This is a genomic window from Enterobacter cloacae complex sp. IR5384 (genome assembly GCF_049237265.1).
In the GTDB taxonomy this organism is placed as follows: domain Bacteria; phylum Pseudomonadota; class Gammaproteobacteria; order Enterobacterales; family Enterobacteriaceae; genus Enterobacter; species Enterobacter cloacae.
Genome location: NZ_JBMKHJ010000023.1, coordinates 1 through 57671 on the forward strand (window position 1 = coordinate 1; position 57671 = coordinate 57671).

The following is a 57671-nucleotide window of genomic DNA, read 5'->3' on the forward strand; positions in this document are numbered from 1 at the left end:
TCAGAGTCAAGCGTTTAATTTGCTTTTCTCTGCTGACCCGGCGGCGTGTGTGCCGTTGTTCCGTGTCAGTGGAGGCGCATTATAGGGAGTTATTCTGAAGTGACAAGCACAAAATACAAAAAACTTTTCGTTCGCTCACTTTTCAAACTCCGCGCTTAAATACGCCGCGATTCGGGTGATAAATGCGCGATTTCCCGGGCAAAACTGCTCACCTGCGTCCAGTCGGTATAAACCACTTCTTTACGCGTATCGGTTTCACCGCCGGTCATTTTCATAATCAGCCGAATCATAAAGCGGTCATACCAGCGATAGCGGGGATAACGCAGCGCCCCTGCAAAGACGGCACACACGTCTGGCTGCCACGGCGAATTCAGCAAAAACTTGCGCGTGTAGCTGTTGGTCTGCGGTGTACGCTTTTCAGGTTTGCGGGCCACCAGATTGACCGAGTAGAACGCCCCGGGCAGCTTATTGAGCGCTGCCGTATGCTTTTTCACAAAGCGATCCAGCGCAGGATGGAAATGCCCGTAACGGATAGACGCCCCAATCACCACGCGGTCGTAATCCTGCCAGGCGATTTGCTCCGTACGGTTCAGGTTCACCACATCAGAGTAAATGCCCAGCTCTTGTAGTTCAGAAGCCAGATAAGAGGCAATCTCACGCGTTTGCCCGTCTCGCGTAGAGAATAGAATAAGTGTTTTCACCGACGACTCCTTACTCGCGCCAGAATGTTGGGGTGAACAGCACCAGCAGCGTAAAGACCTCAAGACGCCCAAACAGCATATTGGCGATTAGGATCCATTTCGCGACCGGGTTCATACTGGCAAAGTTATCCGCCACGACCCCCAGTCCAGGCCCGAGGTTATTAAGTGTTGCCACAACGGACGCAAAGGCAGAGAAATCATCCACCCCCGTCGCGATGATTGCCAGCATACTGACGATGAAGACCAGGGCATACGCCGAGAAGAATCCCCACACCGCTTCGAGAATACGTTCCGGCAGGGCACGGTTGCCCAGCTTGATGCTATAGACTGCATTCGGATGAACCAGGCGTTTTAATTCACGGTTCCCCTGCTTGAAGAGCAGCAGAATACGAATCACCTTCAGGCCACCGCCCGTCGACCCTGCGCAACCACCAATAAATGCCGAGCACAGCAGCAGCACAGGCAGGAACAGCGGCCAGCGCGCAATGCTGTCCGTGGTAAAACCTGCGGTTGTCGCCATCGACACCACCTGGAAAAATGCCTGGTTTAGCGTGGTCAACGCCGAGTTATAGACATCGTGGAACCAAAGCACCAGCGTACAGATGACCACCAGCGTGAGCTGGACGCCAATAAACATACGGAACTCCGGGTCGCGCCAGTACACCTTCAGGCTACGTCCGCTGAGTAATGAGAAGTGTAGACCGTAGTTACAGCCGGAGATCAGCAGGAAAATAGCAATAATGGTGTTGATCGTTGGACTATCAAAGTAGCCCACGCTGGCATCGTGGGTAGAGAACCCGCCGATGGCGATTGTCGCGAAGCTGTGCCCGATGGCATCGAACGCGGGCATACCGGCAAACCACAGCGCCAGCGCACAGGCAACGGTCAGTAAAACATAAATCAACCACAGGGTCTTCGCCGTCTCGGCAATACGCGGGCGCATCTTGTTATCCTTCAGTGGCCCCGGCATTTCTGCCCTGTACAGCTGCATGCCCCCGACGCCCAGGATAGGAAGAATGGCCACCGCCAGAACAATGATCCCCATACCACCGAACCATTGCAGCATCTGGCGATAAAAGAGAATGGCGTGGGGTAACGAATCCAGCCCAACCAGCGTAGTCGCGCCGGTAGTCGTTAAGCCGGAGAAGGATTCAAAAAAGGCATCCGTGATGCTCAGATTGGGCTGTTCAGAGAAGATAAAGGGCAGCGAACCGACGCTTCCCAGCACCGTCCAGAACAGCACCACAATCAGAAACCCTTCACGTGATTTCAGCTCACCTTTCTGACGACGGTTTGGCCACCACAGCAGTGAGCCAATCGCCAGCGCAACAAAGAAGGTCTGGGTAAATGCCCGCCCCGCGCCGTCCCGGTAGATAAGCGCCACCAGTCCTGGGAGAATCATTGTCCCGGAAAAAAGTATGACCAGCAGTCCAACGATTCGGGTTATGGCACGAAAATGCATCTCTGCCGCTTCCTTTGGTATTCAAAAAGTGAGGTGGGGATTATTCTTCAATCGGCAGCAATTGCAACGAACCGCGACTAAAATCCGCCAGTTTTGCCGAAAAAGCAGCCTGTTCAGCCTGAGGAAGCGCCACGCGCAATTGCACCATTGCCTGGTAATCACTGTGTGCAATCACACCGTTAAACTGTTTAAGCAGCGCTTCGACACCCGATAGCTGGGCGTAGTCGCACAACAAAGTATATTCGGTGAGTGGCGTTTTGCGGGTGGTGACCAACATATTAAGCGCCTGCTGTACGCCCCCGCCATACGCTTTCACCAGCCCACCGGTACCTAATAGAATGCCGCCGTAGTAGCGAACAACCACGGCGGTGATTTCACCCACGCCACTGCCCATGAGCTGGGAAAGCATAGGTTTGCCGGCAGTACCCGCCGGTTCACCGTCATCAGAAAAACCCAGCTGCTGCGAATCGTCTGGCGGCCCGGCGACCCACGCCACGCAGTGGTGACGGGCGTCGGGATGCGCAGCGCGGACAGACTCAACAAACGCCTTTGCCGCCTCTACGCCATCGGTGTGTGCCAGCAGCGTAATAAAGCGGCTTTTCTTGATTTCTTCAACAAAGGTGACCGGCTCAGCCGGTATCAGCCAGCTTTCCATCAGGCCAGCTTCAGGTCTCGCGTCATATTCTCGATACCGTTCTCATGAATCACGACGTTATCTTCGATACGAATACCGCCAAACGGCTTCAGCGCGTCAATTTTTTCCCAGTTGAAGTGCTTGCTGAACTGACCTTCGCGCCATGGCGCTAACAGCGATTCGATAAAGTAGATACCCGGCTCGATGGTCAGCACCATGCGCGGCTCAAGGATACGCGTGCAGCGCAGGTAAGGATATTTAGACGGCGCGGCGAGGTGCGTGCCGGTATCATCCTGCATAAAGCCCGCAACATCATGAACCTGCAGACCCAGCGGGTGGCCGATACCGTGCGGCATAAAGGGTCCGGTCAGATCGTTTTCGACCATCGCCTCTTCGCTCATGTCTTTCACAATCTGGTGTTTACGCAGCAGTTTAGCGATGCGCTGATGGAACTGGATATGGTAATCCACATAGCTGCTTCCGGCTTTCATGGTGCTGATAAGCGCCAGTTGCTCATCGTTGACGTCTTTAATCAGATGCGCAAAATCGGTATCCGCATTGGCCGCCCAGGTACGGGTCAGGTCAGCCGCGTAGCCGTTGTACTCTGCGCCTGCGTCCAGCAGAAAGCTGCGCATCTCAGACGGCACATGGTGATCCAGTTTGGTGTAATGCAGCACAGAGGCATGCTCATTCAGGGCGACGATATTGCTGTAAGGCACGTCGGTGTCACGGTGACCGGTCGCGGTGAGGTACGCCTGATTGATATCGAACTCGCTCATACCGGACTGGAAGGCTTCATGCGCTGCACGGTGACCATTCACCGCCGTTTTTTGCGCTTCACGCATGCAGTAAAGTTCGTAGTCGGTTTTATACGCGCGGTAATAGTGCAGGAAATCCAGCACCCCTTTCGGGTTGAGTTTGTCTGCCGGGATATCCAGACCCAGCGCACGCTCCGGGACCGGGCCAATGTAGGCAATATTTCCACGCGCGGCAGGCAACTGGCTGCCAATACCATCGGCTTTTGGTAAAGCCATGACGTCCACTTCTTCTGTCCAGAAGCTGGTCGGCAGCGGCTCAACGTTGTGCCAGTAATCCACAGGCAGATAGAACCACAGTTTCGGCTTGTTCACGCCATCCACCAGCAACCAGCAATTTGGCACCTGTGTTACCGGCACCCAGGCTTTAAACTGCGGGTTAACCTTAAACGGATACGCATGGTCATCCAGGAAGGTATTCATCAGCTCGCCCGAGTGGATTAACAGCGCATCCAGCTTAAAGCGGGCAAGTACATCACGGGTACGTTCCTGTAGGGTAACGATATGATTTTTATAAAGCGAAGCCAGTGAGTCCATCATTCTTCCTTTCGTTTTTTTGACCTCAAGTCCTCGCATCTTAGCACACCTGTCTCCGGCTGCGTGATTTCCACCGACCGTGATCAATGCAGCAATTTCTTAATGAGTAATTTGCATTTTATTAACATAAATCCCACACTCCGACTCATCTGGTATGACCAGATCCACTTGCTGGATTCAGGAGACTGACATGCTCTACAAAGGCGACACCCTGTACCTCAACTGGCTGGAAGATGGCATTGCCGAACTGGTGTTCGATGCCCCCGGCTCAGTCAACAAGCTCGATACCGCGACGGTGGCCAGTCTTGGCCAGGCGCTGGATGTACTTGAAAAGCAAACTGATTTAAAGGGGCTGCTGCTGCGCTCGAACAAAGCGGCCTTTATTGTTGGTGCCGATATCACCGAATTTCTTTCACTGTTCCTGGTGCCTGAAGAACAGCTGAGCCAGTGGCTGCACTTTGCCAACAGCGTCTTTAATCGTCTGGAAGATCTGCCTGTCCCGACCCTTTCCGCCGTTAACGGCTACGCGCTGGGCGGCGGCTGCGAATGCGTGCTGGCCACCGACTACCGTCTCGCCACGCCGGATCTGCGCATCGGCCTGCCGGAAACCAAACTGGGCATTATGCCGGGCTTTGGCGGCTCCGTACGTATGCCGCGCATGCTGGGTGCCGACAGCGCGCTGGAAATTATTGCCGCAGGTAAAGATGTTGGCGCAGAGCAGGCGCAAAAAATCGGCCTGGTTGATGGCGTCGTGAAGCCAGAAAAACTGATTGAAGGCTCCCTCGCCATTCTGCGTCAGGCCATTAACGGCGATCTCGACTGGAAGGCCAAACGCCAGCCGAAACTGGAGCCGTTAAAGCTCAGCAAGATTGAAGCAGCCATGAGTTTCACCATCGCCAAGGGCATGGTGATGCAGACGGCGGGTAAACACTACCCGGCGCCGATCACGGCGGTGAAAACCATCGAAGCCGCAGCCCGCTTTGGCCGTGACGAAGCCCTGAAACTCGAAAACCAGAGCTTTGTCCCGCTGGCACATACCAATGAAGCCCGCGCGCTGGTGGGTATCTTCCTCAACGATCAGTTCGTGAAAGGCAAAGCAAAACAGCTGACGAAAAACGTTGAGACGCCAAAACATGCGGCGGTACTTGGCGCTGGCATTATGGGCGGTGGCATCGCTTACCAGTCCGCCTGGAAGGGCGTGCCGGTGGTGATGAAAGACATCAGCGAGAAATCCCTGACGCTGGGGATGACCGAAGCGGCCAAGCTGCTCAATAAACAGCTGGAACGCGGCAAAATTGACGGTCTGAAACTCTCAGGCGTGATCTCTACTATCCAGCCCGTACTGGAATACACCGGTTTTGACCGCGTCGATGTGGTGGTTGAGGCCGTGGTAGAGAACCCGAAAGTGAAGAAAGCGGTGCTGGCCGAAACGGAAGAGAAAGTGCGTCCGGAGACCGTACTGGCCTCTAACACCTCGACGATTCCGATTAGCGAGCTGGCAAGCGTCCTGAAGCGCCCGGAAAACTTCTGCGGAATGCATTTCTTCAACCCGGTGCACCGCATGCCACTGGTCGAAGTGATCCGCGGCGAAAAAACCTCTGACGACACCATCGCAAAAGTGGTGGCGTGGGCCAGCAAGATGGGCAAAACCCCGATAGTGGTCAACGACTGCCCGGGCTTCTTCGTCAACCGCGTACTGTTCCCTTACTTCGCTGGTTTCAGCCAACTGCTGCGCGACGGCGCGGACTTCCGCAAAGTCGACAAAGTGATGGAAAAACGGTTCGGCTGGCCGATGGGGCCGGCGTATCTGCTGGATGTGGTTGGCATTGATACCGCGCATCACGCGCAAGCGGTTATGGCGGCGGGCTTCCCACAGCGCATGCAGAAAGATTATCGCGATGCGATTGACGCCCTGTTTGACGCCAACCGCTTTGGTCAGAAAAACGGTCTGGGCTTCTGGCGCTATAAAGAAGACAGCAAAGGCAAACCGAAGAAAGAAGAAGATCCGGCGGTGGATAGCCTGCTGGCCGGGGTTAGCCAGCCAAAACGTGACTTCACGGACGATGAAATCATCGCCCGGATGATGATTCCGATGATCAACGAAGTGGTGCGTTGCCTGGAAGAAGGCATTATCGCCAGTCCGGCAGAAGCCGATATGGCGCTGGTCTATGGCCTGGGCTTCCCTCCGTTCCACGGCGGCGCGTTCCGCTGGCTGGATACGCTCGGCAGCGCCCGCTATCTCGATATGGTGCAGCAGTATCAGCACCTCGGCCCGCTGTATGACGTGCCGGAAGGGCTGCGTAATAAAGCGCGCCATAACGAATCCTATTACCCAGCAGTTGAGCCAGCCCGTCCGGTTGGCGAGCTGAAAACGGCTTAAGGAGTCACAATGGAAAAGGTTGTCATTGTTGATGCGATTCGCACCCCGATGGGCCGTTCAAAAGGCGGCGCATTCCGTAACGTGCGTGCAGAGGATCTCTCAGCGCACCTGATGCGTAGCCTGCTGGCGCGTAATCCGGCGCTGGACCCGGCTGCGCTCGACGATATCTACTGGGGCTGTGTGCAACAGACGCTTGAGCAGGGCTTCAACATCGCCCGCAATGCTTCGCTGCTGGCGGAGATCCCACATTCGGTGCCGGCAGTTACCGTCAACCGTCTGTGCGGCTCCTCAATGCAGGCACTGCATGATGCGGCGCGTATGATCATGACCGGTGACGCGCAGGCCTGCCTGGTCGGCGGCGTGGAGCACATGGGCCATGTGCCAATGAGCCACGGGGTCGATTTCCACCCGGGCATGAGCCGTAACGTGGCGAAAGCCGCAGGAATGATGGGCCTGACCGCTGAAATGCTGTCCCGCCTGCACGGAATTAGCCGTGAAATGCAGGATACCTTCGCCGCGCGTTCTCATGCTCGTGCATGGGCCGCTACGCAATCCGGCGCGTTTAAGAATGAGATCATCCCGACCGGCGGCCATGATGCTGATGGCGTTCTGAAGCAGTTCAGCTACGACGAAGTGATCCGCCCGGAAACCACCGTTGAAGCGCTATCCACCCTGCGCCCGGCGTTTGACCCGGTCACCGGTACGGTCACGGCAGGTACCTCGTCGGCGCTGTCTGACGGAGCGGCCGCGATGCTGGTAATGAGCGAAAGCCGCGCCCGCGAGCTGGGGTTAACGCCTCGCGCCCGGGTGCGCTCAATGGCGGTGGTAGGCTGCGATCCTTCTATCATGGGTTACGGCCCGGTTCCGGCCTCGAAGCTGGCGCTGAAGAAAGCGGGATTGACCACCAGTGATATCGACGTGTTCGAGATGAACGAAGCCTTCGCCGCGCAGATCCTGCCGTGCATTAAAGATCTGGGGTTGATGGAGCAGATCGACGAGAAAATTAACCTCAACGGCGGCGCGATCGCCCTCGGTCACCCGCTGGGCTGCTCCGGGGCGCGTATCAGCACAACGCTGATTAACCTGATGGAACGCAAAGACGCGCAGTTTGGTCTGGCAACGATGTGTATTGGCCTGGGTCAGGGTATCGCGACGGTGTTTGAGAGAGTGTAAGTAAGGAAAAGTATCTCAAAGCCAATGCCGTCAGAACAAGGCGGCAAGCGAGCGAATCCCGATGAGCTTACATTAGTAAGTGATTCGGGTGAACGAGCGCAGCCAACGCAGTTATGGCGTCATTGGCGAAGAGAGACAGTTTAGTTGCCGTTCTTCCCGCCTGTCAGGGGCGGGTTTTTTATTTAGATAAACGCAAAAGCATCGCCAAACAGACGATCTTCACGCGCATCTCGTTCGTTACAGAACAGGTCACGGGCAATTTTCGCCATCTCAAAGCGGCCAGCGATATAGATATCGTGCCCTGCCAGCGTGCCATGATCCTGCAGTACCGCCGTCAGCACTGTGCCGCTACGCCCACGCCAGCCCTCTTCCGGCTGCTCAACCACCGGTTCAACACGCAGGTTGGGATGGTTAACGCTCAGCGCTTCAAGCTCAGAGAGATCGTAGAGATGTTTCTCTTCGCGGCCACCCCAGTAGATAGTGATATCACGGTTCGGGTTACGCGCCAGGGCCGTCAACAGAATAGAGCGCACGTAGGAGAAGCCTGTACCACCGGCAATCAGGATCAGCGGACGGTCTTCATCGTCACGCAGCCATGCATCACCGTGGGGAATATCCACCACGATCTCGCGCTCTTTAAGAATGCGGTCCATGACGGCCATTGCATACAGGTTAAGCTCTGACGCACCAATATGAAGCTCAATAAATTCCTGCTCCGCTGGCGTTGAGGCCATAGAGAAAGGACGCTTATCACGTTCATCCATCACGACCATCAGGTACTGACCAGCACGGAAAGAGAATGCCGCTTCAGGCACTAAACGGACGCGATATACGGTGTCGGTGATAGCATCTACCGAGGTCACTTTACAGCATAAGGTTGTCATTCGCTCTCTCTGTCGGGAAGTCTATAGGGCTTAACGGTCAGCCTGCGGTTTACCGTTATTCATTATGGCCAGTTCGTCCCAGATCGCGTCAATTCGCGCGGTCACAGCAGGATCTTTCTTGATCGGGCGACCCCATTCACGGTCGGTTTCGCCAGGCCATTTATTTGTGGCATCCAGTCCCATTTTTGAGCCAAGACCGGAGACCGGCGAGGCAAAATCCAGATAATCTATCGGCGTGTTTTCCACTAACACCGTATCGCGCGCCGGATCCATTCGCGTGGTAATGGCCCAGATAACATCATTCCAGTCGCGGGCGTTAACGTCATCATCGCAGACAATCACAAATTTGGTATACATAAACTGGCGCAGGAAAGACCATACGCCCATCATCACGCGTTTAGCGTGACCAGGATACTGCTTCTTCATTGTGACCACCGCCAGGCGATACGAGCATCCTTCCGGCGGCAGATAGAAATCAACAATTTCCGGGAACTGCTTTTGCAGGATCGGCACAAACACTTCATTCAGCGCCACGCCCAGTACTGCAGGTTCATCCGGTGGACGTCCGGTATAGGTGGAGTGATAAATCGCATCTTCACGCTGGGTAATGTGCGTGACGGTAAACACCGGGAAGTTATCCACTTCGTTATAATAGCCCGTGTGGTCACCGTACGGGCCTTCGGGTGCCAGCTCGCCCTGTTCAATGTAACCTTCCAGGACAATCTCTGCACTCGCGGGCACTTCGAGGTCGTTAGAGATACACTTCACGACTTCCGTTTTGGTGCCACGCAGCAGTCCTGCAAAGGCATATTCAGAGAGTGTATCCGGCACTGGCGTTACCGCGCCCAGAATGGTGGCGGGGTCGGCACCTAACGCAACAGAGACCGGAAAACGCTCGCCCGGGTGTGCAGCGCACCACTCCTGGAAATCCAGCGCGCCGCCGCGATGCGACAGCCAGCGCATGATGAGCTTATTCTTGCCAATCAGCTGCTGGCGGTAAATACCCAGATTTTGACGCTCTTTATGCGGCCCGCGTGTGACGGTGAGCCCCCACGTAATGAGTGGCGCGGCATCTTCAGGCCAGCACTGCATGATCGGGATTTTGGTCAGATCTACCGCATCCCCTTCCAGCACTTTCTGCTGGCACGGCGCGCCACGCAGACGTTTGGTTGGCATGTTCAGCACCTGCTTAAACTGCGGCAGCTTGTCGAACAGATCGCGGAAGCCTTTCGGTGGCTCCGGCTCTTTCAGAAACGCCAGCAATTTACCCACTTCACGTAACGCTGTGACGTCCTCCTGGCCCATGCCCAACGCCACACGGCGAGGGGTTCCAAACAGGTTGCACAGCACCGGCATTGAATAACCCTTCGGGTTTTCAAACAGAAGCGCCGGGCCACCGGCACGCAGGGTGCGGTCAGCAATTTCTGTCATTTCCAGATAAGGATCGACAGGAAGCGTAATGCGTTTGAGTTCGCCCTGCTTTTCCAGCAGCGTCAGGAAGTCGCGGAGATCGTGGTATTTCATGCAGTTAATCATGGCCTCTCTGTAAGCGCTTCATTATACGGCGTAAGCCTGCGTGATGCTGTAATTTTGTTAAATTAGCGTGAACTTCTGCATCCTGTTCCCTTTTCGGCCATTATAATCAACTTAGCGATCCCGCCAGGGTTTTGATATGCTTGCGCCCGAAACTAAGGGAAAGAGTGATTATGCAGGCCTGGTATTTACTGTATTGCAAACGCGGGCAACTTCAGCGCGCGCAGGAACATTTAGAACGTCAGTCTGTAAATTGCCTGACACCCGTGATCACGCTTGAAAAAATGCAGCGCGGGAAGCGCACAACCGTCAGTGAGCCGCTATTTCCGAACTATTTGTTCGTGGAATTCGACCCGGAAGTGATCCACACCACCACCATCAGCGCCACGCGCGGCGTTAGCCATTTTGTTCGTTTTGGTGCGCACCCGGCAACGGTGCCGTCGACGGTGATCCATCAGCTTTCGGTTTATCAACAACCTGAAGATATTACCGACCCGGAAACCCCGTACGCGGGAGACAGTGTCGTCATCACCGAAGGTGCCTTCGAAGGCCTGCAGGCGATTTTCGCCGAGCCGGACGGTGAAGCACGCTCCATGTTATTGCTCAATCTGCTTAATAAGCAGGTGCTACAGAGCGTGAAAAACACTGACTTCCGCAAAGTTTAAAAATCAATGCCAAACAGGCGACGCACGTTGTCATCCGTCTGCGCAGATAACCCGTGCGGATCCTCTCCGCGCCACTGCGCCACGCTCGTAACAATATGCCCCAGCCATGCCGGTTCGTTACGTCGCGATGCCGGTTTTGGTTTGATATCACGCGGCAATAAATAAGGCGCATCGGTTTCGAAGAGCAACCGGTCGGCCGGGATCACCGGCAACAGTTCGCGAAGTTCCAGCCCGCGGCGCTCATCGCACACCCAGCCGGTAATCCCCAAATAAAGCCCACGATCCAGACAGTCCAGCGCCTCCTGACGTGAACCGGTAAAACAGTGCAGCACCGCGCCTGGCAGTTTATCCAGCCAGGGATCCAGCAGCGCGAGGAAGCGCTCATGCGCGTCGCGACAGTGCATAAACACCGGCATTTCAAGCTCGGCCGCCAGGGCGAGTTGCGCCGTGAATGCTTTTTCCTGTTCGGCAGGGGTGGAAAAATTGCGGTTGAAATCGAGCCCACATTCCCCGATAGCCACCACTTCGGGGGTTTTCGCCAGCCTGTGAATGATATCAGCGCTCTCCGACGTCCACTGGCTGCTGTCATGAGGATGCACGCCCGCGGTAGACCAGCAACGGTCGTAGCGTTGGGCCAGCTGTTGCGCCTGCTCGCTTTCATGCAGGTTGGTGCCTGTCAGCAGCAGACCTTTTACGCCGGCGGCAAACGCGCGCGCCACGACGTCGTCGCGATCTTTGGCAAACTGTGAACTGGTCAGGTTAAGTCCAATATCAAACATGCAATTCCCCATATGACAACCGCCCTGACGGGCGGCTGGTTTTACTCTTCAGTGCTCTTTTCAGAGACGTCGTCTTCGTCCTCTGATCGACGCCCTTTCCCCACATAGAAACGTGAGAAGAAGACGCCTACCTCAAACAGACAGTACATCGGTATGGCCAGCAGCGTTTGCGAGAAGACATCGGGCGGCGTCAGCAGCATGCCGACCACAAATGCGCCGACCAGAATATACGGACGCTTTTTACGCAGGTCTTCTGGTGTGGTTACACCCACCCAGCAAAGCAGCACAATCGCAACCGGCACTTCGAACGCCACGCCGAATGCCATAAACAGCGCCATCACAAAGCTGAGGTAGCTGGCAATATCGGTCGACACCTGTACCCCTTCCGGCGCGGTATGCGTCAGGAAGCCAAAGGCCAGCGGGAAGACCACGAAATAGGCAAACGCCATGCCGATATAGAACAACAGCGAGCTGGAGACCAGCAGTGGGATCACCAGTTTGCGTTCATGCTTATACAGCGCTGGCGCCACAAACGCCCAGATCTGATACAGCAGGATGGGTGCAGAAGCGATCAACGATACCCAGAACGTGAGCTTAATGGGCGTAAAGAACGGCGAAGCAACGTCCGTCGCGATCATCGTTGCGCCCAGCGGCATCTGCTTTATCAGCGGCGCGGAGACAACCTGGTAGATGTCATTGGCGAAATAAACCAGGCATAAGAAAATAACGAAAACCGCAATAATGCAGTTTAACAGGCGCTTACGCAGCTCTATGAGGTGCGTAATGAGCGGTTGAGTATCATCTACTGCCATGTTTACGCTTTATCACTCGACGAGGGGGATGATTCGGTAACAGGCGCGGCGGGCTTTGCTTCAGCCGCGTTGACCACAGGGTCTTCCGGCTGCGCCTGTTTTTTCAGTTCAGGTTCCTGCGGCGTATGTTCAGGCGCGGTGGCCTGATGCTCAGCGCTGGCAGGCGTTACGCCCTCGCGCTGCGCTTCACTATTTTTCACCACCGGGTTATGGATGGTGTTCGCTTCATCGCTCGCTTTTTCAGGATCGTTAACGCTGTAGGAGCGCTTCATGGATTCTGCCGCTTCGCGCAGTTCATCCATGGAGGCTTTCAGTTCCGGCGTCAGGTTATCCATGCTCGCCTTCTCAACCTTTTTCAGGCTTTCCTGAAACTCCTGCAGCTTAAGTTCCTGCGCCAGCTCGTTCTGTACGGTGGATGCCAGCGAACGAAGCGCACGCACCCACCCCACAACCGTTTTGACTGCAACGGGTAAACGCTGTGGCCCCAGCACGATGAGGCCAATCACAAAGACCAGCAGCAGCTCACTAAAACCAATGTCGAACACGACTTACACCTGCTCTTTATCGTGGCGTTTAGCGTCTTCCTTTTTGGCATCTTCTTGCTTGTCGGAGATGGATTTAGCAGTAAAGTCAGCGTCCTGGCTGGTTTTATCCTGCTTGCTCTCATCATCGCTCATTGCTTTCTTGAAGCCTTTGATAGACGCGCCCAGATCGGAACCGATAGAACCGAGCTTTTTGGTGCCAAACAGCAGCACGACGATGACGGCAATAATGACTAATTGCCAGATACTGATACCACCCATACATATTCCTCAGAGATAGATGATTAATTAGTCAGACCGCATTATACGTATGCGACCTGGTGATAGCGATGCCTGTTCAGCGCGTCTTTCTCCAGCCAACGAACCAGACCACTATTCCGGCAGCCATTAGCCAGGCGGGCATCATCTGCCAGTCCGGACGGTTGATTAATAACAACGTACCACTGAGCAGCAGGGTTGCGCCAATGCCAAACAGATAGCGAGACTGGCCCTGGCGTACGCGGTTCGACTGAAGCTCGTGGGCGATTTTATCCATGCTGAGCTGAAGGTTCTTGCTCTGACGCAAACTGTCATACACCAGTTCAGGAAGTTCCGGCATTTTTTCAACCCAGAACGGGGCTTTCTCTTTGAAAGCTCGTACCAGAGCCGGAATGCCAACCTGATCCTTAATCCAGGATTCCAGGAACGGTTTCGCGGTCTTCCACAAGTCTAACTGAGGATAGAGCTGTCGACCTACACCTTCAACGTAAAGTAATGTTTTCTGAAGTAAAACAAGCTGTGGCTGCACTTCCATATTGAAGCGGCGAGCGGTGTTAAACAGATTCAGCAACACGTGACCGAACGAGATTTCCGCCAGCGGTTTTTCAAAAATCGGTTCACAGACGGTACGGATGGCAAACTCGAACTCTTCGACATTGGTGTCCGGCGGAACCCAACCTGAGTCAACGTGCAGTTCAGCCACTTTACGGTAGTCGCGATTAAAGAAGGCGATAAAATTCTCCGCCAGATAACGCTTATCTTCTTTATTGAGCGAGCCGACAATACCGCAATCAATGCCGATATATTGCGGGTCGTCCGGATGCTCATAGCTCACAAAGATATTGCCCGGATGCATGTCTGCGTGGAAAAAGCTGTCGCGGAAGACCTGAGTAAAGAAGACCTGTACGCCACGTTCGGCCAGCAGCTTCATGTTCGTTCCCTGTTTCTCCAGGGCCACGACATCCGAGACGGGAATACCGTAAATACGTTCCATGACCATCATGTTCTGGCTGCAGTAGTCAGAATAGACTTCAGGAACATACAGCATCGGGCTGTTTTCAAAATTGCGCCGTAGCTGAATGGCGTTTGCCGATTCGCGCAGCAGGTTTAGTTCATCGATCAGCGTTTTTTCATATTCCCGTACCACTTCCAGCGGGCGCAGGCGGCGTCCGTCAGGGAGCAGACGCGGAACCCAGCGCGCCAGACGATAGATAAGCTTCATGTCCGCTTTGATGATCGGCAGAATATCCGGGCGGATAACTTTGATCACGACTTCTTTGCCATTCTCTTTCAGACGCGCGGTATGCACCTGGGCAATAGAAGCAGAAGCCAGCGGCTGAATGTCGAAATCGTCGAACCAGGTCTCAACAGGAATATTGCCCATCGCCTCTTCGATCTGTTTTTTCGCGCGCACGCCGTCAAACGGGGCCACGCGATCCTGCAGCAGTGCCAGCTGATCGGCAATCTGGGGCGGGAAAAGATCGCGACGGGTCGAGAGCATTTGGCCGAATTTAATCCATACCGGGCCCAGCTCCTGTAGCGCCAGACGCAGGCGTTCACCCAGCGGCTGTCCTTTGTGGCGATTAGGCATCCAGAACAACATCCGCCGCCAGATACGAAGCGGCAGCGTGATACGCATTTTGGGGATAAGCTCGTCGAGCCCGTAACTCAAAAAGGTGTGGACGATAAAATAGAGGCGCCGAATTTCACCAGGCGTCATTTGCCCTCCAGTTTTTCCAGCCGTTTGGTTAACGCATCAACCGCACGTTCAACAGCCGCAGTCTCTTCCGCGAACCAGGCCACTTCCAGCGGTCCAGGGGCCATACGCCACTCTTCGGTCAGCACCTCTGCCGCATAGCGCTGCTGACGTTGCAAGCTTTTACGCAGGAAGGCGGTACCACCATGCAGGGCTTTGCCGATCCCTTCCGCTGCAATGTCGCCAATAAACGGGGCAAGCAGTTCCGCCGGGTCGAACTCGGCTAAATCGCTGAGCGCAACGAAATTTTGTACAACCTGAATGTCGCCTTCCACTTCCAGCTCACCGCTTCGGATCAGCGCCGTCAGCTGCTGGCGGTCACGCAGTTTTGGCAGCACGCTCATGCGCGTGATGACAGAGCAGTCGGCGTCTCCTTCCCACTCCCCCAGAACATCAAGCTGGCGTTCGCTGAAGACCAGCACAAGCGGCGTCGAGAACTCTTTTAAAACGATCCGCAATACCTTCCCGTTAAGTCGCTGCCGCGCGGCTTTTAGCGCTGGCGCACGATAGAGAAAGGCATTCAGTACATTCTCGATGCCTGCGGTGACTAAGGGTTTAAAGGGCACAGGACACCTCCACTCAGAACTTATAACCGCGATGCAGTGCGACGACACCCGCCGTCATGTTGAAATACTCAACGTTTTCAAACGCCGCATCCTGCATCATGGCCTTCAGGGTGTCCTGATCCGGGTGCATGCGAATGGATTCCGCCAGATAGCGGTAGCTTTCTGCGTCGTTTGCCACCAGTTCGCCAATACGCGGCAGAACATGGAATGAATAGGCGTCGTAGGCTTTGCTCAGTGGCTCGATAATCGGTTTGGAGAACTCAAGCACCAGCAGACGTCCGCCCGGCTTCAGCACGCGATACATTGAGCGCAGCGCTTTTTCTTTATCGGTGACGTTACGCAGGCCAAAAGAGATAGTGATGCAGTCAAAGGTATTGTCCGGGAACGGCAGCGCCTCGGCGTTTGCCTGCACATATTCCACATTCCCCACCACGCCGATGTTACGCAGCTTCTCACGCCCCATTTTCAGCATGGAGTCGTTAATATCAGCCAGAACAACACGCCCGGTTTCACCCACCAGACGGGAGAATTTCGCGGTCAAATCGCCCGTGCCGCCGGCAAGGTCCAGTACCATTTGTCCACGACGCACACCACTACAGTCAATGGTGAAGCGCTTCCACAAGCGATGAATGCCGAATGACATCAAGTCATTCATCACATCGTACTTCGCCGCCACGGAATGAAATACGTGGGCCACCATGTCAGCTTTCTGCGCTTTGGCGACAGTCTGAAAGCCAAAGTGCGTTGTGTCTTGTGAATCGTCAACCATCTCAGAGCCTGCTTATCAGTAAAATGTTCGTGAAGTGTAACAGATTGGGCGCGTTTGCCCTACGTTTCAACCACCACGTAAGAAACGCGCCAGATGCGGGTCTGGCGATAACTCTGCCGCTAACTCGTTGTCTTCACTGTCTCTCTTTTGTCCATCAGCGCCTTCGCGCAGGCGAAACTCTTCGTCCTGTACCGTGGCTTGCTCAACCAGTTCCGGATTAATCTCGCGTTTAACCTCCACCCCCAGGCCGCGGAAGGCTTCAGCTTGCGCCAGCAGATTACCCCGCCCGGAGGCGAGTTTTTTCATCGCCTGGCGGTAGTTATCCTGCGCGCGGTCCAGGCTTTGCCCGACCGAGGACATATCATCCACAAAGAGGCGCATTTTGTCGTACAGCTTGCTGGCGCGATCGGCAATCTGCTGCGCGTTGCGGCTCTGATGTTCATAGCGCCACAGGTTGGCAATGGTGCGTAACGCCACCAGCAGCGTGGTGGGGCTGACCAGCATAATGTTGTTTTTCAGCGCTTCAGTTATCAGTTCCGGCTGTCTGTCGAGTGCCAGCAGAAACGCAGGCTCTACCGGGATAAACATCAGAACATAGTCAAGAGAGCGCAAACCCGGCAACTGCTGATAGTCTTTTCTGCCCAGCAGACGAATATGGTTCCGCACGGAGGCAATGTGCTCCTGCAACGCCGATTCGCGGGTGTAGTCATCCTCCGCGTTAAAGTAACGCTCATAGGCCACCAGCGTCATTTTGGCATCAATCACCACATCTTTACCCTGCGGCAGACGCACGATGACATCTGGCTGCATTCGCGAGCGGGCATCGTTTTCTATGCTGACCTGGGTTTCGTATTCATACCCTTCGCGCAGTCCAGAGGCTTCCAGCACCCGCGTGAGGACGACTTCACCCCAGTTACCCTGCGTTTTGTTATCCCCTTTCAGGGCGCGGGTCAGGTTGACCGCTTCCTGCGCCATTTGTGCATTCAACTGCTGCAGATTACGAATTTCGTGTGCCAGGGTGTGCCGCTCGCGGGCCTCCTGACCAAAGCTGTCCTGCACCTGACGACGGAAACCGTCCAGTTGCTCACGCAGAGGCGTCAGGAGACTGTTCAGACTCTGGCGGTTTTGTTCGTCAACGCGGCGGTTGCTGTGCTCAAAAATGCGGTTCGCGAGATTCTCAAACTGTTCGCTGAGGCGCTGCTCGCTGTTCATCATCTGGCGGATTTTGTCTTCCGCATGCAGCTGAGTGGATTCCAGGCGGGTCGTGACTTCACGGAGATCGGCTTCCAGTGAGGTGTTGATATCACGCAGATTGCGCAGTTCGTTGTTGAGTAACTCGCACTCGTCTCGCCAGTGTTCACTCAGCGCAAGTTGCTGTTTTGTCGCGCTTAACTCGGCGACTATCTCTTCACGCTCTGCCAGCTGATCGGCCTTTTGCTGCGCGTGCTGATAGCTGGAAATCAGCCAGCCTATCGCCACGCCCGCGAGCGCAATCACCGCGTAAATCAGAATTGAGAGATCCACAATGCCCCCTGCATCAACGTATTACCGCACAAAATAAGATTGTGCTGTATAAACGTCCAGTTTGAAAGGGTTTTCCTGCGAGGCGCTACGCAAAAAATAAAGGCCGAACGTGTCGGCCTTTGATGTCAGAAGAGAGGATTAGATCAGACGACGGGCCGCTTCAACCACGATTTTTACCGCATGACTTTCGGTTTGTTTCATGGTTTCGGCGTTCGGGATTTCCTGCTGGGTACGGTTGACGATTACCCCCGCCACCATACCGGCACGCAGACCCTGGCTTGCGCACATGGTCAGCAGCGTTGCAGATTCCATTTCATAGTTCATCACGCCCATAGACTGCCACTCTTCCATAGAGCCTTTAAAACGGCTCACCACACGGCCAGAGAAGGTGTCGTAACGCTCCTGACCCGGGTAGAAGGTGTCCGACGAGGCGGTTACGCCCACGTGCGTGGTTGCGCCAACGGATTTCGCTGCTTCAACCAGCGCCGTCGTACATTCAAAATCGGCAACCGCCGGGAATTCCATTGGTGCAAAGTGCAGACTCGCCCCATCCAGACGCACGGACGCGGTAGTCACCAATACATCACCCACGTTGATATGCGGCTGGATCGCACCGGTCGTCCCGATACGCAGGAACGTCCGGATGCCCAGCTGCGCCAGTTCTTCAACGGCAATGGAGGTAGACGGGCCACCGATACCGGTAGAGCACACAATCACGGCCTTACCATCCAGTTCTGCACGCCAGGTGGTGAATTCACGATGGGCTGCCAGCTTAACCGGCTTATCCATCAGCGCGGCGATCTTTTCCACACGCTCAGGATCGCCCGGGACGATAGCGAGCGTAGCCCCTTGTAAATCGTTTTTGGTGAGGCCGAGATGAAAAACATCAGACTTAGACATAGGTGACTCCTCTGTGGGTCGGTTAGTCAGAAGAAGTAAAACGGTACTTTACAGAAGCGATACGCATAATTTCGTGACACATCTCACCATGAATGAAAATGATTGCAGTAGATTTCCATAAAAAAGTGATTTACATCACATTAACAAGTTATATCGTGGTGTGCTGCACAAAAGATAGACCGTTTAAGGCACTGTGGGTTGTTAACCTGGTGTCTATATTTACCTTTGCGCTAACTCATTGGTACGGAGAATGCCATGACTGAAAAAACCGGTTTTGCACCTGCTGCGGCTCCGCATGCCTCAACCATCGTCTCAACGCCTGAAGACGCCATTACGGCGGGAGAGACCTCCATTCCCTCGCAGGGGGAAAATATGCCTGCTTACCACGCGCGACCAGCATCGGCAGACGGTCCGCTGCCGATCGTGATTGTGGTTCAGGAAATTTTCGGCGTTCATGAACATATTCGCGACCTCTGCCGCCGACTGGCGCTGGAAGGTTACCTGGCCGTTGCGCCAGAGCTCTATTTCCGTCAGGGCGATCCGAACGACTACAGCGATATCCCAACGCTTTTGAGCAATCTGGTCAGTAAAGTGCCGGATGCACAGGTGTTGGCCGATCTGGATCATGTTGCCAACTGGGCGGCGCGTAACGGCGGTGATGCGCATCGACTGATGATAACGGGGTTCTGCTGGGGCGGACGCATTAGCTGGCTGTATGCCGCGCACAATCCGCAGCTGAAAGCTGCTGTGGCCTGGTACGGTAAACTGGTGGGCGAAAAAACGCTGAACTCGCCAAAACATCCGGTTGATATCGCCACAGACTTAAATGCCCCGGTGCTGGGACTGTACGGTGGTCAGGACACGGGTATTCCGCTCGACACGGTAGAGACCATGCGCCATGCGCTACGCGCGGCGAATGCAAAGGCAGACATTGTCGTGTACCCGGATGCCGGACACGCGTTTAATGCCGATTATCGTCCGAGCTATCACGCGGAATCAGCCAAAGATGGCTGGCAGCGGATGCTGGCGTGGTTTAGCCAGTACGGCGGCAAGAAAGCGTAAACATAAAAGCCCGGTGGCGGCGATGCCTTACCGGGCTACATAATGGGATCGACTCTGTCTTAACCCTGACGCAAATTCTGCGCCGCTTTCACCATATTCGCCAGCGCCGCGCGGGTTTCAGGCCAGCCGCGGGTTTTCAGACCGCAGTCCGGGTTCACCCACAGGCGCTCTGCCGGAATGCGTTGGGCGGCTTTCTTCAGCAGGGCTTCGATCCACTCCACGCTCGGCACGTTCGGGGAGTGAATGTCATATACGCCCGGCCCGATTTCGTTCGGGTAATCGAACTCTTCGAACGACTCCAGCAGTTCCATATCTGAACGCGAGGTCTCGATGGTGATCACGTCGGCATCCAGTGCGGCAATGGAATCCATGATGTCGTTAAATTCGCAGTAACACATGTGGGTGTGGATCTGGGTGTCGTCCTTCGCCACTGCGGCATTGATGCGGAACGCTTCCACACCCCACTGCAGGTAGGCGTCCCAGTCGCTGCGACGCAGCGGTAATCCCTCGCGCAGGGCCGGTTCGTCAATCTGGATGATGCCAATGCCCGCCGCTTCCAGATCCGCCACTTCATCGCGCAGCGCCAGCGCAATTTGCTTCGCGATGGTTTCACGGGTCACGTCCTCACGCGGGAAGGACCAGCAAAGAATGGTCACCGGACCGGTCAACATGCCTTTTACCGGCTTGTCGGTCAGGGACTGGGCATATTTAGCCCATTCGACGGTGATCGGGTGCGGACGGCTGACGTCTCCGATCACCACCGGTGGTTTTACACAGCGGGAACCATAGCTCTGTACCCAGCCGTTTTGGGTAAAGACGAAACCATCCAGATGCTCACCGAAGTACTCCACCATGTCGTTACGCTCTGCCTCCCCGTGAACCAGCACGTCCAGGCCTAAGCGCTCCTGCTCCACAATCGCCTGTTTGATATGTTCCGCGATGCCGGTGCGGTAGTTGGCCGCATCTAGGTTGCCCTTTTTGAAGTCCAGGCGCAGGCCGCGGATCTCGGTAGTTTGCGGGAAGGAACCGATGGTGGTGGTTGGCCACGCAGGCAACTTGAAACGGGCGCGCTGGGCTTCTGCACGCACTTCATACGGGCTTTGACGCTGGCTGTCCTGCGCGGTGATAGCCGCCAGACGTTTTTCCACCGCCGGGTTGTGAACGCGAGACGAATGACGACGGGCCTGAATCGGAGCGCTCCATTCGGTAATCGCCGCCGTGTCGCCGCTGTTCAGGGCGTCACGCAGCAGAGCCAGTTCTTCACATTTCTGCAAGGCAAAGGCAAACCAGCTTTTCACTTCCGCATCCAGGCGGGTTTCAACGCTGAGATCGATAGGGCTGTGCAGCAGTGAACACGAAGAGGCCACCCATAGCTCACGTTTGCCGACGATGTCTTTAATCTGAGCATATTTTTCTGTCAAATCGGCGCGCCAGACGTTACGACCGTTTACCAGCCCGGCAGAGAGCAGCCACTCCGCTGGCAGGCGCTTGTGCAGTTCTGCAACATCATCTTTTCCATGCACCAGGTCAACGTGCAGGCCCTGCACTGGCAATTTGGTGATGGTGCCGAGGTTCGGCGTCACACCTTCAAAGTAGGTGGTAAGCAGCAGCTTCACCTGCCCGGTCAGTGCATCGTAAGCCGGTTTGAAGGCATCGAGCCACGCTTGCGGCAGCTCGAGCACCAGCGCCGGTTCGTCGATTTGCACCCACTGAATACCGCGTTTGCCCAGCTCAATCAGCACCTGTTTGTAGACCGGCAGGATATCCTTCAGCAGGCTCAGACGATCGAACGGCTCGCCTTTGACTTTTCCTAACCACAGGTAGGTCACTGGCCCCAGCAGCACCGGTTTCACCTGGTGCCCCAGCGCCAGCGCTTCGTCCACTTCATCCAGCAACTGGGTCCAGGTCAGTTTGAACTGCTGACCTTTAACAAACTCCGGCACCATATAGTGATAGTTGGTGTTAAACCACTTGGTCATTTCCGCCGCTGCCGCTGGCTCACCGGTTGGCGCACGGCCACGGCCGATGCGGAACAGCGTGTCGATATCTACCGATCCATCGTTGTTCTGATGACGAGCCGGGACATTGCCAAGCAGCAGGCTGGTCGTCAGAACATGGTCGTACCAGGCGAAATCGCCCACCGGCAGCAGGTCTACGCCCGCCTGTTTTTGCTGCTCCCAGTGGCGGGCACGCAGTTCGCGGCCCACTGCCAGCAGTTCTTCACGCGTGGTGTTTCCTGCCCAGTAGCTTTCTTGTGCTTTTTTTAGCTCGCGACGCAGGCCAACGCGAGGGAAACCGAGAGTGTGATTGCGGATTGTCATGTCATGCCCCTTGTGAAATTCGTTATTTAGACGTCCAGATGTTTACACATCTATAATTGGCAGGTACTGTATATTCCTCAAGCGCAAAATGTTCATGGCGAAGTGAAGGACTTTCATGATCGAGATAAAACACCTGAAAACGCTACAAGCGTTGCGAAACTGCGGTTCTCTCGCGGCGGCGGCGGCCTCACTGCACCAGACTCAGTCCGCCCTTTCTCACCAGTTCAGCGATCTGGAACAACGTCTCGGCTTTCGTCTTTTTGTGCGTAAGAGCCAGCCGCTGCGCTTTACCCCCCAGGGCGAGATCCTCCTGCAGCTGGCAAATCAGGTGCTGCCGCAGATTGCCAGCGCGCTTCAGTCCTGCAATGAGCCGCAGCAAACTAAATTGCGTATCGCCATTGAGTGCCACAGCTGTATTCAGTGGCTGACCCCCGCGCTTGAGAACTTCCGCCAGAAGTGGCCGCAGGTAGAAATGGACTTTACCTCCGGCGTGACGTTTGACCCGCAGCCGTCACTCCAGCAGGGCGAGCTGGATCTGGTGATGACGTCAGACATTCTGCCGCGTAGCGGTCTGCATTATTCGCCAATGTTCGATTATGAGGTGCGTCTGGTGCTGGCACCGGATCATCCGCTGGCCAGCAAGACGCGTATCACCCCGGAAGACCTGGCGACTGAAACGCTGCTGATATACCCGGTGCAGCGCAGTCGCCTGGATATCTGGCGCCATTTCCTGCAGCCGGCGGGCATCAGCCCACAGCTGAAAAGCGTGGATAATACGTTGCTGTTGATTCAGATGGTTGCCGCCAGAATGGGCATCGCGGCGCTGCCGCACTGGGTGGTAGAGAGTTTTGAACGCCAGGGCCTGGTGGTCACCAAAACCCTGGGAGAAGGGCTGTGGAGCCGGCTGTACGCCGCCGTGCGCGATGGCGAGCAGCGTCAGCCGATCACGGAAGCGTTTATTCGCTCAACGCGGAACCACGCGTGCGACCATCTTCCGTTTGTGCGGAGCGCGGAGCGACCCAACGGCGATGTACCCACAGCGAAGCCAGGATCACCGCTCCCCCAATAAGGAAACTCGGCCAATGGGGCTGTTGCTGCCAGATAGCAAGGTTTACCAGTAGCCCCGCGGGCACGTGCACGTTGTTCATGATGCCCAGCGTACCGGCGTCTACCTGAGTTGCGCCGTAGTTCCACATGAAATACCCCAGCCCCGAGGCCACCACACCCAGCCAGACCAGAATGCCCCACTGCACGGTGGTGGTAGGTAATTTTTGCGGGTTACCCAACATAAACCAGGCCGCGACCGCGACCGCCGCCGCCCCCATATAGAACCAGGCAAACGCGTTGTGCTGTGGCATCGGGCGGGTTTCCATCAGGCGCTTGTAGCCCACCATACCAATAGCGAAGCTGATGTTTGCTAACTGCACGAACATCAGGCCGGTCCAGAAGTGATCGCTCACTTTATCGTAGCGAATAATCGCCGCGCCAATCACCGCCAGCGCTGCGCTCAACAGATAGCCCCAACGCAGACGACGCCTGCTGAGCAGGTCGTAAATCAGCGTGATATAGAGCGGCGTCAGCACCGTAAAGAGCAGGAACTCCGAGACGGACAAGTAGATATACGCCCGAAAGCTAAACAGATACATGATGCCGAGCTGCATCGCCCCCACCAGCATATACAGCAAAACGGTTTGCAGGGATTGTCCGCGCGTACGCAAAAAGGGCAGGAACACCAGCGCCGCCAGCCCCACGCGCATCAGCACCGAGAAATAGCTGTCGACCGATCCGGCAAGGTATTCGCCAATCAGACTAAAGGAGAAGGCCCACAGGATAGTGGTGATAATGAGTAGCGCCACAATGCTTGTCTCTCAGAAAGAAGGAGAGGCATTGTAGCGAACTCTTTAGTTGACAACTGAGCAATAAACAACCAAATGAAGATTATTCAAGGAACAGCTTGCGCAGATATTTTGGTACCGCATTGTCTGCGTTGGTGCCGATCACTTCCAGCTCCGGGTGCAGGTCTTTCAGGCGCTGGTGCGCGTTCTGCATGATGCAGCCTTTACCCGCCATCGAGAGCATCTCAGCATCGTTCATGCCATCACCAAAGGCGATACAGTCTTTCAGCTCAAAGCCCATGCGTTTGGCCACCGCTTCCAGAGCGTGCCCCTTGGAAACGCCACCCGCCATCACTTCCAGGCAGGTCAGCGTGGAGAAGCTTACGTTGACGCGATCGCCCCAACGGGCGTTGATCGCCTGCTCCAGCGGCAGCAGTTCTTCGTGACTTTCGCAGGTAAAGAAGACTTTGCTGATCCCTTCCGGCTCGAGCAGACCTGGCTCATACAGGGAGTAGTTAAACACCGCTTCTTTGAAGAAGCGCATCTCTTCCGGGCGGTGGCGGTTCATGAACCAGTCATCGTCGCGGTAAACGTTCGTGACGATAGCCGGATTATTGTGCACCACACCGAACAGATCGGCGGCAATATCGCGATCCAGGTTGTGGGTAAAGATCAGATTGCCATCGGTGTCGTGAACACGCGCACCGTTGGAGGTGATCATGTACGATTTAATCTCAAGATTATCGCGGATCTGCCCCACATCCACGTGGTGGCGCCCGGTGGCAAACACAAAGTGCACGCCACGGGCAGTCAGCAGCTTTAAGGTCTCTTTCGCGTACGGCGACAGGGTGTGGTCGGGGGAAAGCAGCGTGCCATCTAAATCAGATGCAACAACCTGGTACATAGGAAAATTTAACCTCAATAGAAAATCAGTTATGCCGGTCGAAAAACTCGACGATGGCGTTAAGCGCGACTGAGCGCATAGCGTCCTTTTCAAAAAGGATCTCATGGTACGCGCCGTTGATGACCAGCGGTTTACCCCCTTCACAAGGGTGACCGGCGGCAGCGCGCAGTTCACAAAAACGGTCATGCATGCGGTTATCCACCACACGCTCTTCTTCAGCCTGAATCAGGAGTGTCGGCGTGTCATCATCACCAACACCCGCCAGAACCTGCTCCCCTGCATGTATCCCCTCCCGCACCCAGTGCCAGGTGGGGCCGCCAACGCGCAAGCGAGGCTCATCGGCATAGAAGCGCAGGTTGCGGCGATAACGCTGACGGCTATGGGTTAAGACGTTGAGGGCAAACGGCAAAGCCCGCCAGCGCCCTGTTCCGATGGCGTAGCCTTCACGAATGCGCTGATGGCCCTCAGCCCAGTCGAGAAGATGGCGCACCATCCAGTCCGGAAAACGTATCACAATGCCATACATCGGCGCGGTCAGCGCAATGGCATCGCACTGGTGATCGTAGCGCTGCAAAAAGAGCGTAGAGATCGCGCCGCCCATGGAGTGCGCAAGAATATAGCGCTTACGCCACGGGCCGGGCTGCACTTCCTGCTGCCAGAAGGCGGCAAGATCGTCGACATAATCACTGAAGTTATCTACGTGGCCACGATGGGTATCCGGCAACATTCGACCGGAAAGCCCCTGCCCGCGATGATCGATAATTAACACGTCAAAACCCAGATGGAACAGGTCGTACGCCAGCTCGGCATATTTGATGTAGCTTTCGATACGCCCGGGACAGACCACAATCACCCGGTCATTTTTTTCATCACGGAAACGAACAAAGCGCACCGGGATATTCCCGACGCCCGTAAACTCATCTTCCTCACGCTGACGCCAGAAATCGGTCAGCGGCCCCATGGAGAAAGCAGCAAATGCGTTTTCTCGTGTTTCCCAGTCCTTTTTCTGCTGCAACATCGGGTTTCCACCCCCCGTCATTCAGGGAATATCGTTTTTTTCGTAACTGGTCACAAAATGACTCAACAATAGCGTATTGTGGCATAAAAACAGACGATTCGGGAGTTTCAAATGACCTTCGAGTGGTGGTTCGCTTACCTGCTGACATCCATCATCCTCAGCCTGTCACCGGGTTCGGGGGCAATTAATACCATGACAACCTCCATTAACCACGGTTATCGCGGGGCGGCAGCATCCATTGCCGGTTTGCAAACCGGACTGGGGATTCACATTGTGCTGGTGGGCGTGGGTTTAGGGACGCTCTTCTCCCGCTCGGTGCTGGCATTTGAAGTGCTGAAATGGGCCGGTGCGGCGTATCTGATTTGGCTCGGCATTCAGCAATGGCGCGCAGCAGGCTCAATTGACCTCAACACTCTTGCCCGGACGCAAACGCGCGGCCGCCTGTTTAAGCGGGCGGTGTTTGTGAATCTGACCAACCCAAAAAGCATCGTTTTTCTGGCTGCCCTGTTCCCGCAGTTTATCGTCCCGCATCAGCCGCAGGTCATGCAGTACGTAGTCCTGGGCGTGACTACCATTGTTGTCGATATTATTGTGATGATTGGCTACGCGACGCTGGCGCAGCGGATTGCAGCATGGATTAAAGGGCCTAAGCAAATGAAGGCCCTGAACAAAGTGTTTGGTTCGCTGTTTATGCTGGTTGGCGCGCTGCTTGCGTCAGCGCGTCATGCTTAGCGAGAGATAATAAGGTGAATACCAAAGCCGGCGAACAGCGCGCCGGCGAAGCCGTCAATCCACTTCGCGATGCGCTGATAGCCACGGCGCATCGCCGGTAAGGCAAACAGGCTGGCAACAACGGTGAACCACGCAAACGTCTCAACCACGATCAGCAGGAAGATACCCCAGCGTGCACCCGCGCCCACGCTGTCGCCCACGAACAGAGAGAAGACGGAACCGAAATAGATAATCGCTTTCGGGTTCGCCAGGTTGGTCAGCAGCCCTTTAACAAAGCTACGGCCGCCCGTTGCCAGCTCAACTTTTGGCTCTTGCGGTTTTTTCTCTTCTTTCTTCAGCGCCCCGCGCAGCATCTGGTAGCCCATCCAGCACAAGTACAGACCGCCACCGACCATGATGATGTTATGCAGCCACGCCATCTTCGCCAGGATGAGGTTCAGGCCAAGCAGCGCCACGGCCGCCCAGACCATAACCCCCATAGTGATACCCAACACCCCCATCATTGCTTCTTTGCGGGAGCGGCTGACGGCGGTTTGTGACACGAAGAAAAAGTCAGGGCCCGGGCTCATCAGCGCAACAATGTGCACCAACGCCACGGTAAGAAATAGCATTAACATAATTCGCTCGCGGGGAAATAATTCAGTGAGTCATCATCCTGGCACTTTTTTGCGCGGCTGACTACTCCTCATCATCACCATCGACATGTGAACGGATGAGCGCCATGAATTCTTTACCAAAGCGCTCCAGCTTGCGCGTGCCCACGCCGTTGACGCTCAGCATTTCGCTGGCGCTGAGCGGCATCTGCTCGGCCATCTCGATCAGCGTCGCGTCGTTGAAGACCACATATGGCGGAATGTTCTCTTCATCGGCAATCGCTTTACGCAGTTTGCGCAGTTTGGCAAACAGCTTGCGGTTGTAGTTGCCGCCGTAGGATTTCTGCATCACCCGCGGTTTCAGGGCCACTACGCGCGGCACGGCGAGCTTGAGTTCAACATCCCCACGCAGCACCGGGCGCGCGGCTTCGGTGAGCTGAAGCGCGGAGTGCTGGGCGATGTTCTGTGTGGCAAAACCGAGGTGAATCAACTGACGAATAATGCTGACCCAATGCTCGTGGCTCTGGTCTTTGCCAATACCGTAGACAGGTAGCTTATCGTGGCCCATGTCGCGGATACGCTGGTTATTGGCGCCGCGCAGCACTTCCACCACGTAGCCCATCCCGAAGCGCTGATTAACACGGTATATGGTCGAAAGCGCCTTACGCGCGTCCATCAGGCCATCGTACTGCTTTGGCGGGTCGAGACAGATATCGCAGTTGCCGCACGGCTCCTGACGCCCTTCACCAAAGTAGTTGAGCAGCACCAGACGACGGCAGGTCTGCGCTTCCGCAAACGCGCCCATGGCGTTGAGTTTGTGACGCTCGATATCCTGCAGCTGTCCCTGAGGTTTCTCTTCAAGGCAGCGGCGCAGCCACGCCATATCGGCCGGATCGTAAAACAGCATCGCTTCCGCAGGCAGACCATCACGGCCTGCGCGGCCGGTTTCCTGGTAGTAGGATTCGATATTTCGCGGAATGTCGAAGTGCACCACAAAGCGGACGTTGGGCTTGTTAATGCCCATGCCGAACGCCACCGTCGCCACCACAATCTGCAGGTCATCACGCTGGAATTTTTCCTGCACGTCGGCGCGGATGTGGTTTTCTAACCCGGCATGATAGGCCGCCGCGCTAAAGCCGCGATTTTGCAGACGCGCAGCGGTGTCTTCCACCTTCGCGCGGCTGTTGCAGTAGATGATGCCTGACTTGCCGCGTTGCTCCTGCACATAGCGCAGAAGCTGATCCAGCGGCTTGAATTTTTCCATCAGCATATAGCGGATGTTCGGGCGGTCGAAGCTGCTGACCTGGATCAGCGGGTCGTTCAGCCCCAGCAGGCGGACGATATCCAGCCGCGTGGTGTCATCTGCCGTGGCGGTCAGCGCCATAAACGGCAGTTCAGGGAAGCGCTGACGCAGCTGACCAAGTGCCGCATATTCCGGGCGGAAATCGTGGCCCCACTGCGAGATACAGTGTGCTTCATCAACGGCCAGCAGAACGGGATTCCAGTGCGCCAGATGGTCGAGGAAGTTATCCAGCATCAACCGTTCTGGTGCGATATACAGCAAGCGAACCTGTCCGGTACGGCAACCGGCCATCACCTCTTGCTGCTGCTCGCGGGTTTGCGTGGAGTTAAGACAGGCCGCCGCCACGCCGTTGGCGAGCAGCTGGTCAACCTGGTCTTTCATCAGAGAAATCAGCGGCGATACCACGACCGTCAGGCCATTAAGTACCAGCGCGGGCACCTGATAGCAGAGCGATTTACCGCCACCGGTCGGCATTACCACCAGGCAATCACGGCCTTCCAGCACGGTTTCAATGATGGTTTCCTGGCCAGGACGGAACTGCTGGTAGCCAAAGGTTTCATGCAAAACCTGTTTAGCCAGCGACTCCTGATTCAATACTTCCGCCTGCGCCACGTTAACCCCATATGCCAGAAATGAAACAGGCGCTATTTTCAGCGCCTGAGAGAGAAACTTCAACGTTTAACGCAAAAACATTCGAGCGTCTTAGAAAATATCGTTCAGCATCACGCCGACACCCACGCGAGTCTGATTGAAGTTGTAATCGATGAGCGACTCGCCGTAACCGCTGTAGACCTGCGTATAGATACGCACGTGTTTGGTCATCGGGTAGCTTAAGCCCACTTCTGCGCCGCCGTAACCGGTGTTCCAGTTGTACTGGCCCCTGGCGCTCAGCACCGCATCACCCAGCTGATAGCCAATCCTGAGCTGATAGTAGCCCATATATTTGGTGATATCCGGGTTGTCATCGGTGCTGCCCACCACGTACCACGGCTTCACTTCCACCATCATATTACCGTTTTGCGCCATCAGGCGCGTATAGGCGCGGTTCCAGCTACGTGAGGTTGGATCGGAACGGCCGTTGGAGTCATGGTTGAAGCCCACTTCAACGTCACGCAATGTCCAGCCTGCAAACTCATAATCCGTTGCGAACCCCAGGAACAGCTGTGGCTCATAGTTGGTTTCACGGAACGGTGAAGATTCACCGCTGTTGGAAAGCTGCCACCAGGATTTCTGGGTATAAGATGCACCGAGAACCGAATTCGGCCCCAGAATGCCGCGCCAGAACGGAAATGCGAGGCTGAGCTGATATTTCACCTCATCTTTGCGCGCATTCTCAGCCCAGTCATAGGAGCGAATCGCCTCTTTGTTGAGATCGCTGGTCCAGGTATAGAGCACATAGTTGGTGTCGTACGGGTAGAGCGTGAAGGGATTATCATGCTCCTGCAGCAGGTTAGCGATAATGCTACCGCGAACTGCTGGCGTATCATGCACCTCTTTGACTGTCGCTTCCTGCGCATAGGCTGTGAGGGGCAGCGCAACCGCTGCCAGTAACCCTGCCAGATACGTCCGCATCGGTGGTGTTCTCCTGCAAAATGTTAAATGATCTGAATCGTTATATGGCGCACATTCTACAGACTTCTGCAGCAACTGCTGCATCCTCGTTTCTGAAAGTGGCATTCTTGCCTGTCCGGGCATAAAATCAACATTTTATTAACATTAAGGATGTGATGTCTCATGTCAGCCATGCTAACCGCCGAAGAAGCGTTAAAACTCGTGGGCGAGATTTTTGTTTATCATATGCCGTTTAACCGCGCGCTGGGACTGGAGCTGGAGCGTTACGAAAAAGACTTTGCCCAGCTCAGTTTTAACAACCAGCCGATGATGGTAGGCAACTGGGCACAGAGCATTTTACATGGCGGGGTGATTGCCTCCGCGCTGGACGTGGCTGCAGGGCTGGTATGTGTTGGCAGCACCCTGACCCGCCATGACACCATCAACGAAGACGAGCTGCGTCAGCGCTTATCCCGCATGGGTACCATCGATTTACGCGTCGATTATCTGCGTCCCGGACGCGGAAACCGCTTCACCTGCAGCAGCAGCCTGCTCCGTGCGGGTAATAAGGTCGCCGTGGCGCGTGTTGAACTGCATAACGAAGAACAACTTTATATCGCCAGCGCAACCGCCACTTATATGGTGGGTTGAAGCTGAAAAATCGGGTAAAGTTAATTCACTTTTTTGTCACGGATTTTCCCGATGGATGCTAAACAGACGCGGCAGGGCGTGTTACTCGCCCTTGCCGCTTATTTTATTTGGGGTGTCGCACCCGCCTACTTTAAATTTATCGCTTACGTACCGGCTGATGAGATCCTCACTCACCGCGTCATCTGGTCCTTCTTCTTCATGATCGCGCTGATGAGCGTTAGTCGTCAGTGGTCTGGCGTCAAAACGCTGCTACAAACCCCGAAGAAGATCTTCCTGCTGGCACTCTCGGCAGTACTGATTGGCGGAAACTGGCTGCTGTTTATCTGGGCGGTGAATAATCATCATATGCTCGAAGCGAGTCTGGGCTACTTTATAAACCCGCTGGTGAATATTGTGCTGGGGATGATTTTCCTCGGCGAGCGCTTCCGCCGGATGCAGTGGCTGGCGGTGATCCTCGCCTTCTGCGGCGTGCTGGTTCAGCTGTGGACCTTCGGTTCACTGCCTGTTATTGCGCTGGGGCTGGCGTTCAGCTTTGCGTTCTACGGGCTGGTGCGTAAGAAGATTGCCGTGGAAGCGCAAACCGGCATGCTGTTTGAAACCCTGTGGCTGTTGCCGGTGGCCGCTATCTATCTCTTCGGCATTGCCGACAGCCCGACCAGCCACATGGGCAGCAACCCGTGGTCCCTGAATGTGATGCTGATGGCCGCAGGCGTGGTGACGACCATCCCACTGCTCTGCTTTACCGGTGCGGCAACGCGCCTGCGTCTGTCCACGCTGGGCTTTTTCCAGTACATCGGCCCGACGCTGATGTTCCTGCTGGCGGTGGTGTTTTACGGCGAAGTGCCGGGTGCGGATAAGATGGTGACGTTCGCGTTTATCTGGGTGGCGCTGGCGATTTTTGTCGCTGACGCGATTTATACCCAGCGCCGGGTGCGTAAAGGGCTGTGATTTTCCCCTCTCCCGGTGGGAGAGGGAGTTCGATCATAGGGCGGGTAAGCACAGCGCCACCCGCCAGATTTTTACAGCCAGTTGCGACGCTTGAAATAGAGATACGGCGCCAGCCCGGCGAGGATCATAAAGATAATCGCCCCCGGATAGCCGAAACTCCACTTCAGCTCTGGCATAAACTCAAAGTTCATCCCATAGCTGGATGCCACCAGCGTCGGCGGCAGGAACACCACGGATACCACCGAGAAGATCTTGATAATGCGGTTCTGCTCGATGTTGATAAAGCCCATCGCCGCCTGCATCAGGAAGTTGACCTTCTGGAACAGTGATTCGTTGTGCGGCAGCAGGGATTCGATATCGCGCAGGATCTCACGCGCCTGTTCCAGCTGGCCGCCCGGCAGACGCGCCTTGCGCACCAGGAAGTTCAGCGCGCGCTGGGTATCCATCAGACACAGACGCACCTTCCAGCCGATATCTTCCAGCTCCGCCAGCGTGGAGAGCGCTTCGTCGTATTCATCGCCCTGATGGCCTTCCATGATGACGCGGCTCAGTTTTTCCAGATCGCTGTAGATATTTTCAATCTCATCCGCCAGCTGCTCAATTTTGGTTTCGAACAGATCGAGCAGCAATTCGTAAGCATTGCCGTCCACCATCGCCTGGCTGCGGGCGCGCATACGGTAGAGACGAAACGCCGGCAGTTCGCGCTCGCGCAGGGTAAACAGGCGACCGTCGCGAATGGTAAATGCCACGGTGGAGTTCCCCGCGTGGTCTTCGGCATCTTCAAAGAAGAAGAAGGAGTGAATGTGCAGGCCGTCTTCGTCTTCAAAAAAACGTGCGGATGCTTCGATGTCTTCCAGTTCCGGGCGAGTGGCCAGACTCTGCCCCAGCTCAGATTGTACGCGCAGGCGTTCATCGTCGTCCGGCTCGACCAGATCCACCCATACGGCATCAATGAGGGGCTGTGACTCTTCGGCTTCAAGCCGAGTCAGTCGGTTATTTTCGAGTTGAAATGCGCTCAACATGACCGGGACTCCCAATGCAAAAAATATCGGACAGTTCGGTGGGCACACAGAAACAAATTGGGTTTCAGACCATTAAACAGCCTGACTCAGCGCGACGGGAATAATGCAGGTCGCTGACAACCACTAAGGCCATCAGCAAGAGGAGATAGCCTTAGGAGTTGTTCCTGGATGACAGGGAATTGAGCCAGTATCTACTGGGTGTGTCCAAGGCGAATGTCCTCTTAGCGTAATCGTGCGCGCATGTTACGCCAGCAGCAACTGTGGCGTCAACACGCAACGAAACGCTGAAGGGCATTAATTGACCTTCAACGTATAAGGCTAGCAGATTATTACAAAATAATGATATTTTTCTGAAAGTTACACTGCTTCCAGCTTGGCATACGCGGCCACCAGCCATTTGATCCCCTGCCCCTGGAACGCCACCTGCAGGCGGCTGTGCTCGCCGCTGCCTTCCAGATTGACGATGGTGCCTTCGCCAAACTTCGAATGGCGCACGCGCTGGCCCAGCTTATAGCCGGTGTCGGTTTCCGCAATCGGCGAGCCCATCCGCTGATGGCTGACCGGGCGGCTGATACTGGCACGCAGACGCACCTCTTCGACACACTCTTCCGGCAATTCGCCGATAAAGCGCGACGGACGGTGATAGACCTCTTTACCGTACAAACGGCGGGTTTCAGCGTAGGTCAGCGTCAGCTTCTGCATCGCTCGCGTCACGCCTACGTAAGCCAGACGGCGCTCCTCTTCCAGACGCCCACCTTCATCCAGCGACATCTGGCTCGGGAACATGCCCTCTTCCATGCCGACGATAAACACCTGCGGGAATTCGAGGCCTTTGGCAGAGTGCAGGGTCATTAGTTGAACCGCATCCTGCCAGGTATCCGCCTGCCCTTCGCCCGCTTCCAGCGCGGCGTGAGAAAGGAACGCCTGCAGCGGCATCAGGTCTTCGTCTTCTTCGTTGTAGCTGAACTGGCGCGTTGCCGTCACCAGTTCCTCTAAGTTCTCAATACGGGTCTGGCCCTTCTCGCCTTTCTCCTGCTCGTACATGGTGCGCAGGCCGGAGTCTTTGATCACCCGGTCAGTCTGCACGTGTAGCGGCATGTCGGCGGTTTCCTGCGCCAGCGCGTCAATTAATTCCAGGAAGCGCTGCAGCGCGCTGGCAGCGCGTCCGGCGAGGGCTTTTTCCTGCAACAGCTCGCGGCACGCCTGCCAGAGCGTAAGCTGGCGATCGCGCGAGGCCTGACGCACCACGTCCAGCGTCCGGTCACCAATGCCGCGGGTTGGCGTATTCACCACACGTTCAAACGCCGCATCGTCGTTTCGGTTAGCGATCAGGCGCAGATACGAGAGCGCGTCTTTGATCTCCTGACGTTCGAAGAAGCGCATGCCGCCGTAGATACGGTACGGCATGCTCACCTGCAGCAGCGCCTCTTCCAGCACGCGCGACTGGGCGTTGCTGCGGTAGAGAATGGCACACTGTTCCAGCGCGCCACCGTTGTCCTGCCAGGTTTTGATGCGGTTCACCACGAAACGTGCTTCGTCGAGCTCGTTGAAGGCGCAGTAAATGGAAATCGGCTCACCGTCGACCCCGTCGGTCCATAACTTTTTACCCAGACGCCCGTTGTTGTTTTCAATCAGGGCGTTGGCCGCGCTGAGGATATTGCTGGTCGAGCGGTAGTTCTGCTCCAGACGGATGGTTTCGGCGCCGGGGAAGTCGTTGAGGAAGCGCTGAATGTTTTCCACCTGCGCGCCACGCCAGCCGTAGATGGACTGGTCGTCATCGCCTACGATCATCACCTTGCCGGTATCCCCGGCCAGCAGGCGGATCCAGGCGTACTGGATGTTGTTGGTATCCTGGAATTCGTCCACCAGGATATTGGTGAAGCGTTCACGGTAATGCTGCAGGATATGCGGTTTGTTCAGCCACAGCTCGTGGGCGCGCAGCAACAGTTCGGCAAAGTCCACCAGCCCGGCGCGGTCACACGCTTCCTGGTAGGCCTTGTAAACGTTCTGCCAGGTCTGCTCCACCGGATTGCCAAAGCTCTGAATATGGTGCGGGCGCAACCCTTCGTCTTTCTGGCCGTTGATGTACCACATCGCCTGACGCGGCGGCCACTGTTTCTCGTCGAGGTTCATCGCCTTAATCAGGCGTTTCAGCAGACGGAGCTGGTCTTCACTGTCGAGGATCTGGAAATCCTGCGGCAGATTGGCGTCCATATGGTGCGCACGCAGCAGACGGTGCGCCAGACCGTGGAAGGTGCCGACCCACATGCCGCCCTGGCTGGTGCCCATCAGCTGGGCAATACGGTGGCGCATCTCCGCCGCCGCCTTGTTGGTGAACGTGACCGCCATGATGGAGTACGGAGAGCAGTTTTCCACGCTCTGCAGCCAGGCGATACGGTGAACCAGCACGCGCGTCTTACCACTGCCCGCCCCAGCCAGCACCAGCAGGTTGGTACGCGAGGCGGCAACCGCGTCACGCTGTTTGTCATTAAGGCTGTCGAGCAGGTAAGAAACGTCCATTGGCACCGTCACATAGTATTCAGGAACACAGCAAAGCGCCCGGTGGCGCTTTGCTTACCGGGCCTACAACTGCAAAAACCCTGGTAATTTATACAATATTACTGGTGATTATATCAGCGTCGTGAGGGATGCCAACCGTGAAATTTCCAGGTGCGGCAGAAGACGGCTGTCCGGGGCGATCATCAGGTCCGTCTTTTCTGGCTTGATCCAGCAGGCCTGCATACCGCAGCGGATGGCACCCGCTACGTCTGTGGTCAGGTCATCACCCACATGCAACATTTCGCCGAGCGGCAGGTTCAGCTTCTCCGCCGCCAGATGATACATATCGTTAAACGGCTTCGAGCGCCCGTGCGGACCCGCCCGCAGCACAAATTCAAAGTAATCCCCCAGACCAAACAGCTCCGGCTGCGCATTGCCATTGGTGATGGCGACCAGCGGCCATTTTTCTGCCAGTTTTGCCAGGGTGTCGTGCGTTTCCTGCGGCACGTCGATACGGCTGCGCCATTTGGCGAAGTTTTCCATTGCGGCTTCAGCCCCGACGGCCGCATCCTGTGCGCTCAGCCCAGCGTTGAGCATCGCCTGCTCCACCGCACGGCGACGCCATTCGGTTACATCGTGATAAATATCCGGCTCGGTCTCACGCAGGGACTGACGCAGCAGCTGAAAGTCCTTGTTCTGCATCGTCTTTAGCGCCGGATGGTAGTTCTGAACAAACGCCAGTGACTCCTGCTCAGTTCGCAGGATCACTTCACGGTTGTCATAAAGGGTGTCATCAAGATCAAAAGTCAGGGCTGAGATGTGACCCAGTGGGCGGTAAAAACGCATTATTTCCCCCGTTTGGCGCGTGGATGCGCCGCGTCATACACCGACGCAAGGTGTTGAAAGTCTAAGTGGGTATAGATTTGGGTGGTGGAGAGATTCGCGTGGCCGAGCAGCTCCTGCACGCCACGCAGATCGCCACTCGATTCCAGCATGTGGGTGGCAAAAGAGTGGCGCAGCTTGTGCGGATGGACGTGGCTGTTCAACCCCTGCTTAATGCCCCACTCTGCAAAGCGTTTCTGCACGTTACGCGCCGAGATCCGCTTGCCGAGTTTCGACAGGAACAGCGCCTCCTCCTCGGCGCCAAACAGCCCGCGCAGATCCAGCCAGTGCTCAATCCACGAGACGGCATTACGGCCAATCGGCAGGCGGCGCTCTTTGCTGCCCTTACCCATCACCCACACTTCGCCGGACTCCAGATCGAGATGTTTTAAATCGAGATTAACCAGTTCGGAAAGACGCAGGCCCGCACCGTACATGACCTCCAGCATCGCGCGATCGCGCACGGCCAGCGGGTCGTTGAGGTCAATATCCAGCAGGCGGTTTACATCGTCGACGTCGATATTTTTCGGCAGGTGACGCGGGGCTTTCGGCGTGGCGATGCCTTTCGCCGGGTTGGCTTTTAAGCCGCCCTGGCTCACCAGCCAGTCGAAGAAACTGCGCAGCGCAGAAAGCCTGAGCGCCAGACTCGCCGGGCTTAGGTTTTTTTTACGGCTGCGCACAACAAACCCACGGACGGTTGCAGCGTCACATTGTTTCCAGCTTTTCAGGCCGATCTCATCGGCAATCTGCATGATGGCATCAAGCTGACGCTGATAATTCAGCAGCGTAATGGGGCTTAGCTGACGTTCAACGCCCAGGTAGCGCAGAAAGCGCGAGACGTCAGTCGCGAGCAGGGCGTCCGTCATACACGTTCAATCCAGCGCTCCAGCAGCTCAGGCAGCATCAGGGCGATCTCCTGCAGCAGCTGCGTGCCTTGTCCCTGCTCGTAATGATGCGCGTCGCGGCTGGTAAATAACATCACCCCCAGATCGCCATCACGCCCCATCATCGACATCGCCACCGAGCCTATCGCTTTCGCCTCCGGCAGTACCACCAGCAGTTCCGGCCCGTTAAGCGGCCCAAGATAGTGATGTTCGTGGCCCAGACGCTGAATACGCAGGGGTTCAAACGCCTGGCGACTCAACGCCAGATGGGTAAAACCGGACGGCGCGCCAATGCGCCAGCGGTCAGGGAAAAGACGAATCGTTGCGCCAGCCAGCCCCAGTTCACGCGCCCAGCGGTGGAAGCGGCTGAGAAATTCTTCGAGGCTGTGCGCCGAGGCCAGACGCGCCTGCAGATGCAGAAGACGATAGAACAGGCTTTCGTTCGTGTTGGCCTGCTCCATCAGCAGCGTCATGTTCTCTTCAAGCTGATTGATGTGGTTGCGCGAGCGTGCCATGTGCCATTCGACCAGCGACACGGTCCCGCGAACCGGATGCGGCACACGCATCGCTTCGACGACGCGTGCATTGCGAATAAAAAACTCAGGATTGCGCAGCAGATAATCAACAACAGCCCTGTCGTCCAGTTCCGTCACCGTTTCCTGCAGTTCTTCCCCTGGTTGTTTCATAGATGGATAAACCCGTCATAGACATGTGCCGCCGGGCCAGTCATATACAGTGGATGACCCGGTCCTTTCCAGGCGATATCAAGACGACCGCCTGGTAACTCCACGCGAACCTCTTCGGCCAGTAACCCCTGAGAGATGCCGACGGCCACCGCAGCACAGGCACCGCTTCCGCAAGCCTGCGTTTCGCCCGCGCCGCGCTCGTACACGCGCAGACGGATATGCTCACGCTTCACCACCTGCATAAAACCGATATTCGCCCGTTCCGGGAAACGTTCATGGCTTTCCAGCACCGGGCCCAGGGTTTCAACCGCGGCCGTTTCCACGTTATCGACCTGAATCACACAGTGTGGGTTTCCCATCGAGACGACGCCACACAATACTGTCTGCTCGGCCGCACGCATAATATAGGTCTTTTCCGCTTTGTTTGCGCGAAACGGCACCGCAGAAGGCTCGAAGTTTGGTTCGCCCATGTTCACGCGCACCAGCTCGTCATCGGTAACGCTGAGCACCATGCGGCCATTCGCCGTGCTGACACGGATATCGCGTTTGTTGGTCAACCCTTTCAGGCGGACAAAGCGGGCAAAACAGCGCGCGCCGTTGCCGCATTGATTCACCTCGCTGCCATCCGCATTGAAAATACGGTAGTGGAAATCGAGGTCGGGATCGTACGGCGGTTCAACCACCAGCAGTTGATCGAACCCCACGCCCAGGTGTCGATCCGCCAGGCGGCGGATCAGTTCCGGGGAGAAAAAGACATTCTGCGTTACCGCGTCGACGACCATAAAATCGTTACCAAGGCCATGCATTTTAGAGAACTGCATCATTTGCTCCATTGCGCGGGTACAGAACGTGATCGTCAGAGATTAACCTGAGTCGGGCCACCGTTGTTGCCACGATCGTTAGTGTCTGGCGTAGATGACTCAATGCCGCTGTTCACAGGTTTCGTCGGCGGCGGCGCGGTTTTATCCGCTGGCGGGAAGTACAGCGGCCCCTTCAGTCCACAGCCAGTCAGACTAAACAGCGTGATGAGAACGGCAAGCGTTCGGAAAGCGTTTTTCATTATAAAGTTGCCCGTAAGTTCAAATCTGTTTCTATCATCGCAGGAGAAGACACAAAAGCAAGAGTTTGCCGCTTTCCTGCAACGGGAATTATTTAGGGTTATACTGCCGGCATCACGAAAAACAGGAACAAAACCATGAACGACAGTGAATTCCATCGCCTTGCCGACACCCTGTGGATGACCATTGAAGAGCGCCTGGACGACTGGGAAGGCGACAGCGATATCGATTGTGAAATCAACGGCGGTATCCTGACCCTCAGTTTCGAAAACGGCAGCAAAATTATTATTAACCGCCAGGAGCCGCTTCACCAGGTATGGCTGGCGGCCAGACAGGGTGGCTACCATTTCGATCTGAAAGGGGATGAATGGGTTTGTGACCGTAGCGGCGAAACCTTCTGGGATCTGCTGGAGCAGGCTGCAACCGCGCAGGCGGGTGAAGATGTGAGTTTCAGGTAGTGTTGTTGCCCGGTGGCGGCTACGCCTTACCGGGCCTACAACGGCTCGGACCGTAGCCACCCGGCGAAAAGCATCACGAGAAATACTGCTGCAACAGCGGTGCGGTATCCTGATTCGCAGGCACGGCAGGCGTTACGGCCTGAGTCCGGAACGGAATCACCTGCGCACGGCCATCGACATTCACAATCTGGTAGAACTGCGGCAGGTTGAAGTTGATGAAACTGGAGCCGTAGGTGAAGCGGTCGTGTGACGAGGAGTAGAAGCGGCTAACGTCACGCACCAGTTCCTCTTTACTGCCTTCGCAGTGGTGATACACCTCTGCGCGGTTGGTCTCATCAAGAATATAGATGTTGAAACCGGCATCGTCTCCCGACTCTTCAAAGAAGAACTGGATAATCCCTTCACTGGCAAATCCATCCACCACCTGCGGCAGCTTGACGTGGTTGGTCTCCACCTGAACCGACAGGCCATGCAGTTTGTTGTGGGAAATCGCGCCGTAAAACTCAATGGCGTTCTCCAGCTTCTGCACCGACACGTTCAGGCGTTCGAAGAACAGACCCCAGGTTTGCCCTGAAACACGCAGCGCTTTAAAGCGACCGGTTTCCTGACGGGTACTGGAAAGACGCAGCTCAATACACTCTGAAACTAACTGCTGCACGCGGGTACGAATCAAACCACGCAGGTGCTGGCTGTAGCAGAACACTTCCACGCTGTCCGGCGGCGCGGCATCCTGGTGCATCTTACCGAGAATGGTTTTCAACGCTTCGATCATCGCCTGCTCGCCGTTGAAGTGCAGCGTACGCACTTCGTTCCACGAGTTGCGGTACAGCAGATCCACGCTGCCGACCAGGCAATTTTGCTGCTCGCCAAAGCTGAAGACGTCCAGCTTGCGGAAGTCAAAATGCACGACCTGATTGCGGAAGGCCGCCGTCGGGTCATATTCCAGGTTGACGATAATCGCCAGATGACGAATTTCACACGGGCTGTAGAGCGCTTTTGGCGTGGGTGCCGGCAGACGCAGCGGGAAGTGATGGGAGACATCCGCCACCATCTCCTGCAGTTTGGCTAAATCGACCACTTCGTTGCCTTTGATAAACAGGCGGGTGCGCGAGGTCAGCAGGCCATTAAACCAGGCCCAGGCCACCAGCTTGTTCAGGTAGCGGTTATACTCCAGCGGCTGATGGCTAATGATTGAATCCATGCTTGGGGCACGGTTATACAGATACCACCCGGTGCGGTTCGCGCGGCCCGGCGGCACATAGATAAAGGTCAGGTTTGGCTCTGACAGATCGGGCGAAATTTGCGGGTTAACCAGGGTGACTTTGCCCGGCAGCGCTTCAAACGCGGCATACAGCTTGCGGGTCAATACCCCGATGTCCTGTGGGCTGGCGGACACGCTGAGGTTGTTACGGCGCGCAAAGCGGATCAGGTTACGGTAGCTTTGCATCATCGCATCAAGCAGTTCGTTGTGCGCTTCACGCACCTGATCGATTTTCCAGTTGGCGCGATTGTCGAGCATGGAGAGACGCTCTTCGCCCCATCCCCACTCTTTGACGAGCTGAGAAACCACTTCACGACGCCAGCCCACGCAGGCGCGTTCGCGGCTCAATTTCTCACAAACTTTGAGATAGAAACATCGACGCACCAGGTCGAGACGCGTGGTGTCATCAATGGCTTTCAGGTACTCGGTAACGCGTTCCAGCATCATGCAGTAGGCGTCAAGCCCAAAGGAGACAATCTCCCCGTCGTGCAGACGCTGCTTGATATCTTTCGCCAGCAGGCGTGGGGTTGGGTATTCCCAGGAATAGGCTTCGAGCAACAGCGTTTTCAGCACCGCTTTGTACGGTGAGTCGATGCTCTTATAAAGCTGCCAGAGGCTCGCGCCAAAGTACTCTTCGGCTGACAGGGAGCTCAGGCCGCCCAAATCCAGCCATTCGTTTGGCGTCAGTACGCCCTGCGCGTAGAGCGACATCACGTAATCATCGTAATGCTCTTCTTCTTCGCACGGGACCATATTCCACAGAATACGCTTCCCGGCCAGACGCACTGCCGTACGGTAAAATTCGTCCAGCAATAAAATGTGCTGCGTGGAGCCACAGTCCTCACCACCCAGACTGCCGCTTTCGTTATGGCGGAAACGGTTTTCATCAATCAGGAAGAAGCTCACTTCCACGCCAAGCGATGCCGCCCAGCTTTCCAGCAGGCTACATTTACGCTGCAGCAACTGACGCTCTTCGTTATCGAGCCAGGATTGATGACAGACCCAGATGTCCAGGTCAGACGAACAGCTTTGCCCTACCGAAGAGGTGCTCCCCATGGAGTAAACGCCGGTGATAGGCAGTTCACCTTTCGGGGATTCCTGCGGCGGCATGCCACGGTAGAGTTCAAGTTCGTTGAGATAATGCTGTTGGGTTTCATCAGGCGTGAAAAGGCAAATGCCCTTGGGAACGTTACCGTCAAGGTAACCCGGCATCAGCGGATGGTGATAGTGCAATAATGTCGGCAGCAGACTGTATACCTGCTGGAAAGCAGGGCCCATGGCAGCAAGCGCGCGATCCACACGCAGTTGATTGATGGCATCCAGTCTCTGTTTCAGAGTCTCAATATAGAGGTACAAGACGTATCGCCTGATGTTTCCGGGTGTCGCAAGCTATTCAAAAACAAAAATAACAGCGAGCCCGCAGTATTTCAAAAAGATAACCGTTACCCTTTTTCGCCCTTATCATTATGCTGGTACCGACGAAAAAATGGTCTAAAACGTGATCAATTTAACACCTTGCCGATTGACCGTAAAGAAAGTTGCGCTACATACAAAGTGTAGCACCGTTCTGTACGTGTAAATTCCTTAATACGGCTGTGGCTGACGAGAACTCCCGCCCTGTCCCTCTCTTCTTCATCACCGTAAAACTGCCATCCCAGAGTCAACAATGTTAGGATGGTTAGCGATTGATAATGACGGTAACAAGCATGTTAGACAATGTTTTGAGAATTGCCACACGCCAAAGCCCTCTTGCGCTCTGGCAGGCACATTATGTTAAGCAGCGCCTGGAAGCCTGCCACAGCGGCTTGCGCGTCGAGCTGGTACCCATGGTCACGCGCGGCGATGTGATCCTTGATACGCCGCTGGCGAAAGTGGGCGGCAAAGGCTTGTTTGTCAAAGAACTGGAACTGGCATTGCTTGAGAACCGCGCCGATATCGCCGTGCATTCGATGAAAGACGTGCCCGTCGAGTTCCCGGAAGGGCTGGGGCTGGTGACCATTTGCGAGCGCGAGGATCCGCGCGATGCGTTTGTCTCTAACCAGTTTGACTCGCTAGATGCGTTGCCCAAAGGCAGCGTGGTTGGCACGTCCAGTTTACGCCGCCAGTGTCAGTTGGCTGAACGCCGTCCGGATCTGATCATACGCTCGCTGCGCGGTAACGTTGGCACGCGTCTGGGCAAGCTGGATAACGGCGATTACGATGCCATTATCCTCGCGGTAGCAGGACTTAAGCGTCTGGGGCTGGAGTCACGCATTCGCGTCGCGTTGCCACCGGAGCTCTCTTTGCCGGCCGTGGGACAGGGCGCTGTAGGTATTGAGTGCCGTCTGGATGACAGGCGTACCCGTGAACTGCTTGCGCCGCTGAATCATGACGAGACGGCCATTCGCGTCAAAGCCGAGCGTGCGATGAATACCCGCCTTGAAGGGGGGTGCCAGGTGCCGATTGGCAGCTATGCTGAATTAATTAACGGTGAACTGTGGCTGCGTGCGCTGGTTGGCGCGCCGGACGGTTCGCAGATGGTACGCGGTGAGCGCCGCGGTAAACCGCAAGATGCTGAGCAGCTTGGCGTTTCGCTGGCGGAAGAGTTACTGGATAACGGTGCCCGCGAGATTCTGGCTGACGTTTACGATGGAGAGCCCCCTGCATGAGTATTCTCGTCACCCGCCCTTCTCCTGCAGGAGAGCAGTTAGTGAGCCGTCTGCGCGCACTGGGGCAGGTGGCCTGGAGTTTTCCGCTTATTGAATTCTCCCCGGGTCGGGAGCTGTCCGCGCTCGCCGACCATATGAATACCCTTCAGGAAGGCGACCTGCTGTTTGCCTTGTCGCAACATGCCGTGGAATTTGCCCATGCGCAGCTACAGCAGCAGGGACTGAACTGGCCTACCGCGCCACGCTATTTCGCGATTGGCCGTTCCACCGCTCTGGCGCTGCATACCGTAAGTGGAGCAGACGTACGTTACCCGTTAGATCGGGAAACCAGCGAAGTCTTGCTACAATTACCTGAATTACAAACCCTAATCGGAAAGCGTGCGCTGATTTTACGCGGTAACGGCGGACGCGAACTGTTAGGCGAAACGCTGCGTGAACGCGGAGCTGACGTCACGTTTTGCGAATGTTATCAACGCTGTGCAAAACATTACGATGGTGCACAAGAGGCGATGCGCTGGCATACGCGCGGCATTACAACGCTGGTGGTGACCAGCGGCGAAATGCTGCAGCAACTCTGGTCGCTGGTGCCGCTTTGGTATCGTGAAAACTGGTTACTCCACTGTCGGCTTTTGGTCGTCAGTGAGCGTCTGGCGAACCTCGCCCGAGAACTGGGCTGGCAAGATATTCGGATCGCTGATAACGCCGACAACGATGCGCTGCTGCGCGCATTACAATAACTCTCATAATGGGATGCCATAATGACGGAACACGACAAATCCTCCGCCGTGGTTGAAGAGACCAGGGAGACTGTGGACATGACGCCACAGTCAGAAACGACTGAGAAAACCGTTGAGAAGAAAAACGGCAGCAACAAGACCAGCCTCGCGCTGAGCGCGATTGCCATCGCCATTGCGCTGGCAGCAGGCGTCAGCCTCTACGGCCTGGTGAAACAGCAAAGCACCAATCAGACGGCAACCAGCGACGCGCTGGTTAATCAGCTCGCTGCGCTGCAAAAAGCGCAGGAGACACAAAAAACCGAGCTGGAAGGCGTCATCAAACAGCAGGCTGCCGCGCTTGCCGATGCGAACAGCAAACAGGAAGAGCTAACCAAACAGCTGGACGAAGTGCAGCAAAAAGTGGCTACCATTTCCGGTACCGATGCCAAAACCTGGCTGCTTTCTCAGGCCGATTTTCTGGTGAAACTGGCCGGGCGTAAGCTCTGGAGCGATCAGGATGTCACCACCGCCGCCGCTCTGCTGAAAAGCGCAGATGCGAGTCTGGCGGACATGAACGATCCAAGCCTCATCACCGCACGTCGCGCCATTACCGAAGACATCGCCAGCCTCTCCGCCGTTTCTCAGGTGGATTATGACGGCATCATCCTCAAGGTAAATCAGCTCTCGAACCAGATTGATAACCTGCAACTGGCTGATAACAACGACGACGATTCTCCCATGGATTCCGACGGCACCGAGCTGTCCAGCTCCCTGAGCGAGTGGCGTGTAAACCTGCAAAAAAGCTGGCAGAACTTTATGGACAGCTTCATCACCATTCGTCGCCGTGATGAAACCGCCGTGCCGCTGTTAGCGCCGAACCAGGATGTCTACCTGCGTGAGAACATTCGTTCCCGTCTGCTGGTCGCGGCCCAGGCCGTGCCACGTCATCAGGAAGAGACCTACAAGCAGGCGCTGGATAACGTCTCCACATGGGTACGTGCTTACTACGATACCGATGATGCCACCACCACGGCGTTCCTCGATGACATAGACAAACTGAGTCAGCAGAACATCACCATGAACGTGCCGGATAAACTGGCCAGCCAGCCGATTCTGGAAAAGCTGATGCAAACGCGCGTACGTAACCTGCTGGCACAGCCGGGCGTTCCGGCTGCGCAGACGGGTGAACCTGCACCAGCCGCCGCGCCCGCGCCTGAAAGCGCCCCACAAGGAGAGTAACGATGCTTAAAGTACTCTTACTCTTTATCCTGCTGATCGCCGGGATCGTCCTTGGGCCGATGCTTGCCGGTCACCAGGGATACGTGTTGATCCAGACCGACAATTACAACATCGAAACCAGCGTAACGGGTCTGGTGATCATTCTGATCCTGGGCGTTGTGGTATTGCTGGCGCTGGAGTGGATCCTGCGCCGTATTTTCCGCACCGGTGCCCATACCCGTGGCTGGTTCGTTGGCCGCAAGCGCCGTCGCGCCCGTAAGCAGACCGAGCAGGCGCTGATTAAGCTCGCCGAGGGCGACTATCAGCAGGTGGAAAAGCTGATGTCCAAAAACGCCGATCACGCCGAACAACCCGTCGTGAACTATCTGTTGGCTGCTGAAGCAGCTCAACAGCGTGGTGACGAGGCCCGCGCCAATCAGCATCTGGAGCGCGCATCGGAGATGGCGTCCGACAACCAGATCCCGGTTGAGATCACTCGCGTTCGCCTGCAGCTGGCACGTAATGAAAACCATGCGGCGCGCCACGGCGTTGACCGTCTGCTGGAAATCACTCCTCGCCACCCTGAAGTGCTGCGCCTTGCCGAGCAGGCCTATATCCGTACCGGTGCCTGGGGTTCACTGCTGGACATTATTCCTTCGATGGCGAAAGCCGACGTGGGTGATGATGAACATCGTGACGAACTCCAGCGCATGGCGTGGATTGGTTTGATGGATCAGGCGCGTGCCGATCTGGGCAGCGATGGTCTGAAAACCTGGTGGAAGAATCAGAGCCGCAAAACGCGTCAGCAGGTTCCTCTGCAGGTGGCAATGGCGGAACACCTGATTGAATGTGACGATCATGACACGGCTCAGGAGATCCTCCTCGACGGTCTGAAGCGCCAGTACGACGATCGTCTGGTCATGGTGATCCCGCGTCTGAAAACCAACAACCCTGAGCAAATCGAAAAAGTGCTGCGCCAACAGATCAAAACCGTTGGCGATCGTCCGCTGCTCTGGAGCACGCTGGGCCAGTCGCTGATGAAACACGGTGAATGGCAGGAGGCGAGCCTCGCCTTCCGTGCGGCGTTAAAACAGCGCCCGGACGCGTTTGACTACGCGTGGCTTGCCGATACGCTCGACAAGCAGCATAAACCGGAAGAAGCTGCCGCCATGCGGCGCGACGGGCTTCTGCTAACGCTACAGAACAACGGAACGCAGCAGTAATTATCAAGGAGGCCAGACGGCCTCCTTTTTTAGGCATAAAAAAACGCCTGCTATAAAAGCAGGCGTTAAAACAGGTCTGTAAGACAACATATTTGGTGCTTCACTCAACGTTATGCCCATGGTGTCTGATGAGGCCGAAGCGACATCTGTCAGTGGACGATAAGCACCGTAAATGGCTCTGCATCATTCCTGAGTTTATGAGGCACGAAGGCGAACATAAGAGATGGAATGAGCATCTACACGTATATTATTGCACGTTACATGCCAACGTTACACGAAGAAATTTTACATCGCGCAACATTTTAAGATAAAAGGAATTTCTGCTGCTAAGACCCGTCTGACGCACCATAAGATATCGGTAAAAGCGCAGAAGTGTCGTCAGAAAGAGACGGTTAAGACGCTGATGAAATATTATTTTAGTTTTCAATTAATTAAGTGTCGCTGGTTCGCGACAACAGGAAACGCGTATGTCGGGGAATGGATACAGAGGTGAAAAGCCGCAGAAAACAAAAAACCCCGCCGAAGCGGGGTTCAAAATTGGTCGGCGAGAGAGGATTCGAACCTCCGACCCACTGGTCCCAAACCAGTTGCGCTACCAAGCTGCGCTACTCGCCGATGTACTGCTTTTTGAATTTTTAGTTCAATTCATTAAAGTCGTGGTGCGAGGGGGGGGACTTGAACCCCCACGTCCGTAAGAACACTAACACCTGAAGCTAGCGCGTCTACCAATTCCGCCACCTTCGCAATTCACAACTCTTCAATAATGGGGTGGCTAATGGGATTCGAACCCACGACAACTGGAATCACAATCCAGGGCTCTACCAACTGAGCTATAGCCACCACTGTATTCTTTCACGCGGTACTGACTACTTCTCAGACCACCGCAGCTCTAGCGCCGGGACTAAAATGGCGCGCCCGACAGGATTCGAACCTGAGACCTCTGCCTCCGGAGGGCAGCGCTCTATCCAGCTGAGCTACGGGCGCTTAGCGCCGTTGCGGGGCTGGATATTACGTACCTCCGACCCCGCTGTCTAGTGCTTTTTTGAAAAAAATGCGCGTTTGGTTATGGTTTGCACATTTTGCCGCTTATTCCTCCACTTTCTGCGTGGTGGCGCGGCGCCCCAGCCCAAATAGCTTATAGGCTGCAGTGACTGCCGCCAGGAAGATCATCCCGACAAACAGCGACATGCGGGTATCATCATTAAAGTACATCCCGATTAATACGCAAATCAGGAACGCCATCGTCAAATAGTTCGCATACGGGAACAGAATCGAGCGGAACGGATGGCTGGCAATCGCCTGTTTATGCGCATGGCGGAAACGCAGCTGGCTGATTAGAATAACGAACCACGGCACCATCCCCGGCAGCACGCTGGCGCTGTAGACATAAACAAATACGCGCTGCGGATTTGGAATAATGTAGTTCAGGCATGAGCCAATCAGCAGGATGGCAATCGACACCGCCACACCCGCAACAGGCACACCCGCGCGGGACACTTTACTCATTGCCGCAGGCAATTGGTTATTCTTCGAAAGCGCATAGAGCATACGACCGCAGCTGTACATTCCGCTGTTACAGCCAGACAACGCCGCCGTCAGGACGACAAAGTTGATGATACCTGCCGCCGCCGTAATACCAATCTTCGCGAATGTTAAGACAAACGGGCTGCCTGTCGTGCCGATCTCATTCCACGGGAAGATGGTCACGATAACGAAGATCGCCCCCACATAGAAAATCAGGATACGCCACAGCACCTTACCCACTGCACTACGCAGCGTGACCTGCGGGTTCTTCGCTTCACCGGCCGTAATACCGATAAGCTCAACGCCCTGATAGGACGCGACAACGATACACAGCGCCGTCAGGAAGCCTTTCCAGCCACCAGCGAAGAAGCCGCCGTGCCCGGTCAGGTTACCGAAGCCAATCGCGTGACCACCGTTGCCAAAGCCGAAGAAAATGACGCCGAGTCCAACCACAATCATCACGATGATGGTGGTGACTTTAATCATCGCAAACCAGAACTCGATTTCACCATAAAGGCGAACGGCTGCCAGGTTTGCCATTGCCACCAGCCCCACAGCAATCAGCGCCGGTATCCACTGGACCATATCCGGGAACCAGAACTGCACATACACCCCGATCGCGGTAATCTCCGAGATACCCACCGCCATCCACATAAACCAGTATGACCAGGCAGTCAGATAGCCGAAGAACGGGCTCATGTAGCGGTGCGCATAGACGGCGAAAGAGCCGGTCACTGGCTCCAGGAAGAGCATTTCGCCCATCGAACGCATGATGAAGAAAACGAACAGGCCAGCAATAATATATGCCAGCAGAACGGATGGCCCGGCCCATTTGAGCGTGCTTGCAGAGCCCATAAACAGGCCCACACCAATAGTGCCGCCCAGCGCTATCAGTTCAATATGACGAGCTTCCAGCCCACGCTGTAGCTCCGGTTTTTTCTCTGCCATAGATCCTCGGTTGTGTTTGCTGTTTCCCGGCTTAATACCAGGTATTGTTTTTTAGGGGTACTAAAATACGGAGCGAATGGTTTCTTAAATTCTGCAAAATGGCAAACAATGCATTAAAAAAATAAATGCATTGCACAGTTTCGCAGCAGTTTTGCAGCAGTTTTGCAGGGGAGTTGCAGCGCGAACAGCATATCGCGCTACATTTTGATTACATTTTCCCGGTGTAGTGCCAGGCGAGATAACGCAGCAGACGGAGCTGGCGTTTAATACGAGTTGGTTGCGACAGCAGGCGGTACAACCACTCCAGTCCCAGGTTTTGCCATACCTTCGGCGCACGTTTTACATGGCCAGTGAAGACGTCATACGTCCCGCCGACGCCCATATAGAGGGCATCCGGGCAAACCAGACGGCAATCACGCATCAAAATTTCCTGGCGCGGTGAGCCCATCGCCACGGTGACAATTTTCGCCCCGCTGTCGCGCACGCGGTCAAAAAGCGCCTGCCGATCCTCTGGTTTAAAATAGCCGTCCTGACTACCCACAATATTAACATTCCACTGACGCCGCAGCTTCTGCTCGGTCTGCGCCAGGACCTCAGGCTTACCGCCAATAAGAAATACGGGCGTGCCTTCTGCCCCTGCACGTGCCATCAACTGTTCCCAGAGATCGGCCCCCGCGACGCGTGAAACATTAGCACCAGGAAACTTTTTGCGGATCGAGCGCACCACGCTGATACCGTCCGCGTATTTAAACTCGGCGGCGTCTATCAGACTTCTGACTTCAGCGTTATCTTCTACCGCCAGCATCTTCTCCGCATTGATGGCGACCAGCGTACCGGATTTCATCTGGCCACCCGCAAAGAGAAAATCCAGCGCGTGTTGCATATCGCGCCAGCCAATAAGCTGCAGGCCACGCAGCGCGTAGCGCGGTGCAGAGGTTGTGTCGGTCATGACTATCCTTACTCAGACTTGCGACAGCGTTCTGCTGCCCTGTGGCTCACGCTTATGCACAAGCCCTGCACTGTCAAACAGCCAGTACAGCAGTTTGGCCAGCAGCAGGCAGACGCCGAAAACGACCATGAAGAAAACCACGCGCGAGACGAAGGAATCCAGCCCCTCGCGCGCCAGAACGATCATATTGAAAATGGCACCAAAGCAGAAACTGTGCAAAATGGCGGCCTTGTAGCGGTTAGTCTCTTCGTTGCCGAGCACATAGAGCCAGTCAAACCATTTGATAATCAGCCCTACCACAACCGCGCCCGGCAGAATAAACCAGCTTCCGCCCATTACCACCAGCGAACCAATCAGCGTAGGGGAAATGGCCAGACCTGAATGGTTGTTCAGCACTTCCCAGGTGAAGTAGTTCGCTGTGTTGAGCACGGCACCCGGGCGGTCAGGCCACAGCCACGACGGGATAAACACATAGAAGTCACGCACAATGGGTGCCAGCCCCTGGAAATCGATCTTGTCGTAGTTTTGCAGCAGTAAAGCGAGGTTTTCCCACGGCGAGAAGGTATCGCGCGTGAGATACAGGAAGGTGTAAAACGCTTCGTCACCGGCCACGTTCAGTCCATAACGCTTAAGGGCCAGCCAGAACATCCCCACAATGCCAAACACGCCCGCTGCCGCCAGCATCCACAGGGAGATCCACCCGCGAATGATGCCGATAAACAGGAAGATCGCAAAGGCGATAATAATGTTGGCGCGCGTCCCACCCACAATCATGTAGGTCAGGAAACCAAAGGCGACCGTGCTCACCAGGAAGAAGAGCCAGGCCTTACTGTCCTGGCGCAGGAAAAAGATCACCAGCATTGCCGGGATGAAGAAATAGAAGAAGCGCTTAAGCGCCACGCCCGAAACTTCGGCAGAAAAAATCTGGCTGTAGGAGTGCAGCTTAAACAGCAAAAAGCCGTTATGCATGAAGAAGATCCCCACGCTGACCAGCGCGATGGTCATCAGCATAACCCACGTCAGATGGGTCTCTACCCGGTTCATGGTGAACAGTGGACGACGCGGCGCACTCGCTTTCACCGCACGCAGACGCGTTTTATAGGTGACGTAGTACACCGCATAGAAGCAGGTCGCCGACAAGAGTGCCTGGAGCAGGATTTCCGGCGGCGCGACGCTCACGTCAAAACGGAAAACCAGAATACTGGTCAGCGGAAAACCGAAGAAGAAGGTCAGAAGAAACAGTAACGAGAAGAAGACGTTAAAGTTAAAACGCACGCGGCGGAACTCAAACCAGGTCAGAGTGGCGATAAATAGCGTGCTCAGAAGCCATACCACTAACAAGCCGCTGAATTGCAACTGGCTCATGCGTTGTCTCCTGAAGCGATACGCAGCGCACGATGCCACGGCGTAAGATAGTTCGGGCTAAAGAAATCGATGGTACTTTTATCCACCAGCGCCAGTTGACGCTGAGCTTCGCGTACCACCTCCACGTTCAGGGTATCCGTGGTGAACAGCACCGGAATGTGTTGTTCAGCCATATCCTGCCAGAACGGATTATCGCGATTAAGCACACAGGGAACGCCTGCCTGAATCAGCAGGCACAGCGTGCCAATTCCCTGCTGGCGGGCAAAGATGAAATAGCCGAGATCGCACTGGCGAAGCAGCGCCAGATATTCATCAAATTCCAGCTTATCGCGCAGGATGTTCACATTCTCCGGGCTAAACAATCCCAGAGCCTGCTGGCGAACGTCATTGATGTAAGCATCATTATTGGCCGGATAGCCCATCGGCACAACGACATTTACCGTGTCGCCAAACTGCTGATGTACCGCCTTCAGCGCAGCAATATGCTCATTGCTGCGATCGCCAGAGTTACCCACCAGGATCGTCAGCTTACCCTCACGCGGCGTATCGTTTGCCATGTTATTCAGCGCCGGGTTCATGCGTGTCGGGAAATAGAGCAGCTCACCGCGAACGTTGGGGTGCTGTTTCGCGAAGTAATTGAGATCGCCACGGGTGGCGAAAACACAGCCAACCCGCCCCTGCGCCATACGCCGTAGCGGGTAGAAGAGTCGGAACTTCCAGCCGCGGGAGACTTCATAGAGATCGGCTCCCCAGATATGCCAGCTGCACTGGGAAGGTTTAATCCCGCCACTCAGAAGAGCCAGCCACAGACCGGTATTAAATTGTCCATGGAAGAAGAAGCGCTGCTCACGATCCGCTTTCGCTTTCGCGACAACTGCCTTCGCCAGTGCGGCTTTATCCGGCCAGAAGGTAAGCGTCAGCGCCGGACACATCTCGCTCAGCCCCCTGTCCTGGCCTGCAACCATAAACTCGCGTGCATCGGGATTGCCCGGGGCGAGCTCATCGTTGAAGAACCGTAAAACGGTCTGGTTATGGTGTGGGATATCCGATCCCAGTATGTGAATCAGTGCAGTCATGCGCGTTTACGCCAAAGTAAAAATACGCCGCAACAGGCAGCGAAATAAACGATATAGGTTGCCATATAGGCCTGAGCCGCCCCCAGTGCACCGTGTGCCGGGATCAGCCAGTGTGAGAACGCCGTCAGGAGCGTAAACTGGCTTATCTCTGCCAGGATATACAAACGCAGCGAGGCTTTCGCAATCACCAGATACCCGAATACGTAAGCGCCTACTTTCAGTACATCCCCCACCAGCTGCCAGGCAAACAGATCGCGCATGGCGATGAATTTCGCCGAAAAGAGCAGCCAGATGGCGACATCGCGCAATAACCACACGGTAAAACTGGCCGCCGCCACGGCGGGAAGTACAAAACGCAGCGAGCGGGTAATCTCGCGGGTAATATCCTGTCGGGAGCTCAGACGCGATAAGGTTGGCAGCAACCAGACGCTAAAGGAAGCCGTTATAAATTGGAGGTAGGCGTCAGAAATGCTGCTTACGCCCTGCCAAATTCCCACTTCATCCCAGCTGTAATGCGCCGCCAGCAGGTTTCGCATCATCACGTAAGCCACCGGCAGCGTAACAGAGGTAATGAGCGCCATCAGGGTAAATTTACCCAGTTGACCCGCCAGCACCTTGTCCCATTGCGGTTTCAGGTAGCTTAAGGGGATAACGCCACGACGCATCAGCATAAACGCCGCCGGAACGACCACTAACGCAGGTACCAGCGCCAGACCCAGCAGCGCGCCTTCATACCCGCCCAGGCGGTAGCAGAAGTAATAGGCGATAACACCTATAACGCTGCCCAGGATCAGCGCAAGCGCGTTCCCGGCAGCATCACGAAACCCTTTCATCAGCGCCAGTAGCAGGTTAGCCCACGCGATCCCCATCTGAACCAGAGCGACCAGACGCACCAGCCCTTCATAATGCGTGTGTCCAAACAGCCCCTGGCTAATGGGGGCCGCCGCCAGCAGAAACACCGCGGCCAGCAGAGTAGAGAAACCTAACACCATCGCCGACGATGTGCCGACGACTTTGCGCAGCTGCGCTGCGTCATCCTGATGCTGTGCAACGTATTTCGTAACGCCGTTGAAGATCCCGGCGCCGGCCAATACCCCAAGGACGGTGACAAGCTGGCGGAAATTACCCGCCAGTCCCACCCCAGAAGGGCCGAATGAGACGGCCAGCAGCTTGACGACCAGCAGCCCGGCGCCAATTTTTACAAGCGTGGACGCGGCGGTCCACACCGATGCTTTTGCCAGAGACATATCAGCCGAAATAGCTCAGAAGGGTATTAATCACCGTACGCTGGTTAACCGGCGCGAGGTTGTAGAACAGTGGCAAGCGAAGCAAACGCTCACTTTCTTTCGTGGTATAGCGGTCTTCACCCGCGAATGTCCCGAACGCTTCACCGGCCGGGCTGGAGTGCAGCGGAATGTAGTGGAACACCGCCATAATCTCAGCCTCTTTCAGCCAGGCAATCAGCTTGCTGCGATCGTCGTTATCGCGCAGTTTGATGTAGAACATATGGGCATTGTGGACGCAGTCTGCTGGAATGGTCGGCAGCGCAATACGCCCGGCTTTTGCCAGCGGTGCCAGCGCGTCGTAATAGGTCTGCCACAGGGACAAACGCTGCAGGTTAATGCGCTCTGCCGCCTCCAGCTGTGCCCACAGATACGCCGCCTGCAGATCCGCCATCAGATAGCTTGAGCCAATATCGCGCCAGGTATACTTATCAACCTGGCCACGGAAGAACTGGCTGCGGTTGGTGCCTTTTTCGCGGATCACTTCCGCACGCTCAACCAGCGCGCGGTCGTTAATCAGCGTCGCGCCGCCTTCACCACCTGCGGTATAGTTTTTGGTTTCGTGGAAGCTAAAGCAGCCGATATGGCCGATGGTGCCGAGCGCGCGTCCTTTGTAGGTGGACATCACGCCCTGAGCGGCATCTTCCACCACAAACAGGTTATGCTTTTTCGCGAGCGCCATAATGGTGTCCATTTCACAGGCCACGCCCGCGTAATGGACCGGAACAATCGCCCGCGTTTTATCAGTGATCGCCGCTTCAATCAGCGTTTCATCGATATTCATGGTGTCCGGACGAATATCCACAAAGACGATTTTCGCCCCGCGTAACACAAACGCGTTCGCCGTGGAGACGAAGGTGTAGCTCGGCATAATCACTTCATCACCGGGCTGAATATCGAGCAGCAGCGCAGCCATTTCCAGCGACGCCGTACAGGAAGGGGTCAGCAGCACTTTAGCGCTGTGAAAACGCTGTTCCATCCACTGCTGGCAGCGACGGGTAAACCCACCATCACCACAGAGTTTGCCGCTGCCCATAGCAGACTGCATATAGTCGAGTTCGGTTCCCACGACGGGTGGTGCGTTAAATGGAATCATCTTGTCACCTGTATAACCAGTAGGCGGTGGCGTCGATGTTGGCACCACTCGCAATATAACGTTTAAGCGCAGCGGTGTTGCCCATCTGGGTTGCCACCCGCAGCGTCGAGACCTGTTGCTGCTGCGCCCAGTGTAGCGCCGCCTGCATGAGTTTCTCGCCCATACCCCGGCCAGCTAATAAGCCGATACGCGCCTCGCGCTCGTTGAGCTTGCGAAGCGAAACAAAACCCTGGATCTGGCCGTCCGCCGCGCGGAACACCAGACAAACATGATCGAACGTCCCTTTTACCGCATTCTCAATCCACTGGGCATAGAAACGTCCGCTGTCCTCAGGTGCATACCAGGGGGCACGAAAGCGGCTGCGGGCAAACGCCTGCGCTGCCATTTCGCGCAGCACCGGGATATCCTGCTCAGCGGCAACTTCCGCGCCTGGCGCCTCATGCCGGGTTAGCGTAATGGCAAGATCCACTTCGCCTTCCACCAGCTGAAAACCGTGTTGCTGAAGCGCATCAAGCAGGTCGGCGCGGTCCGCCGGGATCTTCGCCTGTACCCGCTGCCAGACGCGAAAGTCGGCGTCAGTCAGTGCCGGTGCAGTTTCGCGCAAACGCAGAATGGCTGAAGGCAGGCCAAAAAAATGGCTCTCCCACTCAAGGGACTCAAGCATCCCGTTCAGGTTGCTCAACGCCAGACACCTTTGGTATCAACAATGTAACGCTGCTGTACGGCATCAGCGGGGGTCGCTTTAAACTCTTTATGATCCACCAGCAGCACCAGTACGTCCGCCGTGGCCAGCGCGTCATCCAGCGCGGTAAGCGTGCAGTGCCCCGCCAGTTTTGCCGGCAGTTCATGAATATTCGGCTCGACTACCAGCGTTTCGCCCGTGTGCCATTGGGCAATCATCTCAGCAATTTCCATCGCCGGGCTTTCGCGCAGATCGTCGATGTTAGGTTTGAATGCCAGGCCAAAACAGGCAATTTTCAGTTCGCTGGCCCGTTTGCCACTCTCAGCCAGACAATCTGCCACCGTGGTTTTAACCTGGTTGAGAACCCAGTGTGGCTTGCTGTCGTTAACTTCACGCGCGGTGCGGATCAGGCGTGCCTGATCGGGGTTTTGCGCCACGATAAACCATGGATCGACGGCGATACAGTGACCGCCTACGCCCGGGCCTGGCTGCAGAATGTTAACGCGCGGATGACGATTCGCCAGGCTGATTAATTCCCAGACGTTAATCCCCTGATCGGCACAAATGAGCGACAGTTCGTTGGCAAAAGCGATGTTCACGTCGCGGAAGCTGTTTTCCGTCAGTTTGCACATTTCTGCGGTACGGGAGTTCGTCACCACGCATTCGCCTTCGAGGAAAATCTTGTACAGCGCGCTGGCACGAGCGGAACAAACAGGCGTCATCCCGCCAATCACGCGGTCATTTTTAATCAGTTCGACCATCACCTGCCCCGGCAGCACGCGCTCCGGACAGTAGGCGATATTGATATCGGCCTGCTCTCCCGCCTGCTGCGGGAAGCTTAAATCCGGCCGGGCTTCTGCCAGCCACTGTGCCATCTGCTCGGTTGCGCCAACCGGAGAAGTGGACTCCAGGATCACCAGCGCCCCTTTCTTGAGCACAGGTGCAATAGATTTCGCAGCGGCCTCTACGTAGACCATGTCGGGTTCATGGTCGCCTTTGAATGGCGTCGGCACAGCAATGAGATAAGCATCGGCTTCAACCGGCGTGGTACTGGCGCGCAGGAATCCCCCATCAACGGCCTCTTTGACCACGCGGTCGAGATCGGGCTCCACAATATGGATTTCGCCACGGTTAATGGTTTCCACCGCGCGCGCATTGATATCCACGCCTACAACCTGTTTTTGACGAGAGGCAAATGCTGCCGCAGTAGGCAAGCCAATATAGCCAAGACCAATGACAGAGATGGTAGTAAAACTCATAGCGATACCCGATTGTGTTTAAGTGCATGCAAAATACGGCCACAAGCCAGCCCATCACCGTACGGGTTATGGGCCCGGCTCATCGCCTGATACGCTTCTTCGTCGTGCAGCAGGTGTGTCACTTCATCGACGATACGCTGCTTATCCGTGCCGACCAGACGCACCGTGCCCGCTTTTACCGCCTCCGGGCGCTCGGTGGTTTCACGCATTACCAGCACCGGCTTGCCGAGTGAAGGTGCTTCTTCCTGAATACCGCCTGAATCGGTGAGGATCAGCCAGGCATGATTCATAAGCCAGACAAACGGCATGTAGTCCTGCGGCTCAATCAGAAGGACATTTTCAACATGCCCCAGAATGCGGTTGACCGGCTCGCTGACGTTAGGGTTGAGATGCACCGGATAGACAATCTGCACATCTTTGTTTTGCGCGGCGATTTCAGCCAGCGCATGACAGATTTGCTCGAAACCCCGGCCAAAGCTTTCACGACGGTGGCCGGTGACAAGAATGGTTTTTTTGCCGTTGTTCAGGAACGGGTAACGCGCAGCGAGTTCTGCCTGAAGTTCGTTGTTAGCCAGCACACGGTCACGCACCCAAATCAGGGCATCGATAACCGTATTGCCGGTCACAAAGATTTTATTGTCGGCGATATTTTCACACAGCAAGTTCTGGCGCGAATTTTCGGTGGGTGCAAAGTGGTACATCGCCAGGTGCCCGGTAAGCGTGCGGTTGGCTTCTTCCGGCCACGGCGAGTAAAGATTGCCGGTGCGCAGGCCCGCTTCAACGTGGCCGACAGGAATACGTTGATAAAACGCAGCCATGCTGGCCGCCACAGTGGTGGTGGTGTCGCCATGCACCAACACAACATCAGGCTTAAAGGATTCCAGAATGGGCTTAAGCTCTTGCAAGATACGGCAGGTAATCTCCGTTAATCCCTGCCCCGGCTTCATAATATTCAGATCGAAGTCCGGGACGATGGAAAAGAGCGTTAAAACCTGATCGAGCATCTCCCGGTGTTGCGCCGTAACGCACACTTTCGCTTCAATATCAGGATCGCTGGCCAGCGCATGCACCAGAGGCGCCATCTTGATGGCCTCCGGCCTGGTACCAAATACGGTAAGTACTTTCACATCGATTCTCTTCGATTAGGCGATGAAGGCCGTGGCCTTCATCGTCAATGGCGTTCTTAATTTGTGCGACGACGTGTTAACGCCACGCCAGCGCCCGTCAGTGCGCCTACAATCCCCCACATGATCATCAGGAATGCACGACGTGGGCTATCGCGTTTTACAGGTTCTTCAGGCGTTCGCAAATAACGATAGGTCTGAA

The 57671-nt window shown here is 55.7% G+C and carries 54 protein-coding genes and 4 tRNA genes (1 of these 58 running past the window's edge); 13 read left to right on the forward strand and 45 right to left on the reverse strand.

All coding sequences use genetic code 11. The annotated features are described in order from the left end of the window. Window positions 1-155 precede the first annotated feature (155 nt). From hemG to pepQ, 4 genes are read right to left on the reverse strand one after another with little or no spacing between them, the layout of a single operon-like run. Entirely contained in the window at window positions 156-701 is a 546-nt protein-coding gene (hemG, locus tag ACOTX3_RS17260) for a menaquinone-dependent protoporphyrinogen IX dehydrogenase (RefSeq protein ID WP_048972348.1), read from the reverse strand. 10 nt (window positions 702-711) lie between these two features. Continuing rightward, window positions 712-2163, reverse strand: coding sequence for a Trk system potassium transporter TrkH (gene trkH / locus ACOTX3_RS17265; RefSeq protein WP_013099227.1), 1452 nt, complete (start codon window positions 2161-2163; stop codon window positions 712-714). Between the two features lie 40 nt (window positions 2164-2203). Continuing rightward, window positions 2204-2818 (reverse strand): IMPACT family protein, encoded by a 615-nt coding sequence (locus tag ACOTX3_RS17270; RefSeq protein WP_013099228.1) that lies wholly within the window; start codon window positions 2816-2818, stop codon window positions 2204-2206. Continuing rightward, window positions 2818-4149: a Xaa-Pro dipeptidase gene (pepQ, locus tag ACOTX3_RS17275; protein WP_058678762.1), complete on the reverse strand. Its 1332-nt coding sequence runs from the start codon at window positions 4147-4149 to the stop codon at window positions 2818-2820. The genes ACOTX3_RS17270 and pepQ overlap by 1 nt, the downstream gene beginning before the upstream one ends. Window positions 4150-4339: 190 nt before the next feature. Between pepQ and fadB the strand changes: the two genes are divergently transcribed. Both fadB and fadA read left to right on the forward strand, forming a co-directional pair. Continuing rightward, a complete protein-coding gene (fadB, locus tag ACOTX3_RS17280; RefSeq protein ID WP_058678763.1) occupies window positions 4340-6529 on the forward strand; it encodes a fatty acid oxidation complex subunit alpha FadB in 2190 nt (729 codons plus the stop codon). 9 nt (window positions 6530-6538) lie between these two features. Further along, window positions 6539-7702 (forward strand): acetyl-CoA C-acyltransferase FadA, encoded by a 1164-nt coding sequence (fadA, locus tag ACOTX3_RS17285; protein WP_020688730.1) that lies wholly within the window; start codon window positions 6539-6541, stop codon window positions 7700-7702. Between the two features lie 182 nt (window positions 7703-7884). Here the strand turns inward: fadA and fre are convergent, their stop codons facing one another. Beyond that, window positions 7885-8586 carry an NAD(P)H-flavin reductase gene (gene fre / locus ACOTX3_RS17290; protein WP_421631626.1) on the reverse strand — a complete coding sequence of 234 codons (702 nt, stop codon included), beginning with the start codon at window positions 8584-8586 and terminating at the stop codon, window positions 7885-7887. A 30-nt stretch (window positions 8587-8616) separates the two neighbouring features. Continuing rightward, complete coding sequence (gene ubiD / locus ACOTX3_RS17295; RefSeq protein ID WP_161496900.1) at window positions 8617-10119, reverse strand: 4-hydroxy-3-polyprenylbenzoate decarboxylase; 1503 nt, start codon at window positions 10117-10119, stop codon at window positions 8617-8619. Window positions 10120-10292: 173 nt separating this feature from the next. On the opposite strand from ubiD, the gene rfaH reads away from it, so the two are divergent. Beyond that, window positions 10293-10784 (forward strand): transcription/translation regulatory transformer protein RfaH, encoded by a 492-nt coding sequence (gene rfaH, locus ACOTX3_RS17300; RefSeq protein WP_013099234.1) that lies wholly within the window; start codon window positions 10293-10295, stop codon window positions 10782-10784. Here rfaH and tatD read toward each other — a convergent pair. From tatD to udp, 9 genes are all read right to left on the reverse strand, one after another. Next, window positions 10781-11563 (reverse strand): 3'-5' ssDNA/RNA exonuclease TatD, encoded by a 783-nt coding sequence (gene tatD / locus ACOTX3_RS17305; protein WP_058678765.1) that lies wholly within the window; start codon window positions 11561-11563, stop codon window positions 10781-10783. The two genes, rfaH and tatD, sit on opposite strands and share 4 nt — an antisense overlap. Window positions 11564-11604: 41 nt before the next feature. Next, window positions 11605-12375: a Sec-independent protein translocase subunit TatC gene (gene tatC / locus ACOTX3_RS17310; protein ID WP_013099236.1), complete on the reverse strand. Its 771-nt coding sequence runs from the start codon at window positions 12373-12375 to the stop codon at window positions 11605-11607. Window positions 12376-12377: 2 nt separating this feature from the next. Further along, on the reverse strand, window positions 12378-12920 hold the full coding sequence (gene tatB, locus ACOTX3_RS17315) for a Sec-independent protein translocase protein TatB (protein ID WP_023621768.1): 543 nt from the start codon (window positions 12918-12920) through the stop codon (window positions 12378-12380). Between the two features lie 3 nt (window positions 12921-12923). Then, a complete protein-coding gene (tatA, locus tag ACOTX3_RS17320) occupies window positions 12924-13178 on the reverse strand; it encodes a Sec-independent protein translocase subunit TatA (RefSeq protein WP_013099238.1) in 255 nt (84 codons plus the stop codon). 76 nt (window positions 13179-13254) lie between these two features. Further along, on the reverse strand, window positions 13255-14895 hold the full coding sequence (gene ubiB / locus ACOTX3_RS17325) for a ubiquinone biosynthesis regulatory protein kinase UbiB (protein WP_020688734.1): 1641 nt from the start codon (window positions 14893-14895) through the stop codon (window positions 13255-13257). Next, the gene (gene ubiJ, locus ACOTX3_RS17330) at window positions 14892-15497 is read right to left on the reverse strand and encodes a ubiquinone biosynthesis protein UbiJ (protein WP_029883134.1); all 606 of its coding nucleotides are present in this window, start codon (window positions 15495-15497) and stop codon (window positions 14892-14894) included. Before ubiJ ends, ubiB begins: the two co-directional genes overlap by 4 nt. 13 nt (window positions 15498-15510) lie before the next feature. Continuing rightward, window positions 15511-16266, reverse strand: a complete 756-nt coding sequence (gene ubiE / locus ACOTX3_RS17335; protein WP_058678766.1) for a bifunctional demethylmenaquinone methyltransferase/2-methoxy-6-polyprenyl-1,4-benzoquinol methylase UbiE — start codon at window positions 16264-16266, stop codon at window positions 15511-15513. Window positions 16267-16332: 66 nt separating this feature from the next. Continuing rightward, the gene (gene rmuC, locus ACOTX3_RS17340) at window positions 16333-17790 is read right to left on the reverse strand and encodes a DNA recombination protein RmuC (protein ID WP_048972351.1); all 1458 of its coding nucleotides are present in this window, start codon (window positions 17788-17790) and stop codon (window positions 16333-16335) included. Between the two features lie 138 nt (window positions 17791-17928). Continuing rightward, a complete protein-coding gene (udp, locus tag ACOTX3_RS17345; protein WP_003860792.1) occupies window positions 17929-18690 on the reverse strand; it encodes a uridine phosphorylase in 762 nt (253 codons plus the stop codon). Window positions 18691-18945: 255 nt separating this feature from the next. On the opposite strand from udp, the gene ACOTX3_RS17350 reads away from it, so the two are divergent. Continuing rightward, window positions 18946-19752, forward strand: a complete 807-nt coding sequence (locus ACOTX3_RS17350) for a dienelactone hydrolase family protein (protein WP_013099243.1) — start codon at window positions 18946-18948, stop codon at window positions 19750-19752. Between the two features lie 59 nt (window positions 19753-19811). Here the strand turns inward: ACOTX3_RS17350 and metE are convergent, their stop codons facing one another. Further along, window positions 19812-22073: a 5-methyltetrahydropteroyltriglutamate--homocysteine S-methyltransferase gene (gene metE / locus ACOTX3_RS17355; RefSeq protein ID WP_058678767.1), complete on the reverse strand. Its 2262-nt coding sequence runs from the start codon at window positions 22071-22073 to the stop codon at window positions 19812-19814. A gap of 115 nt (window positions 22074-22188) precedes the next feature. Here metE and metR point away from each other — a divergent pair, with 115 nt between their 5' ends. After that, a complete protein-coding gene (metR, locus tag ACOTX3_RS17360) occupies window positions 22189-23142 on the forward strand; it encodes an HTH-type transcriptional regulator MetR (RefSeq protein WP_013099245.1) in 954 nt (317 codons plus the stop codon). Here the strand turns inward: metR and ACOTX3_RS17365 are convergent. The 3 genes from ACOTX3_RS17365 to pldB all read right to left on the reverse strand — a co-directional run bounded on the left by ACOTX3_RS17365 (window position 23030) and on the right by pldB (window position 25830). After that, on the reverse strand, window positions 23030-23929 hold the full coding sequence (locus tag ACOTX3_RS17365; protein WP_058678768.1) for a carboxylate/amino acid/amine transporter: 900 nt from the start codon (window positions 23927-23929) through the stop codon (window positions 23030-23032). The two genes, metR and ACOTX3_RS17365, sit on opposite strands and share 113 nt — an antisense overlap. Window positions 23930-24011: 82 nt before the next feature. Then, a complete protein-coding gene (yigL, locus tag ACOTX3_RS17370) occupies window positions 24012-24812 on the reverse strand; it encodes a sugar/pyridoxal phosphate phosphatase YigL (protein WP_013099247.1) in 801 nt (266 codons plus the stop codon). A 25-nt stretch (window positions 24813-24837) separates the two neighbouring features. Further along, window positions 24838-25830: a lysophospholipase L2 gene (gene pldB, locus ACOTX3_RS17375; RefSeq protein WP_013099248.1), complete on the reverse strand. Its 993-nt coding sequence runs from the start codon at window positions 25828-25830 to the stop codon at window positions 24838-24840. Between the two features lie 111 nt (window positions 25831-25941). Here pldB and rhtB point away from each other — a divergent pair, with 111 nt between their 5' ends. Continuing rightward, window positions 25942-26562 (forward strand): homoserine/homoserine lactone efflux protein, encoded by a 621-nt coding sequence (gene rhtB / locus ACOTX3_RS17380; RefSeq protein WP_013099249.1) that lies wholly within the window; start codon window positions 25942-25944, stop codon window positions 26560-26562. On the opposite strand, the gene rhtC is transcribed toward rhtB, so the two are convergent. From rhtC to pldA, 3 genes are all read right to left on the reverse strand, one after another. After that, window positions 26559-27179, reverse strand: coding sequence for a threonine export protein RhtC (rhtC, locus tag ACOTX3_RS17385; protein ID WP_014833703.1), 621 nt, complete (start codon window positions 27177-27179; stop codon window positions 26559-26561). The genes rhtB and rhtC overlap by 4 nt on opposite strands. Window positions 27180-27240: 61 nt before the next feature. Beyond that, window positions 27241-29070 (reverse strand): ATP-dependent DNA helicase RecQ, encoded by a 1830-nt coding sequence (recQ, locus tag ACOTX3_RS17390; protein WP_058678769.1) that lies wholly within the window; start codon window positions 29068-29070, stop codon window positions 27241-27243. A gap of 90 nt (window positions 29071-29160) precedes the next feature. After that, window positions 29161-30030 (reverse strand): phospholipase A, encoded by an 870-nt coding sequence (pldA, locus tag ACOTX3_RS17395; protein WP_013099252.1) that lies wholly within the window; start codon window positions 30028-30030, stop codon window positions 29161-29163. A 162-nt stretch (window positions 30031-30192) separates the two neighbouring features. Here pldA and yigI point away from each other — a divergent pair, with 162 nt between their 5' ends. Beyond that, window positions 30193-30660, forward strand: coding sequence for an acyl-CoA thioesterase YigI (yigI, locus tag ACOTX3_RS17400; RefSeq protein ID WP_013099253.1), 468 nt, complete (start codon window positions 30193-30195; stop codon window positions 30658-30660). A gap of 51 nt (window positions 30661-30711) precedes the next feature. After that, entirely contained in the window at window positions 30712-31608 is an 897-nt protein-coding gene (rarD, locus tag ACOTX3_RS17405) for an EamA family transporter RarD (protein ID WP_029883129.1), read from the forward strand. 71 nt (window positions 31609-31679) lie between these two features. On the opposite strand, the gene corA is transcribed toward rarD, so the two are convergent. The 8 genes from corA to lptM form a co-directional block, all read right to left on the reverse strand. Further along, window positions 31680-32630 (reverse strand): magnesium/cobalt transporter CorA, encoded by a 951-nt coding sequence (corA, locus tag ACOTX3_RS17410; protein WP_008501540.1) that lies wholly within the window; start codon window positions 32628-32630, stop codon window positions 31680-31682. A 151-nt stretch (window positions 32631-32781) separates the two neighbouring features. Beyond that, window positions 32782-32838 carry a YsgD/CorL family protein gene (gene ysgD, locus ACOTX3_RS17415; RefSeq protein ID WP_212743980.1) on the reverse strand — a complete coding sequence of 19 codons (57 nt, stop codon included), beginning with the start codon at window positions 32836-32838 and terminating at the stop codon, window positions 32782-32784. A 149-nt stretch (window positions 32839-32987) separates the two neighbouring features. After that, window positions 32988-35150 (reverse strand): DNA helicase II, encoded by a 2163-nt coding sequence (uvrD, locus tag ACOTX3_RS17420; RefSeq protein ID WP_013099255.1) that lies wholly within the window; start codon window positions 35148-35150, stop codon window positions 32988-32990. 108 nt (window positions 35151-35258) lie between these two features. Beyond that, the gene (gene yigB, locus ACOTX3_RS17425; RefSeq protein WP_013099256.1) at window positions 35259-35975 is read right to left on the reverse strand and encodes a 5-amino-6-(5-phospho-D-ribitylamino)uracil phosphatase YigB; all 717 of its coding nucleotides are present in this window, start codon (window positions 35973-35975) and stop codon (window positions 35259-35261) included. Continuing rightward, entirely contained in the window at window positions 35975-36877 is a 903-nt protein-coding gene (gene xerC / locus ACOTX3_RS17430; protein WP_058678770.1) for a tyrosine recombinase XerC, read from the reverse strand. Before xerC ends, yigB begins: the two co-directional genes overlap by 1 nt. Next, the gene (locus ACOTX3_RS17435; RefSeq protein ID WP_013099258.1) at window positions 36874-37581 is read right to left on the reverse strand and encodes a DUF484 domain-containing protein; all 708 of its coding nucleotides are present in this window, start codon (window positions 37579-37581) and stop codon (window positions 36874-36876) included. Before ACOTX3_RS17435 ends, xerC begins: the two co-directional genes overlap by 4 nt. Then, window positions 37578-38402 carry a diaminopimelate epimerase gene (gene dapF / locus ACOTX3_RS17440; RefSeq protein WP_013099259.1) on the reverse strand — a complete coding sequence of 275 codons (825 nt, stop codon included), beginning with the start codon at window positions 38400-38402 and terminating at the stop codon, window positions 37578-37580. Before dapF ends, ACOTX3_RS17435 begins: the two co-directional genes overlap by 4 nt. A 35-nt stretch (window positions 38403-38437) precedes the next feature. Further along, the gene (gene lptM / locus ACOTX3_RS17445) at window positions 38438-38641 is read right to left on the reverse strand and encodes an LPS translocon maturation chaperone LptM (protein ID WP_013099260.1); all 204 of its coding nucleotides are present in this window, start codon (window positions 38639-38641) and stop codon (window positions 38438-38440) included. Window positions 38642-38776: 135 nt separating this feature from the next. Here lptM and cyaY point away from each other — a divergent pair, with 135 nt between their 5' ends. Beyond that, window positions 38777-39097 (forward strand): iron donor protein CyaY, encoded by a 321-nt coding sequence (gene cyaY / locus ACOTX3_RS17450; RefSeq protein WP_013099261.1) that lies wholly within the window; start codon window positions 38777-38779, stop codon window positions 39095-39097. A gap of 73 nt (window positions 39098-39170) precedes the next feature. Here cyaY and cyaA read toward each other — a convergent pair whose 3' ends face one another. Then, window positions 39171-41714, reverse strand: a complete 2544-nt coding sequence (cyaA, locus tag ACOTX3_RS17455; RefSeq protein ID WP_013099262.1) for a class I adenylate cyclase — start codon at window positions 41712-41714, stop codon at window positions 39171-39173. A 350-nt stretch (window positions 41715-42064) separates the two neighbouring features. On the opposite strand from cyaA, the gene hemC reads away from it, so the two are divergent. Genes hemC through hemY form a run of 4 tightly spaced genes read left to right on the forward strand, consistent with a single transcriptional unit; the run spans window position 42065 to window position 46163 of the window. Next, a complete protein-coding gene (hemC, locus tag ACOTX3_RS17460) occupies window positions 42065-43006 on the forward strand; it encodes a hydroxymethylbilane synthase (protein WP_032618596.1) in 942 nt (313 codons plus the stop codon). Next, on the forward strand, window positions 43003-43743 hold the full coding sequence (hemD, locus tag ACOTX3_RS17465; protein ID WP_029883127.1) for a uroporphyrinogen-III synthase: 741 nt from the start codon (window positions 43003-43005) through the stop codon (window positions 43741-43743). Before hemC ends, hemD begins: the two co-directional genes overlap by 4 nt. Window positions 43744-43764: 21 nt before the next feature. Then, a complete protein-coding gene (gene hemX / locus ACOTX3_RS17470; RefSeq protein WP_058678771.1) occupies window positions 43765-44961 on the forward strand; it encodes a uroporphyrinogen-III C-methyltransferase in 1197 nt (398 codons plus the stop codon). 2 nt (window positions 44962-44963) lie between these two features. After that, complete coding sequence (gene hemY, locus ACOTX3_RS17475; protein ID WP_013099267.1) at window positions 44964-46163, forward strand: protoheme IX biogenesis protein HemY; 1200 nt, start codon at window positions 44964-44966, stop codon at window positions 46161-46163. Window positions 46164-46701: 538 nt separating this feature from the next. Here the strand turns inward: hemY and ACOTX3_RS17480 are convergent. The 14 genes from ACOTX3_RS17480 to wzzE all read right to left on the reverse strand — a co-directional run. Beyond that, window positions 46702-46778 (reverse strand) — tRNA-Pro (locus ACOTX3_RS17480). 42 nt (window positions 46779-46820) lie between these two features. Then, window positions 46821-46907, reverse strand: a tRNA-Leu gene (locus ACOTX3_RS17485). Between the two features lie 20 nt (window positions 46908-46927). Next, window positions 46928-47003, reverse strand: a tRNA-His gene (locus tag ACOTX3_RS17490). Window positions 47004-47070: 67 nt separating this feature from the next. Continuing rightward, window positions 47071-47147, reverse strand: a tRNA-Arg gene (locus ACOTX3_RS17495). Window positions 47148-47249: 102 nt separating this feature from the next. Then, window positions 47250-48635, reverse strand: coding sequence for a bifunctional threonine/serine APC transporter ThrP (thrP, locus tag ACOTX3_RS17500; RefSeq protein WP_038420798.1), 1386 nt, complete (start codon window positions 48633-48635; stop codon window positions 47250-47252). A gap of 208 nt (window positions 48636-48843) precedes the next feature. Next, the gene (gene wecG / locus ACOTX3_RS17505; protein WP_023619874.1) at window positions 48844-49584 is read right to left on the reverse strand and encodes a lipopolysaccharide N-acetylmannosaminouronosyltransferase; all 741 of its coding nucleotides are present in this window, start codon (window positions 49582-49584) and stop codon (window positions 48844-48846) included. Window positions 49585-49596: 12 nt separating this feature from the next. Next, window positions 49597-50949 (reverse strand): ECA oligosaccharide polymerase, encoded by a 1353-nt coding sequence (gene wzyE / locus ACOTX3_RS17510; RefSeq protein ID WP_014833719.1) that lies wholly within the window; start codon window positions 50947-50949, stop codon window positions 49597-49599. After that, window positions 50946-52025, reverse strand: a complete 1080-nt coding sequence (locus ACOTX3_RS17515; RefSeq protein WP_013099271.1) for a TDP-N-acetylfucosamine:lipid II N-acetylfucosaminyltransferase — start codon at window positions 52023-52025, stop codon at window positions 50946-50948. Before ACOTX3_RS17515 ends, wzyE begins: the two co-directional genes overlap by 4 nt. Continuing rightward, window positions 52022-53272 carry a lipid III flippase WzxE gene (gene wzxE, locus ACOTX3_RS17520; protein ID WP_013099272.1) on the reverse strand — a complete coding sequence of 417 codons (1251 nt, stop codon included), beginning with the start codon at window positions 53270-53272 and terminating at the stop codon, window positions 52022-52024. Before wzxE ends, ACOTX3_RS17515 begins: the two co-directional genes overlap by 4 nt. A gap of 1 nt (window position 53273) precedes the next feature. After that, window positions 53274-54404, reverse strand: coding sequence for a dTDP-4-amino-4,6-dideoxygalactose transaminase (gene rffA, locus ACOTX3_RS17525; RefSeq protein WP_048971965.1), 1131 nt, complete (start codon window positions 54402-54404; stop codon window positions 53274-53276). 4 nt (window positions 54405-54408) lie between these two features. Further along, window positions 54409-55086, reverse strand: a complete 678-nt coding sequence (rffC, locus tag ACOTX3_RS17530; RefSeq protein WP_023621145.1) for a dTDP-4-amino-4,6-dideoxy-D-galactose acyltransferase — start codon at window positions 55084-55086, stop codon at window positions 54409-54411. Beyond that, window positions 55083-56345 carry a UDP-N-acetyl-D-mannosamine dehydrogenase gene (wecC, locus tag ACOTX3_RS17535; RefSeq protein WP_038420803.1) on the reverse strand — a complete coding sequence of 421 codons (1263 nt, stop codon included), beginning with the start codon at window positions 56343-56345 and terminating at the stop codon, window positions 55083-55085. The genes rffC and wecC overlap by 4 nt, the downstream gene beginning before the upstream one ends. Next, window positions 56342-57472: a non-hydrolyzing UDP-N-acetylglucosamine 2-epimerase gene (wecB, locus tag ACOTX3_RS17540; RefSeq protein ID WP_065187059.1), complete on the reverse strand. Its 1131-nt coding sequence runs from the start codon at window positions 57470-57472 to the stop codon at window positions 56342-56344. Before wecB ends, wecC begins: the two co-directional genes overlap by 4 nt. 56 nt (window positions 57473-57528) lie before the next feature. After that, window positions 57529-57671: the end of an ECA polysaccharide chain length modulation protein gene (wzzE, locus tag ACOTX3_RS17545; protein WP_038985276.1), read on the reverse strand. It continues 904 nt past the right edge of the window; the window shows 143 of its 1047 coding nt (coding positions 905-1047); the start codon falls outside the window, past its right edge; the stop codon is at window positions 57529-57531.

Bases quoted from the DNA above. Each gene is read 5' to 3' on its own strand.
- ubiB (WP_020688734.1), bottom strand. From the start codon at position 14,895: ATGACGCCTGGTGAAATTCGGCGCCTCTATTTTATCGTCCACACCTTT.
- cyaY (WP_013099261.1), top strand. From the start codon at position 38,777: ATGAACGACAGTGAATTCCATCGCCTTGCCGACACCCTGTGGATGACC.
- hemX (WP_058678771.1), top strand. From the start codon at position 43,765: ATGACGGAACACGACAAATCCTCCGCCGTGGTTGAAGAGACCAGGGAG.
- ACOTX3_RS17270 (WP_013099228.1), bottom strand. From the start codon at position 2,818: ATGGAAAGCTGGCTGATACCGGCTGAGCCGGTCACCTTTGTTGAAGAA.
- ACOTX3_RS17515 (WP_013099271.1), bottom strand. From the start codon at position 52,025: ATGACTGCACTGATTCACATACTGGGATCGGATATCCCACACCATAAC.
- tatC (WP_013099236.1), bottom strand. From the start codon at position 12,375: ATGGCAGTAGATGATACTCAACCGCTCATTACGCACCTCATAGAGCTG.
- ubiE (WP_058678766.1), bottom strand. From the start codon at position 16,266: ATGGTTGACGATTCACAAGACACAACGCACTTTGGCTTTCAGACTGTC.
- tatD (WP_058678765.1), bottom strand. From the start codon at position 11,563: ATGTTTGATATTGGACTTAACCTGACCAGTTCACAGTTTGCCAAAGAT.
- yigB (WP_013099256.1), bottom strand. From the start codon at position 35,975: ATGCGTTTTTACCGCCCACTGGGTCACATCTCAGCCCTGACTTTTGAT.
- pldB (WP_013099248.1), bottom strand. From the start codon at position 25,830: ATGTTGCAGCAGAAAAAGGACTGGGAAACACGAGAAAACGCATTTGCT.
- wecC (WP_038420803.1), bottom strand. From the start codon at position 56,345: ATGAGTTTTACTACCATCTCTGTCATTGGTCTTGGCTATATTGGCTTG.
- wzyE (WP_014833719.1), bottom strand. From the start codon at position 50,949: ATGAGCCAGTTGCAATTCAGCGGCTTGTTAGTGGTATGGCTTCTGAGC.
- corA (WP_008501540.1), bottom strand. From the start codon at position 32,630: ATGTTGAGCGCATTTCAACTCGAAAATAACCGACTGACTCGGCTTGAA.
- metE (WP_058678767.1), bottom strand. From the start codon at position 22,073: ATGACAATCCGCAATCACACTCTCGGTTTCCCTCGCGTTGGCCTGCGT.
- hemD (WP_029883127.1), top strand. From the start codon at position 43,003: ATGAGTATTCTCGTCACCCGCCCTTCTCCTGCAGGAGAGCAGTTAGTG.
- metR (WP_013099245.1), top strand. From the start codon at position 22,189: ATGATCGAGATAAAACACCTGAAAACGCTACAAGCGTTGCGAAACTGC.
- wecG (WP_023619874.1), bottom strand. From the start codon at position 49,584: ATGACCGACACAACCTCTGCACCGCGCTACGCGCTGCGTGGCCTGCAG.
- ACOTX3_RS17435 (WP_013099258.1), bottom strand. From the start codon at position 37,581: ATGAAACAACCAGGGGAAGAACTGCAGGAAACGGTGACGGAACTGGAC.
- rhtC (WP_014833703.1), bottom strand. From the start codon at position 27,179: ATGTTAATGCTATTTCTTACCGTGGCGTTGGTGCACATTGTTGCGCTG.
- yigL (WP_013099247.1), bottom strand. From the start codon at position 24,812: ATGTACCAGGTTGTTGCATCTGATTTAGATGGCACGCTGCTTTCCCCC.
- ACOTX3_RS17350 (WP_013099243.1), top strand. From the start codon at position 18,946: ATGACTGAAAAAACCGGTTTTGCACCTGCTGCGGCTCCGCATGCCTCA.
- pepQ (WP_058678762.1), bottom strand. From the start codon at position 4,149: ATGGACTCACTGGCTTCGCTTTATAAAAATCATATCGTTACCCTACAG.
- hemY (WP_013099267.1), top strand. From the start codon at position 44,964: ATGCTTAAAGTACTCTTACTCTTTATCCTGCTGATCGCCGGGATCGTC.
- fadA (WP_020688730.1), top strand. From the start codon at position 6,539: ATGGAAAAGGTTGTCATTGTTGATGCGATTCGCACCCCGATGGGCCGT.
- tatA (WP_013099238.1), bottom strand. From the start codon at position 13,178: ATGGGTGGTATCAGTATCTGGCAATTAGTCATTATTGCCGTCATCGTC.
- pldA (WP_013099252.1), bottom strand. From the start codon at position 30,030: ATGCGGACGTATCTGGCAGGGTTACTGGCAGCGGTTGCGCTGCCCCTC.
- uvrD (WP_013099255.1), bottom strand. From the start codon at position 35,150: ATGGACGTTTCTTACCTGCTCGACAGCCTTAATGACAAACAGCGTGAC.
- rarD (WP_029883129.1), top strand. From the start codon at position 30,712: ATGGATGCTAAACAGACGCGGCAGGGCGTGTTACTCGCCCTTGCCGCT.
- dapF (WP_013099259.1), bottom strand. From the start codon at position 38,402: ATGCAGTTCTCTAAAATGCATGGCCTTGGTAACGATTTTATGGTCGTC.
- hemC (WP_032618596.1), top strand. From the start codon at position 42,065: ATGTTAGACAATGTTTTGAGAATTGCCACACGCCAAAGCCCTCTTGCG.
- thrP (WP_038420798.1), bottom strand. From the start codon at position 48,635: ATGGCAGAGAAAAAACCGGAGCTACAGCGTGGGCTGGAAGCTCGTCAT.
- wzxE (WP_013099272.1), bottom strand. From the start codon at position 53,272: ATGTCTCTGGCAAAAGCATCGGTGTGGACCGCCGCGTCCACGCTTGTA.
- trkH (WP_013099227.1), bottom strand. From the start codon at position 2,163: ATGCATTTTCGTGCCATAACCCGAATCGTTGGACTGCTGGTCATACTT.
- fre (WP_421631626.1), bottom strand. From the start codon at position 8,586: ATGACAACCTTATGCTGTAAAGTGACCTCGGTAGATGCTATCACCGAC.
- rffA (WP_048971965.1), bottom strand. From the start codon at position 54,404: ATGATTCCATTTAACGCACCACCCGTCGTGGGAACCGAACTCGACTAT.
- lptM (WP_013099260.1), bottom strand. From the start codon at position 38,641: ATGAAAAACGCTTTCCGAACGCTTGCCGTTCTCATCACGCTGTTTAGT.
- rfaH (WP_013099234.1), top strand. From the start codon at position 10,293: ATGCAGGCCTGGTATTTACTGTATTGCAAACGCGGGCAACTTCAGCGC.
- fadB (WP_058678763.1), top strand. From the start codon at position 4,340: ATGCTCTACAAAGGCGACACCCTGTACCTCAACTGGCTGGAAGATGGC.
- rhtB (WP_013099249.1), top strand. From the start codon at position 25,942: ATGACCTTCGAGTGGTGGTTCGCTTACCTGCTGACATCCATCATCCTC.
- yigI (WP_013099253.1), top strand. From the start codon at position 30,193: ATGTCAGCCATGCTAACCGCCGAAGAAGCGTTAAAACTCGTGGGCGAG.
- xerC (WP_058678770.1), bottom strand. From the start codon at position 36,877: ATGACGGACGCCCTGCTCGCGACTGACGTCTCGCGCTTTCTGCGCTAC.
- udp (WP_003860792.1), bottom strand. From the start codon at position 18,690: ATGTCTAAGTCTGATGTTTTTCATCTCGGCCTCACCAAAAACGATTTA.